General features: G+C 39.6%; 54 protein-coding genes, 1 pseudogene and 1 riboswitch (1 of these 56 running past the window's edge). Of the genes and pseudogenes, 14 read left to right on the forward strand and 41 right to left on the reverse strand.

The annotated features are described in order from the left end of the window. Positions 1-362: 362 nt before the first annotated feature. Complete coding sequence (locus ACJ2A9_RS17580) at positions 363-1,070, reverse strand: EAL domain-containing protein (protein WP_441422988.1); 708 nt, start codon at positions 1,068-1,070, stop codon at positions 363-365. An 82-nt stretch (positions 1,071-1,152) separates the two neighbouring features. Further along, positions 1,153-1,237, reverse strand: a riboswitch (cyclic di-GMP riboswitch). 247 nt (positions 1,238-1,484) lie between these two features. Between ACJ2A9_RS17580 and ACJ2A9_RS17585 the strand changes: the two genes are divergently transcribed. Further along, a complete protein-coding gene (locus tag ACJ2A9_RS17585) occupies positions 1,485-2,474 on the forward strand; it encodes an HD-GYP domain-containing protein (protein ID WP_441422989.1) in 990 nt (329 codons plus the stop codon). A gap of 50 nt (positions 2,475-2,524) precedes the next feature. Here ACJ2A9_RS17585 and ACJ2A9_RS17590 read toward each other — a convergent pair whose 3' ends face one another. From ACJ2A9_RS17590 to ACJ2A9_RS17605, 4 genes are all read right to left on the reverse strand, one after another. Continuing rightward, positions 2,525-3,004 carry a PaaI family thioesterase gene (locus tag ACJ2A9_RS17590; protein WP_441422990.1) on the reverse strand — a complete coding sequence of 160 codons (480 nt, stop codon included), beginning with the start codon at positions 3,002-3,004 and terminating at the stop codon, positions 2,525-2,527. 203 nt (positions 3,005-3,207) lie between these two features. Continuing rightward, entirely contained in the window at positions 3,208-3,456 is a 249-nt protein-coding gene (locus tag ACJ2A9_RS17595) for a VanZ family protein (protein WP_441422991.1), read from the reverse strand. Between the two features lie 405 nt (positions 3,457-3,861). Then, complete coding sequence (locus tag ACJ2A9_RS17600) at positions 3,862-4,767, reverse strand: copper amine oxidase N-terminal domain-containing protein (RefSeq protein WP_441422992.1); 906 nt, start codon at positions 4,765-4,767, stop codon at positions 3,862-3,864. Positions 4,768-5,061: 294 nt separating this feature from the next. Beyond that, the gene (locus ACJ2A9_RS17605; protein WP_441422993.1) at positions 5,062-5,973 is read right to left on the reverse strand and encodes a copper amine oxidase N-terminal domain-containing protein; all 912 of its coding nucleotides are present in this window, start codon (positions 5,971-5,973) and stop codon (positions 5,062-5,064) included. A 397-nt stretch (positions 5,974-6,370) separates the two neighbouring features. On the opposite strand from ACJ2A9_RS17605, the gene ACJ2A9_RS17610 reads away from it, so the two are divergent. The 4 genes from ACJ2A9_RS17610 (at position 6,371) to ACJ2A9_RS17625 (ending at position 8,019) form a co-directional block, all read left to right on the forward strand. After that, positions 6,371-7,063 carry a sporulation protein gene (locus ACJ2A9_RS17610; RefSeq protein WP_441422994.1) on the forward strand — a complete coding sequence of 231 codons (693 nt, stop codon included), beginning with the start codon at positions 6,371-6,373 and terminating at the stop codon, positions 7,061-7,063. A 201-nt stretch (positions 7,064-7,264) separates the two neighbouring features. Further along, positions 7,265-7,474, forward strand: a complete 210-nt coding sequence (locus tag ACJ2A9_RS17615; RefSeq protein WP_441422995.1) for a DUF1659 domain-containing protein — start codon at positions 7,265-7,267, stop codon at positions 7,472-7,474. Positions 7,475-7,571: 97 nt separating this feature from the next. After that, complete coding sequence (locus tag ACJ2A9_RS17620; RefSeq protein ID WP_441422996.1) at positions 7,572-7,790, forward strand: DUF2922 domain-containing protein; 219 nt, start codon at positions 7,572-7,574, stop codon at positions 7,788-7,790. Positions 7,791-7,848: 58 nt separating this feature from the next. Further along, positions 7,849-8,019 (forward strand): YvrJ family protein, encoded by a 171-nt coding sequence (locus ACJ2A9_RS17625; protein WP_441422997.1) that lies wholly within the window; start codon positions 7,849-7,851, stop codon positions 8,017-8,019. Positions 8,020-8,178: 159 nt separating this feature from the next. Here ACJ2A9_RS17625 and ACJ2A9_RS17630 read toward each other — a convergent pair whose 3' ends face one another. Both ACJ2A9_RS17630 and ACJ2A9_RS17635 read right to left on the reverse strand, forming a co-directional pair. Further along, positions 8,179-8,625, reverse strand: a complete 447-nt coding sequence (locus ACJ2A9_RS17630; RefSeq protein ID WP_441422998.1) for a VanZ family protein — start codon at positions 8,623-8,625, stop codon at positions 8,179-8,181. A 291-nt stretch (positions 8,626-8,916) separates the two neighbouring features. Continuing rightward, positions 8,917-9,417, reverse strand: coding sequence for a DUF1643 domain-containing protein (locus ACJ2A9_RS17635; protein ID WP_441422999.1), 501 nt, complete (start codon positions 9,415-9,417; stop codon positions 8,917-8,919). Between the two features lie 387 nt (positions 9,418-9,804). Between ACJ2A9_RS17635 and ppnP the strand changes: the two genes are divergently transcribed. Together ppnP and ACJ2A9_RS17645 are read left to right on the forward strand one after the other, a co-directional pair. Continuing rightward, entirely contained in the window at positions 9,805-10,119 is a 315-nt protein-coding gene (ppnP, locus tag ACJ2A9_RS17640) for a pyrimidine/purine nucleoside phosphorylase (RefSeq protein ID WP_441423000.1), read from the forward strand. Between the two features lie 335 nt (positions 10,120-10,454). After that, entirely contained in the window at positions 10,455-10,850 is a 396-nt protein-coding gene (locus ACJ2A9_RS17645) for a globin domain-containing protein (RefSeq protein WP_441423001.1), read from the forward strand. An 82-nt stretch (positions 10,851-10,932) separates the two neighbouring features. Here ACJ2A9_RS17645 and ACJ2A9_RS17650 read toward each other — a convergent pair whose 3' ends face one another. Next, entirely contained in the window at positions 10,933-11,463 is a 531-nt protein-coding gene (locus ACJ2A9_RS17650; protein ID WP_441423002.1) for an undecaprenyl-diphosphatase, read from the reverse strand. A 419-nt stretch (positions 11,464-11,882) separates the two neighbouring features. Between ACJ2A9_RS17650 and ACJ2A9_RS17655 the strand changes: the two genes are divergently transcribed. Further along, entirely contained in the window at positions 11,883-13,184 is a 1,302-nt protein-coding gene (locus ACJ2A9_RS17655) for an S-layer homology domain-containing protein (RefSeq protein ID WP_441423003.1), read from the forward strand. Positions 13,185-13,226: 42 nt separating this feature from the next. Here the strand turns inward: ACJ2A9_RS17655 and ACJ2A9_RS17660 are convergent, their stop codons facing one another. Next, on the reverse strand, positions 13,227-13,448 hold the full coding sequence (locus ACJ2A9_RS17660) for a hypothetical protein (RefSeq protein WP_441423004.1): 222 nt from the start codon (positions 13,446-13,448) through the stop codon (positions 13,227-13,229). A 182-nt stretch (positions 13,449-13,630) separates the two neighbouring features. Between ACJ2A9_RS17660 and ftsZ the strand changes: the two are divergent. Continuing rightward, positions 13,631-14,588: pseudogene (gene ftsZ / locus ACJ2A9_RS17665) on the forward strand (cell division protein FtsZ); the annotation flags it as partial. A 626-nt stretch (positions 14,589-15,214) separates the two neighbouring features. On the opposite strand, the gene ACJ2A9_RS17670 reads toward ftsZ, so the two are convergent. Continuing rightward, positions 15,215-15,463, reverse strand: coding sequence for a hypothetical protein (locus ACJ2A9_RS17670; protein WP_441423005.1), 249 nt, complete (start codon positions 15,461-15,463; stop codon positions 15,215-15,217). A gap of 175 nt (positions 15,464-15,638) precedes the next feature. Here ACJ2A9_RS17670 and ACJ2A9_RS17675 point away from each other — a divergent pair, with 175 nt between their 5' ends. After that, entirely contained in the window at positions 15,639-15,776 is a 138-nt protein-coding gene (locus tag ACJ2A9_RS17675) for a hypothetical protein (protein WP_441423006.1), read from the forward strand. Between the two features lie 138 nt (positions 15,777-15,914). On the opposite strand, the gene ACJ2A9_RS17680 is transcribed toward ACJ2A9_RS17675, so the two are convergent. The 7 genes from ACJ2A9_RS17680 to ACJ2A9_RS17710 all read right to left on the reverse strand — a co-directional run bounded on the left by ACJ2A9_RS17680 (position 15,915) and on the right by ACJ2A9_RS17710 (position 25,750). Continuing rightward, the gene (locus ACJ2A9_RS17680; protein ID WP_441423007.1) at positions 15,915-17,888 is read right to left on the reverse strand and encodes a TRAP transporter permease; all 1,974 of its coding nucleotides are present in this window, start codon (positions 17,886-17,888) and stop codon (positions 15,915-15,917) included. 5 nt (positions 17,889-17,893) lie between these two features. Continuing rightward, positions 17,894-18,391 carry a DUF1850 domain-containing protein gene (locus tag ACJ2A9_RS17685; RefSeq protein WP_441423008.1) on the reverse strand — a complete coding sequence of 166 codons (498 nt, stop codon included), beginning with the start codon at positions 18,389-18,391 and terminating at the stop codon, positions 17,894-17,896. A 31-nt stretch (positions 18,392-18,422) separates the two neighbouring features. Beyond that, positions 18,423-19,400 (reverse strand): TAXI family TRAP transporter solute-binding subunit, encoded by a 978-nt coding sequence (locus tag ACJ2A9_RS17690; protein WP_441423009.1) that lies wholly within the window; start codon positions 19,398-19,400, stop codon positions 18,423-18,425. A gap of 157 nt (positions 19,401-19,557) precedes the next feature. Then, entirely contained in the window at positions 19,558-20,913 is a 1,356-nt protein-coding gene (locus ACJ2A9_RS17695) for a sigma-54-dependent transcriptional regulator (protein ID WP_441423010.1), read from the reverse strand. Next, on the reverse strand, positions 20,910-22,544 hold the full coding sequence (locus tag ACJ2A9_RS17700; protein ID WP_441423011.1) for a transporter substrate-binding domain-containing protein: 1,635 nt from the start codon (positions 22,542-22,544) through the stop codon (positions 20,910-20,912). Before ACJ2A9_RS17700 ends, ACJ2A9_RS17695 begins: the two co-directional genes overlap by 4 nt. A 123-nt stretch (positions 22,545-22,667) precedes the next feature. Beyond that, positions 22,668-23,453, reverse strand: a complete 786-nt coding sequence (locus ACJ2A9_RS17705; RefSeq protein ID WP_441423012.1) for an SDR family oxidoreductase — start codon at positions 23,451-23,453, stop codon at positions 22,668-22,670. Between the two features lie 374 nt (positions 23,454-23,827). Next, positions 23,828-25,750, reverse strand: a complete 1,923-nt coding sequence (locus ACJ2A9_RS17710) for a serine hydrolase domain-containing protein (protein WP_441423013.1) — start codon at positions 25,748-25,750, stop codon at positions 23,828-23,830. Between the two features lie 237 nt (positions 25,751-25,987). On the opposite strand from ACJ2A9_RS17710, the gene ACJ2A9_RS17715 reads away from it, so the two are divergent. Beyond that, complete coding sequence (locus ACJ2A9_RS17715) at positions 25,988-26,458, forward strand: YndM family protein (protein ID WP_441423014.1); 471 nt, start codon at positions 25,988-25,990, stop codon at positions 26,456-26,458. A 50-nt stretch (positions 26,459-26,508) separates the two neighbouring features. Here the strand turns inward: ACJ2A9_RS17715 and ACJ2A9_RS17720 are convergent, their stop codons facing one another. The 9 genes from ACJ2A9_RS17720 to ACJ2A9_RS17760 all read right to left on the reverse strand — a co-directional run bounded on the left by ACJ2A9_RS17720 (position 26,509) and on the right by ACJ2A9_RS17760 (position 38,749). After that, entirely contained in the window at positions 26,509-28,290 is a 1,782-nt protein-coding gene (locus ACJ2A9_RS17720) for a sulfatase-like hydrolase/transferase (RefSeq protein WP_441423015.1), read from the reverse strand. Positions 28,291-28,764: 474 nt separating this feature from the next. Beyond that, a complete protein-coding gene (locus tag ACJ2A9_RS17725; RefSeq protein ID WP_441423016.1) occupies positions 28,765-30,042 on the reverse strand; it encodes a TRAP transporter large permease in 1,278 nt (425 codons plus the stop codon). Beyond that, positions 30,039-30,536, reverse strand: coding sequence for a TRAP transporter small permease (locus ACJ2A9_RS17730; RefSeq protein WP_441423017.1), 498 nt, complete (start codon positions 30,534-30,536; stop codon positions 30,039-30,041). Before ACJ2A9_RS17730 ends, ACJ2A9_RS17725 begins: the two co-directional genes overlap by 4 nt. A gap of 99 nt (positions 30,537-30,635) precedes the next feature. Continuing rightward, entirely contained in the window at positions 30,636-31,679 is a 1,044-nt protein-coding gene (locus ACJ2A9_RS17735) for a TRAP transporter substrate-binding protein (RefSeq protein WP_441423018.1), read from the reverse strand. 219 nt (positions 31,680-31,898) lie between these two features. Beyond that, positions 31,899-32,909: a LacI family DNA-binding transcriptional regulator gene (locus ACJ2A9_RS17740; protein ID WP_441423019.1), complete on the reverse strand. Its 1,011-nt coding sequence runs from the start codon at positions 32,907-32,909 to the stop codon at positions 31,899-31,901. A gap of 259 nt (positions 32,910-33,168) precedes the next feature. Continuing rightward, entirely contained in the window at positions 33,169-34,446 is a 1,278-nt protein-coding gene (hisD, locus tag ACJ2A9_RS17745; protein WP_441423020.1) for a histidinol dehydrogenase, read from the reverse strand. 682 nt (positions 34,447-35,128) lie between these two features. Beyond that, a complete protein-coding gene (locus ACJ2A9_RS17750; RefSeq protein ID WP_441423021.1) occupies positions 35,129-36,544 on the reverse strand; it encodes an amidase in 1,416 nt (471 codons plus the stop codon). 21 nt (positions 36,545-36,565) lie between these two features. After that, a complete protein-coding gene (locus ACJ2A9_RS17755) occupies positions 36,566-37,897 on the reverse strand; it encodes a short-chain fatty acid transporter (RefSeq protein ID WP_441423022.1) in 1,332 nt (443 codons plus the stop codon). A gap of 135 nt (positions 37,898-38,032) precedes the next feature. Then, complete coding sequence (locus ACJ2A9_RS17760; protein ID WP_441423023.1) at positions 38,033-38,749, reverse strand: sulfite exporter TauE/SafE family protein; 717 nt, start codon at positions 38,747-38,749, stop codon at positions 38,033-38,035. A 243-nt stretch (positions 38,750-38,992) separates the two neighbouring features. On the opposite strand from ACJ2A9_RS17760, the gene ACJ2A9_RS17765 reads away from it, so the two are divergent. Further along, positions 38,993-40,330 carry a transcriptional regulator gene (locus ACJ2A9_RS17765; protein WP_441423024.1) on the forward strand — a complete coding sequence of 446 codons (1,338 nt, stop codon included), beginning with the start codon at positions 38,993-38,995 and terminating at the stop codon, positions 40,328-40,330. Positions 40,331-40,747: 417 nt separating this feature from the next. Here ACJ2A9_RS17765 and ACJ2A9_RS17770 read toward each other — a convergent pair whose 3' ends face one another. The 6 genes from ACJ2A9_RS17770 to ACJ2A9_RS17795 form a co-directional block, all read right to left on the reverse strand. Next, positions 40,748-41,068 carry a type II toxin-antitoxin system RelE/ParE family toxin gene (locus ACJ2A9_RS17770; protein ID WP_441423025.1) on the reverse strand — a complete coding sequence of 107 codons (321 nt, stop codon included), beginning with the start codon at positions 41,066-41,068 and terminating at the stop codon, positions 40,748-40,750. Positions 41,069-41,079: 11 nt separating this feature from the next. Further along, the gene (locus ACJ2A9_RS17775) at positions 41,080-41,322 is read right to left on the reverse strand and encodes a type II toxin-antitoxin system prevent-host-death family antitoxin (protein ID WP_441423026.1); all 243 of its coding nucleotides are present in this window, start codon (positions 41,320-41,322) and stop codon (positions 41,080-41,082) included. A 265-nt stretch (positions 41,323-41,587) separates the two neighbouring features. After that, positions 41,588-44,116: a putative bifunctional diguanylate cyclase/phosphodiesterase gene (locus ACJ2A9_RS17780; protein WP_441423027.1), complete on the reverse strand. Its 2,529-nt coding sequence runs from the start codon at positions 44,114-44,116 to the stop codon at positions 41,588-41,590. A 155-nt stretch (positions 44,117-44,271) separates the two neighbouring features. Beyond that, positions 44,272-45,048: an alpha/beta fold hydrolase gene (locus ACJ2A9_RS17785; protein ID WP_441423028.1), complete on the reverse strand. Its 777-nt coding sequence runs from the start codon at positions 45,046-45,048 to the stop codon at positions 44,272-44,274. Positions 45,049-45,315: 267 nt separating this feature from the next. Continuing rightward, positions 45,316-45,480 (reverse strand): hypothetical protein, encoded by a 165-nt coding sequence (locus tag ACJ2A9_RS17790; protein WP_441423029.1) that lies wholly within the window; start codon positions 45,478-45,480, stop codon positions 45,316-45,318. Between the two features lie 810 nt (positions 45,481-46,290). Next, positions 46,291-47,796 (reverse strand): NADP-dependent isocitrate dehydrogenase, encoded by a 1,506-nt coding sequence (locus ACJ2A9_RS17795; protein ID WP_441423030.1) that lies wholly within the window; start codon positions 47,794-47,796, stop codon positions 46,291-46,293. A gap of 443 nt (positions 47,797-48,239) precedes the next feature. Here ACJ2A9_RS17795 and ACJ2A9_RS17800 point away from each other — a divergent pair, with 443 nt between their 5' ends. Beyond that, entirely contained in the window at positions 48,240-48,599 is a 360-nt protein-coding gene (locus ACJ2A9_RS17800; RefSeq protein WP_441423031.1) for a DUF2512 family protein, read from the forward strand. 184 nt (positions 48,600-48,783) lie between these two features. Further along, entirely contained in the window at positions 48,784-49,773 is a 990-nt protein-coding gene (locus ACJ2A9_RS17805; RefSeq protein ID WP_441423032.1) for a sodium-dependent bicarbonate transport family permease, read from the forward strand. A 249-nt stretch (positions 49,774-50,022) separates the two neighbouring features. Here the strand turns inward: ACJ2A9_RS17805 and ACJ2A9_RS17810 are convergent, their stop codons facing one another. From ACJ2A9_RS17810 to ACJ2A9_RS17850, 9 genes are all read right to left on the reverse strand, one after another. Then, complete coding sequence (locus tag ACJ2A9_RS17810) at positions 50,023-50,130, reverse strand: putative holin-like toxin (protein ID WP_441423033.1); 108 nt, start codon at positions 50,128-50,130, stop codon at positions 50,023-50,025. 612 nt (positions 50,131-50,742) lie between these two features. After that, positions 50,743-51,492, reverse strand: a complete 750-nt coding sequence (locus ACJ2A9_RS17815) for an amino acid ABC transporter ATP-binding protein (protein ID WP_441423034.1) — start codon at positions 51,490-51,492, stop codon at positions 50,743-50,745. Positions 51,493-51,507: 15 nt separating this feature from the next. Further along, entirely contained in the window at positions 51,508-52,212 is a 705-nt protein-coding gene (locus tag ACJ2A9_RS17820; RefSeq protein WP_441423061.1) for an amino acid ABC transporter permease, read from the reverse strand. Further along, a complete protein-coding gene (locus ACJ2A9_RS17825; RefSeq protein ID WP_441423035.1) occupies positions 52,196-53,023 on the reverse strand; it encodes an amino acid ABC transporter substrate-binding protein in 828 nt (275 codons plus the stop codon). The genes ACJ2A9_RS17820 and ACJ2A9_RS17825 overlap by 17 nt, the downstream gene beginning before the upstream one ends. Positions 53,024-53,620: 597 nt before the next feature. Continuing rightward, positions 53,621-54,154 (reverse strand): chromate transporter, encoded by a 534-nt coding sequence (locus ACJ2A9_RS17830; RefSeq protein ID WP_441423036.1) that lies wholly within the window; start codon positions 54,152-54,154, stop codon positions 53,621-53,623. Next, positions 54,151-54,717, reverse strand: coding sequence for a chromate transporter (locus tag ACJ2A9_RS17835; protein WP_441423062.1), 567 nt, complete (start codon positions 54,715-54,717; stop codon positions 54,151-54,153). The genes ACJ2A9_RS17830 and ACJ2A9_RS17835 overlap by 4 nt, the downstream gene beginning before the upstream one ends. Positions 54,718-54,746: 29 nt before the next feature. After that, complete coding sequence (ggt, locus tag ACJ2A9_RS17840) at positions 54,747-56,396, reverse strand: gamma-glutamyltransferase (RefSeq protein WP_441423037.1); 1,650 nt, start codon at positions 56,394-56,396, stop codon at positions 54,747-54,749. A 90-nt stretch (positions 56,397-56,486) separates the two neighbouring features. After that, positions 56,487-56,963, reverse strand: coding sequence for an Lrp/AsnC family transcriptional regulator (locus ACJ2A9_RS17845; protein WP_441423038.1), 477 nt, complete (start codon positions 56,961-56,963; stop codon positions 56,487-56,489). A gap of 54 nt (positions 56,964-57,017) precedes the next feature. Next, positions 57,018-57,671, reverse strand: partial view of a tripartite tricarboxylate transporter permease gene (locus ACJ2A9_RS17850; protein WP_441423039.1) — the final stretch only. It continues 864 nt past the right edge of the window; only the last 654 of its 1,518 coding nucleotides appear in the window; its start codon lies beyond the right edge, outside the window; its stop codon occupies positions 57,018-57,020.

Here is a 57,671-nt window from a genome sequence, read left to right on the forward strand (position 1 = left end):
ACTTGCATCGTTGTTAGCGACAAGATTTATTGTATCACATTAATAAATTCTACGCAACAACTTTTTTCAATAAATATTTTGTACGCTCAGCTCACCATCTAACTGTTAGTGAAGCTTTGTGACATCGCCTTGTTTTAGCGACAAGAAATAATATATCACATTACAAATTCTTGCGCAACACTTTTTCCAAAACTTTTTTATCACTGTATAAAGAATCTGCTCAGATATAATAATTTACCATAATAAGGACATTTCAGCAACTACCCATTCATCAATGTCATCATAAACTTTACAAAAGAGTTCCGGGGTGAAGTTTCACGTTTCCACCCCTATTACTTTAGGTACAGCACCAACCTTCTATATTATAACGTTGCTGGTTTTCCTAATAAATAACCTTGTCCATATGAGACTCCTATTGCTTTTGCAATAGCAAGTTCACTTTCTGTTTCAATACCTTCTAATATCAATTGACTGTTATATTTAGATGCGTAGTCATTAAAGAATTCAATTAGGGATTGTTTTTTGGGTGAATGGGGGAGATTGATTGAAAGATAACGGTCAAGCTTTAAATAATCAGGCTCAATTTCAATGATTGTTTTAAAATTAGAATAGCCGGAACCTATATCATCAATAGCAATTAATACTCCTTGTTTTCTAAAATGAAAGATTCGCTTTTTTAATTCTTCAAAATTAGAAGTGAGCTCTAACTCAGAAAGTTCAAAGACGAGTTGATGACTGTCTAAATTACTATCGTCAATGATTTCTCTTAAAAAGATTGGAAACATTGAGTTTAAAATTGTTGAAGGAAAAATATTCAAAAATAACTTTCCATGCTTTTCAGAATGGTTTACAGATTCATATGTTAAAATTGCTTTCTTAATTGAACCTGTATCAAACTCGTATAATTTATTAGCTTTACGCGCATAAGAAAATGCTTCGACTGGATTAGAATATTGACTTGAGCGCAATAACCCCTCCATCCCCAAAGGTTGCCAATCAGTTAAATCATAGATAGGTTGATAGGCGTGATAAATCTTTTGCTCTTCTGCAATGATTGTTTGCGTTAACATCGAATCCCATTAATCCTCCTCCTAATTATTATAATAAAAAAAAGATGGATACCGAAAAACAGTATCCACCCCTGCTTGTTTTTTCGGCAACCCGGCTGCCATAGTTATTCAACTTTAGGCCCGTGGCTTTGCGTCCTTATCTTTCAATAAGTTTGCTATTATCGTGAAACTATTTTTAAATTCAATTAATAAACTAGATTTAATTATATACATAAAATAGTACTAATTATATAGGTTCGACAAAAATAGACATCACGACAATTGAAATACCTTATGTATTTTTTACCAATATATTGTCCATTTTTTGGCGTATCTAATGAAAAAGTAGTGAGTTTCACTTAATACCGAGTAATGAACCGACGTTTATATGATAATATAGTACCAATATCTTAAAATCATAGGAGGTTAATTTTCGTGCGGTTAATTACCATCGATCAGTATGATCCAAAAACAATGCAATTAGCCAAGCCTATTTTTGATAATAAACGAAGAGTTTTACTTGCTGCAGGCAATAATATTCATCCCAAATATATGGCGAAGCTAATTCAACTTGGGTTATCACATTTAATTATTGAAGATAAAAAGTCTGAAGGTATTACATTGGAAGAAATGATTGACATGCCGACTTGGATGGATTTAATTGGGATTATGAACAAAACCTATCAGGAAGCTGCCTCAAGACGTCCATTACCTCTACGCGACATACAACAGACAGCCGGGAAACTGATTACTGAAGTTCAAAAAAGAAAAGCGATTATGTTAGTGCCATCCTCCTCTATTGCAAATGAATTAACCCATTTTGCTCATGTTGTCAATGTCACATTGCTCGCATTACAAATCGGAAAGCAATTAAAATATAACAATATACAGTTACGCGACTTAGCCATCGGCTGTCTGCTTCACGATATTGGAAAAGCAGTCACCAACAAAGAAGAGGAACATCCAAAAGCCGGCTTTGATCTTATTCGAAATAATAGAGAAATAAACCTGCTTTCTGCTCATATCGCCTATCAGCACCACGAAACATTGGACGGCCGAGGCTTTCCACGATCACTTAATGGCAATGATATTTTACAATTTGCGCAAATATGTAATATTGCAAATAGCTATGAAAACTTAATCTCCACTAATAAATTATCTCCTGATATCGCTGCTGAACAGATTATGTCGCAAAGTGAGACTAAATTTCTCCACACAATTGTCCTCTCCTTTATGAAGGGAGTTGCGTTGTACCCTCCAGGAACGAATGTCCTTTTGAATACCGGACATGAAGCCATTGTGACTCGAATTGAAGGACATTTACAACGCCCTGTTGTTCGACTCCATTCATTAAAAAAGGAAATTGATCTGGCAGAAAATCCAACGATTATTATTTCAAGGACAAAATCTTCAGATAGCTCTTAAGGACAACGAACAAACCCACCGTTTTATTATCCGGTGGGTTTTCCATTCTATCATTTATTAGCAAATGTACTCGGCATGACAACTGCAACCACTTCTCCACGGGCACAGAGTGTGTCATTTGCATAGACTTCAGTAGTTACTTTCCACTTTTTCGGGTGAATTTCTTCCACATTCCCTATCGCTTTTAACGGTACACCATGTGGAGTAGGCTTCAAAAATTCAACATTTAGTGAAGCCGTTACAAAACGAGGCGGTTCAGCTCCCTCTCCTACTTCATGTCCATTTTTTCGATGTAAGCTAATGGCAGCTGACCCTGTACCGTGACAGTCAATTAATGATGCAATTAGTCCACCATAGACAAAACCCGGAAGTGCCAAGTGTTCAGGTGATGGATTATAAATCGTTATCGTCTGTTCCCCTTGCCAGCCCGTGCGAAAATGATGTCCGCCTTCATTTAAACGTCCACATCCGTAACACCAGGCGAAATCATCTGGATATTCGTCTTGAATCGCTTTTACTACCTCATCCATTGTATACACCATCCTTTTTTCAGAAGATTATAACATAAATAGAATACGGTCAGTGGTATTTCCTCTGCAAAAAGTGACAACATTGGTAAAACTGACATGTTAGACTGTTCGCTATTCATAGGATAATAACTTCTCACATGATTAAGGCGTTGATTATGTATTGGCTATTCTCAAAGAAATTTCCCAACTTTATAGCACTATCATTACTTTCGCTTCCAGCAATAGACGAAAATCGCAAACGTTACCCCAGACACATTAATGATCACATCTAAAAACCGTGCGTCTCTTGTAAAAAATCCCTGGCTAATTTCAACTAGTGTAACGAGCACCAGAATAAAGACTAGCGTTAACTTTTTTAATCCTAGCCAGTTAAAAAGCAGCAAACCTAATATAAAACAGCCGACGAAATGACCAATTTTTGAAATGACAAAATAGGTTTCACTGTTGGCCAAATAACGACCTCCCAAAACCGCTCCCAGCTCCGTTCTGATTCGGAAAATTGAAACGAAACATCCTGATGATTAATAAAATCAGCAGAACTACTCGTCCACATTCCGCTTAGCAGAAGAATTAACCATGAAAAAAACAAAATCCCCTTAATAATTGCACCCACTTTACGTTTACCTCGACTTTTTACTAGAATCATACTATTAATAGTACTCTAAATAAATGGTAGACAACAAATACATTCATCGTGTTGGAGTTTATCAGCGAATGACAACAAAAGTCGCGGTACCATACAAAAAGGCACTTCCCTCTCGTTAAGGAATGTGCCTTTAAAACGGTGTCTGTCACCACCAAAGGACAAATACTATTAAACTGTCCGCGAGCGGTGACAGACACCTACTTAAAATTTATTACTTACTAATTGACATATAATAGAAGTAATCTGAGTACTCTAAACTTGAAGCGGTCATAACTAGGTTATAGTTTCCAAGATAATAAGTATAATATGCGTGCATGCCATAGTCAGCATCATCAGGATCTCCAAGTGCATTAACAATGGCACGGTTTGTAACATTCTCATCAAAGAACAAGTTCAAACCGTATGCATACGGCCTTTTCAAATGATGCTGTCTAGTATCATTACCTAAAAACGTAATAAAGTAATTTCCATAACGAATTGATGGGACATCATCAGATGCAGGTGTCCCGTTATGTCTCGCATCTGGAAAACCGTAACGATTGACCACTTCGCCAAGCGGTAAACCAACAACCTTCGAATATTCAAACGCTCCTAGCCGGCCATTCGCTACACCTTGAAGGAAGCTGTCATTTAATTCACCTACTGTAAAAGCAGTATTGATCTTCTCATACTTTCCATCATTAATCAGGATCATGCGGACATTGCCATTCCACTGAACCTTCTTCCCGCTTGCTTCGCCAACAAATCGTAACGGCACCAACGTTCTACCATCCACTACCTTTGGCGCTACTTGAAGCTGAACCTTGTTCCCGTTCACAGTAGCTGTTTTATTCCCAAGTGTCATTTCAATTTTAAGTCCTGATTTTTCCCCTGTTATTTTCTTCGATTTTTGATTCCAGCCTACTTTAAGGCCCAGTTCTTCGAAAACAGGGCGGAACTCGATTAATGTCGTCCCCTTTTCTATAATAGGATCATTCGTAAATTTCGGCTCCTTCCCATCAATAAAAACGTAAATTGGATCATAATCAAAATCGAGCGGATCAACCGCATATGTACTTGGTGTTAATGCTAGAAAAAATAATAAGAAAAACGCTATTACTCTAGTTTTTCCATTCATTAGAAAACTCTCCCTTCTTTTTTGATAGGATATAATCCCTATTGTAACAGATTTTGGATATTTATCGAGAGTGAGTACAGAATTTTCTATATTTTAAGAGAGAAGACTACTAAGCGAAGAATAGTAATTGAACATTGTTACTCTATTTTTCTTTATTTATCAGCCAAATTTAGTCATTAATCAGCCAACTTCCATTATCAGGAATATCATCATGCGCCTTACTTTGTTTCCAAAATAAAAAAGAGTAGGTGACCTCTTCTCTCCCTACTCTTGTGCATACAACTGACATTGATATTAGTTCTGCCAGCTCGTTAGTATTCCATTATCAAAGTATAAATAAAGGTTATTATATCCTGTACCTTGTTCATATACCCATTGTTCGGAAACACCCCAGGATCCGACACTTCGATTTTTACGATCAGCAAGACCTAACGATAACCAAACCGCCCCCTCTGACATACCGATTCTTACTCTTTCATGTCTTATATCGTTCCATGTTGATTCCGGGAAATAGTACAGATTGTAAGGATTCGTCGTAAAAAAATATCTCCCTGAGCCGAAAGTGTGCTTCAACCTTCCGTTTACATGGTACTGCGATAAATAACTTCTTGTATATTCTTTCCCATTTACTTCTACCGTTAAATTGACAGAACCTGTGATATTTTCTGTAACCTTTACAATTTTTGCTTGTGTTAAATTAAGAAAGTTTGCCCAATTACCAGCTTCGTCTCTAAATGTTACTGGATTTCTTAGCCATACAATCTGTTCAATTGTTACTTCAATTTTCTTATTTCCAGATAAAATCGTTGCTATACCTAAATCACTATTCCAGTCAACACTTCCACCCATGGCCTCACTCACAAATCGCAGAGGGACTAACGTTCTATCATTCTTAATTTGTGCAGGCACATCAATAATAACATGATTTCCATTGACACTTGTGTGTCTCGAATCTATCGTTAATCTTACTGTCTTTCCGGCCTTATAAGCCGTTACCGTTCTCGTAGTTTGATCCCATACGACTGTAGCGCCTAATTCTTCAAAGATCGACCGCAACGGAACTAATGTCCTATCATCGATTAGATGTCCCCCTTTTAAATAAACCGTATTATCACTGCTCGCTAAAGAAGGGTTGGGCTGATTCACAAAGAACAACATAGTTACCGTCATCAAAATAACGATGAAGAATTTATGATTAGTTTTCATAACACCCTCCTTTCCATTTCCTTATTTACCATTTAATAAGTGAGATCCTTATGGGTACTATTGTTCCAGTTCTAGTAAAAAATATTTTGCATATTCCCCAAATTCTTTTCGGTATACAATCCTACAGCGTTTCAAAAGTAGATAAAACTCATTTCTACTCCGACAAATGGAATGAATATTCTTTGTTACAGAAATCTTACGTTACATTAAATAAAATCCACATCTATGCGCCAGCGAATACAATTTTCCAATCAGTTAACCCCTCTTTGTACGAAATACCGACACAATCTCCTATATTTCGTGTGGTGACAGGTAAGGATTGTACTAATATAATAGATAAATAACATACATAATATTTATGAAGTATGTACATATTAAAACTTAGGAGGGATAGTTCATGTTTGAGCGCCTATTTTCATCTATAGGAATTGGATCTACAAAAGTAAATACTGTACTATCTCAAAATGTAATCGAACGTGGAAAAGAAGTGAAAGGTGAGGTTCATCTTTTTGGAGGAAATGCTGAGCAGAAAATCTCTGAAATTTATATTCATATCGATTCGGAATTTCATAAATTTGATGATGAAATGACTGATTTTACCGATATAACTGAACCAATCCTTGAAATTAAAATTACCGATCCGATGGTTATCAAACCACACGAAAATAGAGTAGTACCTTTTTCCGTTACTTTACCGTATTACACACCAATCACATTTCGACAACAAAAAGTACAGATTCAAACGGAGTTAAAGATTAATTTCTTTAATCACCCTGTATCAACTCATGATTTCTTACTAAAGGATCAATTTGTTGATGACATTTTACATGTTCTTGAAGGGGCGGGCTTTAAGCATAGCAATGAGAGCGGGCTTTGCAGACATACACTTCCACATGACCAAAACCCAACTCACTGCCTGCAAAATTTTCATTTACTAAACGAGCAAGGAACACACATCTACTTCGCCGGAAACCAGAAGGATATTGATGTTTTTGTTTGCGAGCAAAATGATGTCCAACACTATCTTATCGTGCGTGACGAAGATGCAGAGCAACAGCTGCGCAATATCCCGCTTACAACTACAAAATAAGTGACCTCAAACGAAAAGGTAGAGACCAGTAATATATGGTCTCTACCTTTTTTACGGTGTCTGTCACCGCAAAAAGACAAAAATGATGAAAATGTCCACGGGCGGTGTCTGTCACTTTTTAATTGTCACTTTTTAATTTTAATATCCTTATCTCCTTTCCCCTCACTCGCCTATATATACAGTATGAAAGGAGGGATAACAATGGATGGAGTATTAGTCAATTCACGATTAACTGTCGTACTTGAAGTTGGCATTAACGGAAACGGTGAGCCGATCTTCCGCAACAAAAGCTTTTCAAACATCAAGACCCTTGCCACTGATGATCAAATCCGCAACACTGCATTAGCCCTGATGCCACTACAAATTCACCCAATCGAAAAAATGGACCGCAGCAACGTATATTCACTATAGGTGAACATCACTATATGTGACAGACACCACTCAAAGACAAACTAAGTCAAACTGTCCACGAGCGGTGTCTGTCACCAAAAAGAGGAGGAACTATACAATGAACAAGCGTATTGAATTGATCTTTGAAAATCAGCAAGGAAAAAACGTGACGATCGCCCTCGACGATCCAATCGAACCTGTTAATCCGGCTGCTGTGAAGTTAGCCATGGACACGGTTATCGCCCAAAATGCATTCACTTCAAGCGGTGGCGAGCTTATAGCGAAGAAACAAGCTCGAATCGTCGGTCGATCAGTTGAAGAAATTGACATCTCATAATCAAAAGAGGGACTAGCTCCCTCTTTTTCTAATTCCACTACTAAAGGAGGCAGGCAAAATGGAAGTCTGGATCCCGCTCATTAGCGAATACGGCTTTCCTATCGTTGTGACACTCTACCTGTTGCACCGAGTTGAGAAGAAGCTGGACATGGTCAACCAATCACTCCAAGAGTTGCCAGGAAAACTCTATAATTCTGGTTCGGAACCTCAAAAAAAGTCCGTAATGTGATGAATAAGGCCCTGCTATCAGGTTAGCAGGGCCTTATTGGACGCTTTTAGTTACTCCAAATAGACTTCCAGTTCATTTTATAAGCCAATTCTCACCGTTTATCAGCCAGCTACCATATTCAGGAAAAAACACACAATTACTACTACCTCTATACTCTGCTCAGCTTGATTTTTTCCTGAATATCCTGCCAAGCAACCACATCACGCCGATCCCTACCCCCGCCCCTGCACTATCAATGAGGACATCTCTTATCTCCCCTGACCGACCAGGAATAAAAATTTGATGCACTTCATCTGAGACCGCATACCCAACACAAATCAAAAAGGCTAGTCCCATTCTGCGATACACTTGAAGCCCGTTTGACCTCAGTGCATTCAACACTAATACTCCCAGCAAAAAATACGCAAGGAAGTGGGCGCTTTTTCTAACGATAAAATTAAAATTCTCAGTATTAACACTACTAGACGTCACTGTTCCAATTGTAGTAACAATAACTTCAACAACTCCTCCACTCAGCTCATTTGATGATGCAGCTGGTTGATGAGAGAGATAGAAAATGACGGACATCCACATAACAACAGCTGCCCAGGAAAGGTATTTATACATGAAAAATGACTCCTTATTCTAGCGATCTCTAGTTACCATCGTAATATTGCGCTTTTTTCTAAATTCATTATAACGACGCAATGTATGATAAGTGAATAAACCTTTTAAAAATCCTTTAAAAATAACAGAAAAATGCCCTATAGCACATACATAGAGCACTCTCCCATATCTAATTATCCTTCATCCACCCCTAAAAGACAAACAGCATATATTTGTCCATCAGATATACATAATCTATTCTGAGTATAACAACACTATTAATTTATCAGCCAACTACCATTTAACTCCTTCTCACCAAGGGATCGGCTTATAATTTTTCGGCAAAAATAACGGGTGCCTCGGATAGAGTCCATCCTCTGTTTTCTTAATACAGAACTGTTTTTCAGCAGGAACGAGCTTGGTAACCTCCTCCACCATATCCTGATGATCTTTCACAAGCTTACCCCAGCTAAAAATGACGCACTCCGAATCTGAGACTGCCTTCATAATATATCTTTCATTCCGCACTTTTTCACTTAATGAAGGGATGGCTACATCTTTAGGATTCTTCGATATTTGCGAAAAAAGATTCACAACATTCATTGAACCGTAGCCCCAGCGCTTCGCAAAGTTTGCACTTCTTCTGAGCGTTGCATCTGCCACCAGTTCATTACCTTCGGACGGATTAAACATGATATACGTGACACTCGGTTTCCCAGCATCCCAGGAACAATTTAGCAAATACCGATTTTTTCTTTCTGAATCTAAGATGCACGTTACCTTCTCGTCGTCATTCCAGAAGTAAATGGTCATTGCTAAATCCCTCCACTTATTTACTTTTTGCTACACCATATATATTGCGAAAAAGTCCACAATATGACCGCAGATATGCACTGCGCAGGTTAAGAGCAACAATTGGTGATTCGTTCACTTGCGTCTAAGCCATCCCAAAAGAGGGGAGCACCCCTCTTTTTTATCCCTTTGGTGCTATCGCTCTTCTCACAAGCTTTCCACCATCGTAAAATTTCGCATACTTCCTCAAAATTTCAGCGACTTCGATTGTGGTAGGGATTGACCCGTTTGTCTTGTACCATTAATTATTCAATTACTTTTTATATATTCAAATTATTTCTTCTATTCCTGACAGAAGTTTTATGATAAATTAAGAGTACTTTTATATGAGAGGAAGATTAGTAAGCAATGGAAAAATTTAATAATGTTTCAATCATCAAGAAAGCCAATACATATTTTGATGGGAAGGTCACAAGTCGAACAGTTATCTTTGAAGATGGGACGAAAAAAACTCTGGGAATTATGTTACCTGGTGAGTACGAATTCTCCACTGACCTTAAAGAAGAAATGGAGATTCTAGCCGGGAATTTAGAATATAAATTACAAGATGAAGACTGGCATATTATTGAGGGAAGCGGCGTTTTCTATGTACCTGCTAATCAAACATTTCAGTTAAAAATCCAATCTGTCGTAGATTATTGCTGTTCATACATTGCTGAGTAATGTCATTTTAATAACAGGCTCCATAATCACACCCTTTTGTGAGTATGGAGTCTTTTTTTATTTTTTTAGAACTAACTGACTTGGAATCGTACATATTGTGTATCTATCAAAGACAAATACAACTAACTGTCCACATAAAAAAACATCAATAGAAGCTGCAATTTTTATCAGCCAAATTCGGAGGTGTATCAGCGAATTTTGATCATTTATCAGCGAATTTAACAAGTTTATCAGCCAATTCCCATTTTCAGTAAAAAATACTTCTCGATTTGTGACCAATGTCACGACATGTCTACTTTATATTTATTATAATTTTAAAAAAAGAGGTGAGAACAATGGAATCTAACTTTAAAACACTTTATTCAGAAATTGGAGGACAAGAAACGATCGACAAGCTTGTTGATGCTTTTTATCCGCGTGTATATGACGATGAGGAACTTAGACCGTTGTTTGAGGGAGACATTGAAGAAATCAAACGAAAGCAGCGTATGTTTCTGCCGCAATTTTTAGGTGGACCTGCCCTTTACAGTCAGGAATTTGGACCGCCAGCCATGAGAGAGCGACACCTTCCCTTTGAAGTTACACCGAAACGTGCCCAGTGCTGGCTTCGATGCATGAAAGAAGCTTTTCAAGAAATTGGTCTGTATGATACACCAGCTGGTTTGGCTTTCTATGATCGATTAACACAAGTTGCAGGGATTATGGTTAATAGTCCTGATAAAGATGAATAAAAAACAAAGAAGATACTCTCCTTACCGAGGGTATCTTCTCCTTTTTAAAGCGCACCGAATCCAACTCGATTATTCTCCGGTATCAAACTCCCACATCACGCTTACCTCTTGTTGATCTCAACACTTTTTTTCCAATCATCAAACTAAGAAATGTGACTCCGGCTGCAACAACAAACCCGCCAAGAACATCAAGAGGGTAATGATGACCAACATAAACCCTTGAAAAACCTAGAAGGATTGCAAGAAAAAGGATCACACTGCCCATTTTCCTATTTACCGTTAACAGAACAAATGCACAGATAAAGCCAATGGTAGCCTGATCACTTGGAAATGACGCCGAGATCCCTTTTTCAATCAATAGATTTACATCGGACTCAACAAATGGACGATCACGGTAATAGAATTGCGCGATGACCAAATTCAAAGCTAAGCCAAATAGTATGCTGATGCCCCCAATGGCTCCAGCCTTCCTCGTCGATTTCCAAAATAATAATGATAAAACGAGAAAAATAAGGACGTATAAAAAATAAGATGAAATAAACATCATCAATTGATCAATGGTTGAATTTTTGCCCGCTAACCCATTAATCGTATGAAACAAATTCTGATCCAACTCTATTCACTCCTTTTTGAAACTACACTTTGTTCGATGCTTCTTGCCTCATCATGAAACGGACATCAGATCCGTTATTTTCAAAAAAATGCCCTCTATGTAACTTTTCGCGGACATATGATCCGCTATTTTCCGATTTCACAGCAAAATAGTAGTGAGATTGATAGAATAAGGTACTATATGTCCGCTTAACTTCTAAAACTATTCATTTTGTCACAAATAACGTACCATATGTCCGCGAACTCAACTACCACTACGAATCTATTCTAGCACAATGCTCCCCTGCTTCAATGAATCATGCATTTTGACATTATTAGTTGGTCTCCTCAAACTTTAACAGTGTTATCACTTTATTTAGAGGATAAATCGCCCGAATGAAGAATATACATAATTGATTTAATGATGAGAGGAGATTTGGAATGAGAACTAGTAGTAAAAAAAGGACACTATCTTTTTTTCTTGCCGTACTGCTTTTAGTTTCTTCACTTAGTTTTGCTCCGTGGAATAACGCACATGCAAATTCAAATCAGGATGTTATTGATTATCTCGCATTAGGTGATTCACTTGCAGCTGGGGTCACACCTTATCGCGAATTCGATAAAGGGTATCCTGACTTCCTGGCTGAAAAACTTGAGCTCCACCATGATTTAAACACCTTTAATAAAGGATACGCCACTTCCGGGTATACAAGCGCTAATATTGTTGATGATATCCAAACGAACAAAGAAAACATTCAAAAAGCGATTAGAAAAGCAAATCTGATTACTTTAACAGTCGGAGCCAATGATCTATTAAAAGCAATTGGCCCGATCGATCAAAATCTCTCAGTAGATCCGGCAGTCATTTCCGGCATCCTGACCGACATCGGAACAAACATAACGAAAATCGTAACAGCGATTCAAACAATCAATCCTGAAGCTGATATCTATATCATGGGGTATTATAATCCGTTTCCTTATCACCCTGTAGAGCTTCAGCCGACCCTGAATAGTTTACTGGAAAACTTAAATAATACGATTCTAGCTGTCAGCAATAAATTCGGCGTGACCTATGTGCCGACTGCCAAACCTTTTGCAGCAAATTATGAACGCTACCTCCCTAACCCACAAGACATTCATCCAAGCTTAGAAGGCTATGAAGCCATTGCTGAGGAATTTTACAAAGCAATTACTGCAAAAAATAAAACAGCAAAACCAATTTTTAAAGATGTCCCATTAGATCATCCAGCTTATGCTGACATTGCTTTCCTTTACGAAAATCACATTATCAGCGGATTTTCCAATGGTCTCTTCCAGCCGAATAAACCGATCACCCGCGCTCATGTTGCAGCAATCTTATTGAGTGCAGTACCGTTTGACCAGGCTGTACCACCAAATCCAAATTACAAAGACGTCAGCGAAAATCATCCACAGTATTATGCCATTGCTAAATTGACGCAGGCTGGTATTTTCGAAGGGACAAATGGCAGATTTCACCCTGAACAGCCAATTTCAAGAGCCGAAATGGCAAAAATACTCGTAAAGACTTTCTCACTTACCGGTGAAACGGCGATCGATTTCAAAGACCTTCCTGAGAAGCATTGGGCACACGAGTATATCCAAATCTTAGCAGTAAATAACATCACAACCGGTTACACGGATAAAACATTCCGACCAAACCAGCCCGTTACAAGAGCAGAAACAGCAATCTTCATTTCTAGAACTATAAAAATCAAGCACTAAACTATCAAAAAGGCGAATCTACGAGGTAAAGTAGATCCGCCTTTATTTTGTTGTCATCATGAAACGGACATCAGATCCGCTATTTTCAAAAAAATGCCCTCTATGTAACCGTTCACGGACATATGATCCGCTATTTTCCGATTTCACAACAAAAAAGTAGCCAGAATTGCATAATAAGGTACCATATGTCCGCTTAACTCCTAAAACCATTGATTCTGTCACAAATAACGTACCATATGTCCGCGAACATAATCCCCACTTCAATTCCTCACCTTGTTCACTATTAATCTAGCATTCAATGAAACTATATCCCTCCACAGCAAAATCCTTCCACTAAATCTCCTTCTACACACGTAAATGGAAAGAAAACTACGAACAATATAGAGAAGGTTTTGGACTCTCTTGAATAGCTGAGAGTCAATTGGAATTAGGATAATTGAGGAGGAATGATAGTTTTGGATTATTTTGATCCATATATAGACCAGTTCGCCACAGTGAAAGTCATTGGAGTTGGCGGCGGTGGTAACAACGCAGTCAACCGGATGATCGAGGATGGAGTTGAAGGGGTAGAATTTATTGCCGTTAATACAGATGCGCAAGCTCTTTACCAATCAAAAGCAGAAATCAAGATCCAACTTGGTGCAACATTAACAAGAGGATTAGGCGCAGGTGCCAATCCGGAAATCGGTAAAAATGCTGTAGAAGAAAGCAAACAACAGATTCAAGAAGTATTACAAGGCGCGGACATGGTGTTTGTAACAGCAGGAATGGGCGGCGGCACAGGGACCGGGGCAGCACCGGCCATTGCTGAAATTTCTCGTAGTCTTGGTGCTCTGACCATCGGTGTTGTCACGCGCCCGTTTAAATTTGAAGGGAGAAAGCGTGCACTAAATGCTGAACGTGGAATTAACGAAATGAAGGAATCAGTGGACACGTTAATTGTGATTCCTAATGACCGCTTATTGCAAATTGTCGATAAAAACACGCACATGCTGGATGCGTTCCGTGAAGCAGACAGTGTTCTCCGCCAGGGTGTTCAAGGGATTTCCGATTTGATTGCCGTGCCCGGTTTAATCAACCTCGATTTTGCTGACGTGAAAACAGTCATGTCCCACAAAGGAACGGCCTTAATGGGCATTGGAATCGCTTCAGGTGAAAACCGTGCTACTGCTGCTGCGCAAAAGGCGATAAACAGTCCATTACTGGAAACTTCGATCAGTGGAGCCAAAGGTGTGATCATGAATATTACCGGCGGTCGCAATTTAAGTCTTTTTGAAGTCCAGGAGGCAGCTGATATGGTAGCATCTGCTTCACATGAGGAATTAAATATGATTTTTGGATCGGTCATTAACGATAATTTAAAGGAAGAAATTATCGTCACTGTCATTGCGACTGGATTTACACAAGAATCTCCAGTTGAACAGGAACCTCCAAAGCCGTCGCCGAAAGAAGTGTCTCATCCGTACGAATACGAAAGAAATCAACAGATCCAACATGATCCAGTATATCACGGGCATGATCATGGACGTGGCTTACATTATTCAGAACAGTCCATTCACGGACATGGCCGCGGATTGCATTATTCTGAACAGCCCAATTATAATCGTAGCCAAGACATGCATTATACAGAAGACTACATTCAAGATAACTACCGAGATCATTCAGAAGAATCTATTCATGGTATCAGACGTGCTTATGATCATTCAGAAGAATCCATTCATAATAACAGACGTACCTATGATCATCCAGAAGAATCATTTCAAGATAACAGACGTGCCTATGATCATTCTGAAGAATCTTTGGAAGTCCCAACGTTCATTCGTAACCGAAACAAGCGTAGGCGGTGAAACACGCCTGCCACCTCAAAATGACACGCCTTTACACTTGAACCCCACGACCAATTGATGGATTCCCCTCTCATTTGGTCGTGGGGTCCATTTATCCCTGAACTTGAAATCACGTGCTGTACAATCATTTCCGCAAAAAAGCGATGCTCAAAAGCACCGCTAATTGTCTCCTCATTTAAATGATTAACGATAAAAGCCTCCATGCCCATGATGAAACCCATGTCCTGGATGATACCCGCCGTGGCCGTGATGGAAACCGAAACCAGGATAATACCCACTATGGCCATGATGGTAGCCATGCCCCGGATAATAACCGCCGTGTCCATGATGATAACCATGCCCGTGATGATAGCCTCCATGCCCATGATGATAGCCGTGTCCAGGATAGTAGCCTCCATGTCCATGATGAAACCCGCCAAATAATCTTTCCATTATCTATACCTCCTCCTCTAACTACACTCAATTTATGTTTGCATAAGTAGGATTGTATAGGCATATGCCCAATTTCCAATGAGGTCTTTTTTGGAAAATAAAAGGACATACTTTAGGGAAAACAGAATAATATTGAACATAAGCTTGAGATAAAAGCAGAAAGAGAGGTGTATACATGGAACAAAAATGTGACTGTTGCAATCAATATATTACTCCACTACAAGGATCACTGATCAATGATGATGACTTTGTCTGCTATGACTGTTACGAAGAAAGCGGTGTTGCGATCCTTCCGGCAGGAAACGATCAATGAGGACTCTCTTTTGAGTCCTCTTTCTCTTTTGACGCAATCCCGCCCCACTACCTCAGTGCTATCCCTCCACCTAAAAACAAAAAAGTGCGCCCACCTCCCCTAAAGAGAGATGAGCGCAACTCTATCTACATCACTATCCTACGAAGCCACTTCCTCCAGCTTCATTTGCTCTTCACTTTTTGCCTTTCTCCATTGTAAAAATACCACAAGTCCAACGATGATAAGACCGACCACATCATGCAGCCCATTCGGATTCATGATCAGGATCGCACCCGCAAAGAGAACGATACGGAAAACAACATTCATGCGTGTCATAAAGTAGCCTTCTGCCGCCGCCCCTAACATCATCACACCTGCCACAGATGTAATTAAAACAAGTGCACCTTCTGTGAATGTCGTGTTAATGAGCAGAAGTGAGTCATTGTAAACGAACAGGAACGGAACGATAAAACCAGCAATCGCTAATTTCATCGAAACGAATCCCGTCCTCATTTCATTACCACCTGAAATCCCTGCAGCTGCAAAGGATGCCAGTGCTACTGGTGGTGTAATGTTAGCAAAGATTCCAAAATAGAAAACAAATAAGTGAGCGACAAGCGGCTCAATTCCCAGCTGAACTAGAGCAGGAGCTGCCATTGTTGCTGTAATAATATAGGTCGGAATACTTGGTAAGCCCATTCCGAGTACGATACAAGCAATCATTGTAAACAGTAATGTTAAGAATAGGCTTTCTCCACCTAACATGACGATACCGTTTGCAAGTTTCAGACCAAAACCAGTTAATGTTGCGACACCGACAATCACTCCTACTGCCGCACAGGCAATCGCAACCCCAACTGAAGTTCTAGCCCCTTGCTCAAGAGCATCAAGAATATCCTGCAGCGACATTCTTGTTGTCTTTTTCAGCATCGCTACAGCAACCGTTACAATAATCGTTAAAAATGCAGAGAAAATAATCGTTTTTCCACTAAAGAATAACATGTACATTAAGAACAATAACGGAATTAATAAGTGACCGCGCTCTTTCATTACCTCTTTAATCCGTGGTAAATTGTCACGCGAAATGCCTTTTAACCCTTCTTTTGATGCACGAAGGTGGATTTGGGTAATGATCCCAACGTAAAACAGTAATGCTGGTAATAGTGCTGCTAACGCAATTGTACTGTAAGGAATTCCTAGAACCTCGGCCATAATGAAGGCTGCGGCCCCCATGATCGGCGGTAAAATTTGTCCGCCAACAGATGCTGAAGCTTCAACGGCACCTGCAAAATCCTTTTTGTAGCCAATCTTTTTCATTAATGGAATCGTAAATGTTCCTGTTGTAACAACGTTGGCTACCGCTGCACCGTTAATACTTCCTAAGAAACCACTCGCAATCACGGAAACTTTTGCAGGACCCCCTTTTGTTTGCCCTGCAATCGCCAGCGCTAAATCGTTAAAGAATTGTCCCATTCCTGATTTTCCAAGAAACGCACCAAACAGGATAAATAGGAAAATGTATGTTGCCGATACACCGATGGCTGTCCCATAGATCCCTTCCGTTGTGACGTAGATGAAGTTGACTAAATCCTGCCACTCATAGCCGCGGTGCTTAAAAATACCTGAAAGCTCCCGCCCGAAAAGGCCGTATAAAAAGAATAAGATCGCTAATATTGGCAGTGCCCAGCCAGTAACACGTCGAGCCGCTTCCAAAACAAGCACAACTAAAATTGCACCGAAAACAAGATCAAGCTGATTTGGCAGTCCTCCGCGTTGAATAATGCCTGAGTAATCAACGAAAATGTAGACAGACGTACTTGCCGCAAGCATTGCCAAGATCACATCATACCACGGGAGTTTTGTCCGATTTGCCTTTTTATATGCCGGGTATAAAAGAAAAATTAATCCGACAACTGCTGCTACGTGAAGCGAACGGTGCTTAAGTGTAACAGGCATTCCAAAATAAGACGTATATAAATGATATAATGACAGGCCAATCGCAATGATCGAAACAATTAAAGCAACCGATTTTTTATCAAAAACACGAAATCTTGATTCACTATCATATTTTTCTAACAATTTTTGCTGCTGTTCATCTAGTTGTGGTTCACGTGTACTCGATACCTTTTCCATACTGTTCACTCCTTTTCAATTCTAATTTCCATCGGGATATGATGAGGCAAATCAATCCCCTCAAAAATAAGTTCATCATTCAAATAGAACGTAAAATTTGCTTTTTGTGAATGAAGCCACTGCAAATTTGGAAAATCCGTGTCTATACCAGTTATCACCGTATAACCATCGACTACTTTTAGATCACCGTCGATATGTTCCGGCACCCCTGCACCATACGATTGAAAGCGCGTTTCCTTCAATCGCAACTTGTTATCACTTGTAACCTCGTACACTTCAAGCCAAGGCGTTTTTTCAACCGAATGAATCCAGGACATCGTTAATTCATCGCCTTCGCTCACAGCCATTCGAAAGTATTCCTTATGGTTATGCTGTTCTCTTATCACAAGTTCCTGCGTAGAATGAGTCATTGTCCAATAACCTGCATACAAAACGATCATAACTGCAATAGAAAGTAAGACGATCTTTTTTACGTTCATAAAAGTATTGGTGAGAAAGCGCACCGGAATGCGCCTTCTCTCCTCCTTACTTCAATTATTCGATTGCGCCAACTTCTTTGAAGTATTTCTCAGCACCAGGATGGAATGGAACCGGCATCCCTTCCGCTACTGTATCAAGCGTAATGTTTTTTGCTGCATTGTGTGAAGCTTGTACTGCTTCAATGTTTTCAAAGATTTCTTTTGTCATTTCATAGACAACGTCTTCTGATAAGCTTTCATTGACTAATAATAAGTTCATGATTGCCACAGTTGGAATGTCGTTTTCGTTATCATAAGCGCCTGCTGGAATCGTTCCTTTTGAGAAGAAAGGATAGTTTTCAACTAAATAGTCAGCTGCATCTTCTTCGATTGGAACAATCACTGCTTCTGCTGTTGTTGATAAGTCAATCACTGTTGCATTTGGAATTCCACTTGTTACAAACGCTGCATCAATCATGTTATTTTTGATTTGATCAATCGCTTCACTATATGATAAATAGTCTTCTTCGATATCGTCATAAGACATGCCATGTGCTTCAAATACTAAACGGGCATTTAATTCAACACCAGAGTTTGGTGCTCCAACACCAACACGTTTTCCACGTAAATCTTCAACACTTTCAATTCCTCTGTCCGCTGTTGTTACGATTTGTACATAGTTCGGATATAAAGCCGTTAAGCCGCGTAAATTATCTTTTGGCTCTTCCCCTTCAAATGCACCATTTCCTTCGTATGCTTGAAGAACGGTATCAGCCATCGTAATCGCCATTTCCGCACGATTTGTATCTAATAAGTTCACGTTTTCAACAGATGCACCAGTTGCTTGTACAGATGTGTCATGTCCTAAATTTGTTTCTAGTAAGTTTGAAATCGCTCCACCAATTGGATAGTAAACACCAGATGTTCCTCCAGTGGCAATTGTAATAAATAAATCATCGCTTCCCGCATCACCTGATGGTTCACTACCACTATCTCCACCACATGCTGCAAGAATTAGAATACATGCTGTAAACAATAAGAAAAGTTTCTTCATGTCTATTTCCCCCTTTATTTATCTTTCACCTATTCATTATGCAAAAACCGTGCCAACTTTTAAAACACCCACAAACCGCCGTGTTGAAACCGCATTCATTTTTCAGAAGAAAATAAAAACGGCAAAAAGTGCCGCATGGGGACTTTTTTGCCGTTTTTCATTCCTTTTGATATGTCTTTAGTTTTTCCCTTAATCCTCGTTCACTAATCCCTAACATTTTTGCCGTGTTTTTTCGATGGCCGTCATTATACTCCAGTGTTGCTAGAATAAATTGCTTTTCGATTTCTTTTAATGGCAAGCCAAGGTAAGCGTTAAGAGATGACTTGCCTTTTTCAATTTGCCGATCGACATCTCGCAATTGCGGCGGTAGATCTGCCACATCAATATATGGCCCATCTGACATGACCATCGTTGCTTCAATTAAGTTCTCCAATTCGCGAATATTGCCGGGATAGCTGTACTGATAAAAAAGTTCCTTTGCCTCTGATGTAATGCCCTTCACTTGTTTCCCCATCGCCTTATTAAATTGATCGATAAAATGGTGAATAAGCAGCTGCAAATCATCTTTTCGCTCCCGGAGTGGCGGCAGGTGAATAGAAATGACATTTAATCGGTAATAAAGGTCTTCACGAAACTCGCCATTACCAACTGCCTCCAACAAGTCTTTGTTTGTAGCGGCCAGCACCCTGACATTTAACTTTACCGTTTTATTGGAACCGAGCGGGGTCACTTCTTTTCGTTGCAGAACCCGTAATAGCTTCGCTTGCAGTGCTGAGGGCATGTCACCTATTTCGTCCAGAAAAATAGTTCCATTTTGTGCGAGTTGAAATTTTCCTTCCTTATTTGTATCCGCTCCAGTAAAGGCGCCTTTCTCATAACCAAACAATTCACTTTCAAGTAACTGTTCTGGAATTGCGGCACAGTTCACGACTTCAAGGTGTTCTTTTTTTCGCTTTCCTGAAAAGTGAATCGCTCTCGCTACGATTTCCTTTCCAGTCCCACTTTCGCCGGTAATTAAAACACTTGTATCTACATCCTTCACTTTATCAACGAGCTGCAACACATTGTCCATTTTTTCACTTTTCGTGATCATGCCTTCAAAGGTGGATTTGCGTTCTAACTCCTTCGATAAATAGTCAACCCGATCATTTAACTCTAAAAATTGAAGTGATTTTTCGATCGTTGTGAAAAGCTCGTCCATATTGATCGGCTTTGTCAGGTACGAAAAAGCTCCCTTTTGCAGCGCTTCAACCGATGTCGTAATGTCGCCATAAGCCGTAATCATAATCACAATCAGGTTCTCTTGGATCTCTTTTAATTGAACGAGAACATCGATTCCACTCACACTGCCAATTTTTAAATCTAATAAGCAAATATGAAACGGATCCTCCTGAATCAACGCTATTCCTTCCTCTGGATTTGTTGTCGTTGTCACTTCATAATCGTCCTCTAACGCAAATGAAAGGGAAGAGCATATCGCTGGTTCATCATCAATGATTAAGATTTTTTTCATTTATACGTTCCCCCTGCCTTTTCAAAAATTAACGTAACGATGGTCCCCGCTCCCTGTTCACTCTCGATCGTGAACCGTCCGCCATTTTCTTGCACAAATTGCTTGGCAATCGATAGTCCAAGCCCTGTCCCTTTTGCTTTTGTCGTATAAAAAGGTTCAAACACATTATGCAGCACTTCACTGGTCATCCCAACTCCTTCATCAATTACCTCAATATAGACATTCTCTGCTTTTTGATAGGCGTTTATCGTAATTTGTAAAAGTTCTTGGGACTGTTTTTCATCCATGGCATCTACTGCGTTAATGATTAAATTAATAATAACTTGTTTTAATTGATTGCGATCAACCTCAATACTACAATTGGGGTCAATCTTTGATTTTATTTCATAGCCTTTATTATTAATAGCTGTTGTAAAAAGAAGGAGGATTTCTTGTAGTAACGTATCAAGATTGACTGGCTCCCTGTTTATCTTTTGCGGTTTTGCATAATTAATAAGTCCTTCGATTAATTGATTTAACCGGTCAATTTCCTTAGGGACAAGCGTATTCATCTCTTTTTGAAATCGTTCATTATTATATTTTCTCGGAAGTAACTCAACGAACGTTTTGATCGATGTCAGAGGATTTCGGATTTCATGAGCAATTCCTGCCACTATACGACTGAGCGCTCTGCTTTTTTCTTGTTCAATGATTTGTTCCCGTAATCGCCGCTCTTCAACCATTTGCTTTTTCAACGACCGGTTTAACGCAGCTAAATCTTTTGTTTTCTTCTCTACTTCCCTCTTTAATTTTCGGTTCCACCTTATCGCAAGCCCGAATAACACCAAGCCGATCACTAACAGGACGGCGATCACTTCAATTACTAGGATTAACAGATTGGTGAAGTCATTGTCTTTGAACCATTGATTATATAGTTCAGTATACGTGCCATCGCTCCTCATCCCTCTTAACCCTTGATTCATCATACGAACCAATGAGTAATTGCCAAGATTTACGGCCATTGAATATTCAATCGGTAATAGATGAGTACCAATAAACGTATACTCATCACTCAACCCGTAATTTTCAAGCAGTGTTTCAGTCACTAGCGCATCGCCTACAAACGCATCGGTACGTTTTTGAAAAAGAAGCTTCAAGCCGTTTTCCTGATTTGTTACTGTATTATATCTCACACCTCGAATATTTCTAAGAAATTCATACTCAAGCGTCCCGCGCTGGATCGCAATCATTTTTCTATGTAAGTCATTCATCCCGCGAATTTCCTCATCATCCGCTTTAACGAGCAATCCAATTGAAGAGGTGAAATAAGGATCGGTGTAATCAACAGCAACCGTTTGGCGATCTAAAAAATGTAGCCCTAAAATAATATCAACCTCATGATCCTTAAGCGCCTGTAAACTCTCTTGTATCGTCATAGGAAGATAAATAACCGTTATATCATTTCTTTGGGCAATCGTATTCATCAGATCAATCGCAAACCCTTTCACCTCGCCGTCTTCGAGGTATTGGATTGGGGCTAAATAAGGATCGAAGGCAACACGGAGTTCAGACGTTGCCTGATCTTCTGCCACCGCGACTGTTGAGCAAACGAGCAGCAATACCAATTGTAATAGAAACACTCTGTATCTCATTAAAGTTAGCCTTCCTTGTTCGTTTAATAGGTTAATCTTAGCATATCTCAAAAAATTCTGTGTAAACAAATAGAAAAGCACCCTTATGTGTGAATAAGAGCGCCTTTCCTATTTTATTCATAATCAATAAGCCTTCGTCATTCCGCCATCAACAACAATCGCTTGACCTGTTGCATACATATTCCCTTCTGAACATAAGAAGACAACACACTTCGCCAGCTCTTCCGGATCACCATAACGGCCAAGTGGAATCGATTGTTTTGCCTGTTCTTTTACTTCTTCAACAGTCATTTGCAGTTTTGCCGCCCTTGCCTGATCGAGTTCATCCACTCTTGATGTTGCAAACCGGCCAGGTCCAACTGTATTGATTAAGATGCCGTATTGAGCTAATTCCTGTGACAAACTTTTCGCAAGTCCCACAATACCCATTCGGAACGTATTCGATAACAACAAATTGTCAATTGGCTGCTTGATCGAAGAAGAGGTAATGTTCACAATTCTTCCACCCTGCTTTTTCATATGCGGCAGCACTTCACGAATTGTTCTCACTACGCTTAACAAATTTAACTCGAATGCGTGGTACCATTCATCATCTGTGCACTGCTCAAACCCGCCCGGGGGAGGCCCGCCTGCATTATTGACTAACACATCAATCGTACCAAATGCTTCTGCCGTTTTATTAACCAATTCTTTTATTTGTTCGGGATTTTTAATGTCGCATACCTGGTAGTGGACTTCACTTCCAGTTGCACTTCGAATCGCTTCCGCTGTCTCCTGCAATTGCTGTTCATTTCGGCTTGAGATCATCACCTTTGCACCTTCTTCAGCAAACTTAGTCGCGATCGCTTTTCCTAATCCTTGACTAGATGCCAGTACTAATACCGATTTGTTCGTTAAACCTAAATCCAATGTTGATCATCCTTTCACCATTTTTTATGTAGTTATCTATGCTTAAGCTTATTATACATTAAACTTGCCGCCAAACCCGCGCATATAAAAAGCCATGCAAGAGATTTCTCTCCGCAGGGCCGATGATGGCTGACACAAACAGCTATCCATATATTACTAACTACCGTACACTCAAAAAATTAGAAATTTAATCGTAGTTATATAATAGGTTGGTAAGACTAAGTTATTTCCTTCCTTCTTTAAGGAAGGTCTTTTTTTTTGAAAAAAACTTCTACACTTGTCTATTTGTGGTAACTGCTACCCGTCATCTCTACCACTCCCGTATAACACCATTATTACTTTCTCACATCACCTTACTGGGGCACCCATATCTATCATATCCCAAACATATTATAATACCTCAAAATAAACAAAACATTGACCGCCAAAAACAAAACACCCGTATAATACAGTCGTTTAAATATTGACCCTGATTTAGACAACCAAGAAAGTAGCAACACACCCCCTTGTATGATGACAAACAAGATCGTCAGTAATGGCAAATAAAACGCGAATTGCACCGCTATAGGAAGTTCTAAAAACACAGCAGAAGCACCAGTCATTTGCGTGAGCCCGATAACCAAAACGACGAAAAAGAGTAAAAAACTCAAACAAATCATGATGTTCAGCTTTCCGGCATCTTTATACCAGCTTTGATTCTTTTCAATCGCTGGGCTTAGGCTTTCTTTATTCCTTCTAACAAATTTCTTTATCAATGTAAAAATCAAGATTAGCCCCGTTATTACTGATAGCAACACAAACAGCCCGATCAATATTCCATGCAGCAAAACATTCTGATACCAACTACCTTTTTCATAGACAAAGCTATCGGAAAAAAATAAGTGAGTAATCTTCCCTTTGTCATCCTCTTCAAAAGCAATATACTGTCCAGTCCCGGCTTCCATAAAGACTAGCGGTTCAACTTGGATAAATGTATGCTCTTGACCAAAATACTTTACAAGCAATGACTGATCCGTCTCTGTACTGATTTTGATCGGAGGAGATAATGCCAGCACTACTTTCGATACATCTTCACGGCTGTAACGATTCGTAGTATAGCTGCCCTCGTAGCGTTTCAGATTATTTTCTTGTGCCGAAGAATCCGTATTTTCGACCGCCATCGCAGATTCACTCATCGGGTAAAAATGATTAATGAATGCTGACGGAAATTCATAGCTCACCAATGCCCCTGTATAGCTATTATTAGAGATGAAAACCCCAATATTCCGTTCCTTATCAATCGTCAGCATACTATTCGTTCCACCTGTATTTCCGCCATGTTCGAGAAATCGATGGCCGTTCTGTAATCGCTCAAAAAAGCCATAACCAAATCCCTGGACGTTCAGGTGCTGAGAGAATTGACGTTCATGCATCAGTCTCGCTGTTTCTTCGTTTAATACCGTCGTATTATTCCAAGTTCCTTCATTCAAATGAACCAGCATAAACTTTGCCATATCTTCAGCTGTAGCAATCATCGAGCCAGCAGGATAAACGTGAAAATCATATAAAGGTTCTTCCTGATAAGTGTCCCCCATTGGAAAATATTCGCGAGCCATCTTCTCCTCAACAGCTGGATTCATCATCACATGTGTATTATTCATATCGAGCGGTTTTAAAATATGATCTTCAATATATTGTTCATAAGTTAGCCCCGAAACTTCCTCAATAATCAGGCCCAATAACGCCATACCATAATTGCTGTATTGAACATACTGACCGGGTTCACGAATCATCTCGGGCTGATGTTCTCTTACATACTCCCTTAACGGCATGCGGTCACGATAATCACGAGCTGCCATTCCAATGATCTTTTCATCAAAACCAGGTGTATGTGTCAAAAGATGCTTCACTCTGATCGGTTGAAAAGCTTTTGTATCAATTTGAAAATCGGTTAAGTATTCATTGATGTCCGCTTCGACATCGATCAAACCTTGTTCAACCAATTGCATAATCGCTGTGGCGGTAAACAGCTTCGTCACCGAGCCGATTCGAAATAACGACTGACTTGGATCAACCTGAAGACCTTTCTCCAAATTGGCATAACCAAATCCTTGTTGGTAAAGAATTTCGTTATCTTTCACCACAATAATGACCGCACCCGGAATCTGAAACTCTTCCATTCTTTCAGTAAAATAGTCCTCCGCAAAAGCTTGCACATTGTCTTTCGTCATCGGGATACTTTCTTCTGTCATGGCATAACTTTGCAGCGGCAGTAATAGCAGCAAAAAGCTTAACAGTAATACGATCCGCTTCTTCAAATTAGCCCTCCCCCTTTCCAACTACCTTTATCATATATACTTTTAGGAGATTCAGGTATGCCGGTTTTCTGACATTTGTCTCTCTACACAAAAAAGTAACCCATTCTACCTTTTGATCGCGCAAAGGTTAAGATGGGTTACTTTTTCCCGTTTCTGAAATATAAAAATTTATATTTTTTCTGTTTTAGGTGATATTAAACAAAGATATCAATTACGAACTAATAAAGGAGACTAGACATGGATTGGATGAATCACGTAAAACCATTTTTGATTAAATTACTGATTATTACAGCCATTAATGTCACTGTACTTCCAATTGCTGTAGGGGCCACTTTGGTGGACATCATTATTATTAGCCTGATTGTAACCCCGATCGCTTACTTTGTCGGTGATTTATTCATCATGCCAAGAGTAGGAAATGCCATTGCATCGATTTTGGATTTTGGTCTTACCTTTTTAATGCTCTGGATATTAGGCCTGATCTTTTTCGCAGACCGAAATAGCTCGATACTTTTGGCTACCTTGTTTACAACTTTCTTCATTACCTTAAGTGAGCCTCTATTTCATGCTTATCTTAAAAATAAACTTTTTAATGAAAAAGAAGACAAGCGATCAACCATTATTCCTAATTACTCAACTGAATTTGCTGAAGACGATGTAATTGAACTCGATAAACACCGTTCAAAAAAAGATGAAAGAACAAAATAGTTTCAAAGATGGTATACCCAATTTTCACTAATGTCCTTTGGTATGAAGCATTAACCACTTGAAGGAGTAAGTCTTTTTTGTCTGCGTTGTTCTTGAAGAATTCCTGTTAAAAGTTTTTGAATCACTTTTGATTCAGGTGTTTCATGTACAGGGTTTGCAAGGTTTACTTCTTCTAGTGGATCTTTCGTTAGGTTATATAACTCGAATTGATCCGGGACTGGCTGAATTTTGGTGGTTGTGATACAAATAGCAGCCTGAAGATCCTCTGAAACATCTGTCGCTTTTTTCTGGATCGTTTCAACATCTTCAACGCCTGGATCACTCCAAAATTGCGGATTATCGAAATAACGAGTAAACTTCCAAATTTCCTTTGAGTTCGCATCGCCTGTTGGCAGTTTGACGATGACACTTTCCAAATGATTAGGCTGTTTAACCGCTTCATATGACTGGCCAGTTAGAGTGTATTGATTTAAGCCTTTTGAAAATTCATCATCAGTCATAAAGTAAAGAGCCTCATCACAGCGAGTAAATTCAGAATTCCCATTAATTAATGAAGTTAGGTCACGACCTGACAGGGGATGGACCTCTGTGTGGTCTTTTTTCAGTTTCTCTTGGACTTCTTGTACATCAATGTCTGCAAGTCCTAATAAAGTCGGAACAATGTCCACATGACTTGTCAGCATATCCGTTTCTTTACTATGAGCGAAGTATTTCGGACTGTGTATAATGAGTGGAACATGAAGTGCTTCCTCATAGGCATTATGCCATTTTTGAAACAATCCTCCATGGGCTCCAACTAGACTGCCATGGTCCGCAGTAAATACCACAATTGTATTTTCATAGAAAATAGACTGCTTAAGAGCGGTAAATACTTTATACATTTCATCATCAACCTGCTTATGAAGTGAATAGTATAGTTTCCTGTAAAAAGGTGTATCTAATGTAGGTTGTAATGCCTGTTGATATACGTCTCGGTAATTACTTTGGGCTGAGGGCTTAGTAAGCAGGTTTTCATTTGCTGTCGGAGCTGGCGGTATAAAGGGAACAGAAGGATCTATAGAAAAATTAAATGTTGGCAGTAATTGTGTGAATAGCCCAAATAGGGTAATGTCATGCGGATTTACAAATGATGAAACAATTAACCAAGGCTTGTGATTATTTGCTTGAACTTCACCTTCCAGGGAGTGAATTAATCGAACGACCTCTTCAGAATATACAACATCACGGCCACTTAACCCAATCGCAGCAGATGAAGCGGAATTTCGCGGGTTTGATCCATGTGGTTCAGGACCGACCCACCCATCAAAGCCATAGGAATCTAGCCGATTTGCATTTACATAAAGCTGTTGTTTCTCGGGATCAGGGACACCAGTTGTTGGGTTAAAGCTCAACATTGCATTATGACTTGCCGGAACGATAATATCCTCATCAGAAGCATGCCATTTCCCTTTCCAAAACGTTCGATAACCTGCAGAACGAAAATAGTCACCTAGAGTAGGGACTGTATTGTGATCAAGCCAGAATACATCCGGATCAAAAGCGCCTTTCGCTGCACCGGTCGTTTGAGTGACCCCGTGCAGGGAAGGGTACTGACCTGTGTAAAGCGTTGTTCTACTAGGTGAACAAGCTGTACTTCCAATATAATGATTTAGAAATGACATCCCGTTTTCCCGTAGAAGCTCCTGTGTCTTCAAATATTTTTTTCGCCATTCTTTTAGCTCTTCGTTTTCATAAACTGTTGGAAATCGTTGCTCATCAACAAGAATAACAAGGAAATTCGGTCTTTTATTTTTTCCCTTGGAATGATCTGGCGAGTGTTTATGTTTGGCCAATGTGACGCCCTCCTATAGTACGAAAGTTATACTTCTGTATCGTATGTAAGATAGCGACAATATGATTGCATATCCCAATAAAATTGTGACACCTTTTTCCGGCACCAAAAAAAGAGGCGTTTTAGGAGGATTTTTTTCCAGAGGATGGAAATTAGCTAATAAACTGTTCGATATGGCTTATAAACAGCTGAAATTCGCTTATAAATAGGAAAATTCGCTTATAAACAGTTGGAATCGGCTTATAAATGACTAAGACTTAGTTAGTAACCCGCAGCATTTTACTAAAATATGTAGTTTTTCATTAAATAACGTATCCTAATTACGAAATAATGAGAGTCAGTACCTTACTATTTTATTCATTCAGAGGAATTTCAGCAAAAAAAATAGAGAATAATAGATTCCCTTATCAGAACATAACAAAGGAGGACTTCCACAAGTCCTCCTTCACAATGTTTTATAAAATTCTCCCTACCATCACTCAAATAAGTTAGGCAGCCATAATGCAATATCAGGTACGAAAGCGATAATTAATAGCGCAATCATTAGGACCACGATAAAAGGCATGACGGCAATACTGATCTTCTCCATCTTCGTACCCATGATTGGTACCATGACGAAGAGGTTAACCCCGACTGGCGGAGTTGCCATACCGATTGCGATTGCCATGATCATAACAATACCAAAGTGAACCGGATCCATTCCAAGAGCCACTGCCACTGGTGCAAATACTGGACCAAGTAACATAACGATTGCCGCGCCCTCCAGGAACATCCCTACAAACATCAAAATCGCTATAATAATCATGAGGATGATCGTAGGATTTTCAGTCACCGTTAATAAAGAATCTGCGAACGCCTGCGGGATTGAGAAATAAGCCATTACCCAGCCAAATGGTGCAGACATCGATACGACAAGCATAATAACTGCTGAAATAATACCCGTTTGAATTAAACTATCAATAATGTCCTTCCATTTTAACGTACGGTATACGAGACCACCGATAATGTACGCATAAGCAGCTGCAACAGCTCCACCCTCAGTTGGCGTAAAGATACCACCACGAATACCGACAATAATGATGACCGGCATGACAAATGCTAACGCTGCTGCAAGAGTAACTTCCATAAATCCTTTCCATGTTAATGGAATCGTTGATTTTGGATAGCCTTTTTTCACCGAGATAATATACGCCAGAACCATTAATAGGATTGCCATCACTAGACCAGGAATAATCCCTGCCATAAATAGCTTACCAATTGAAACGTTCATTTGCGCTCCGTAAAGAATCATAATGACACTCGGAGGAATAACCGGTGCCATAACACCAGCACTTGCGATTAATGCTGCAACAAAGTCTTTCTTATAGCCTTCCTTTTCCATCGTCGGACCTAATGTTTTCCCAAGTGCCGCTGTTTCAGCAACAGAAGAACCTGACAATCCGGCAAAGGCGGCACCAGAGGTAATCGTTACTTGCGCTAATCCCCCGCGGACTCTACCCATGAAAAACTTTGCAAAATTAATAAGTCTGGAAGTAATACCAGATCTATTCATTAATTCCCCGGCAAGAACAAAGAATGGAATTGCCATTAACGGGAAAGATTCTGCAGATTTATATACTGTTTGAATGACAACATCCAAAGGAACGGTTGCTGTAACAAATACAAAAAGTATTGTTGCAATTCCGAGGCTAAAGGAGATAGGAATTCCAATAATTAGTGATACAAAAAATGGAATGATTAACCACCATATCATCTCCCTTTCACCTCCTTAATATCTTTTAAAAGAGAGTGTACCATATGAATTACCATCATTACTCCCGCTACAGTAATACAAAACCTTGGCCAAAATAACGGAATTCTAAGCACATTTGAATTAAAATTAAAACTTCCTACAGCGAATAAATAACCATAATAAGTAAAAATAAGAATAAACGCTAAAATGAGTAACTTACTAACAAAAACAACGATCCATCTTAGTTTTAACGATAATCGATCAATAAAGATATCAATATTAATATGTCCAGCCTGCTTAACAGCGATTGCTGATCCGATAAATGTCATCCATGCCATTAGGAATACAGTAACCTCTTCTGCCCAAGAAAAACCGCTGCCAAAGACATAGCGAAGGACTACTTGTGACAAGATGATTAAAAACATACTTCCAACGATAATACCTAGTAATACTTTTGATACTTTATTTAAGCCATCACTTATTTTTCCCAGTTGTTGTTCTAATTTATCTACCAAGGTTTCCACCCCCTCGTCTAATGAAAAGTAAGAAGAGGGTTCTTCGTTCATCTCATGAATGATTGAACCCTCTTATCTTACATACAAACTCGCTTGAAATTACTCTTGAGCTGCCTGGATACGATCAATTAATCCCTCAGGGAAGTTACCTTCAAATTGCGGCCAAATTGAACGACCAGCTTCTACCCAAAGTTCCATTTCCTCAGGTGTTGGTGTGTAGAATTCTACTCCCTCTTCAGCCATCTTTTCTTTCATTTTTTCAACTTGTAATGGAGCATTTTCAAAGTTGAACGCTTGTGCTTTTTGTGCTGCTTCTAAAACCATGTTTTGTTGTTCCTCAGATAAGCTATCAAATGATTTTTTACTCATGAATGCGATGTGCATTGCATGGATTCCACCAGTTTCCGTTACATATTTCGTTACTTCATGTAAGTTCGCTGTTACTGCCCAGTGATGTTGTTGTAACAATCCATCTACTACACCTTGCTCAAGTGCTGAGTATACTTCAACCCATGTAATTGGTGTTGGTGTTACGCCTAGTGCCTCGTTTGCCGCTAATTCGATTGGGCTTTCTGCTGCTCTGAATTTCATTCCTTTAAGGTCAGCAGGTACTTTTGCGAGAACTTTAGAGTTCATTACATCACGCTGTGAACCTGGATCTAAATAAAATAGTAGTTCAAGATCAACATCTTCTTTCATCATCGCTTCAAATTCACTGGCAAGCTCTTCGTTTTCTAACACTTTATGTGTCGCATCTACATCTTTAAACATGTAAGGAAGATCAAACGCTTGGAACGCATCTGTAAATGGTGACATATTATTTGTAGCTGCTGTTGCAATATCTAATGTTCCATTAAGTAACATTTCAACCCCTTGTGTATCTCCAGCTAGTGTTCCACTATGGTGAATTTTTACTGTGATCTCACCTTCTGAAATGGCCTCTAATTCTTCTTTAAACTTTTCATACGTATCATATACTGGTGTATCAGGAGCCCCTGTATGAGAAAGAACTAAGTTTACCGGCTCTCCCCCACCATCAGTTGTTCCACCTGTATTTTCTTGTGTCGCAGAACCACCGCAACCTACAAGTAAGGATAAACCTAGAATTGAAGTCATAATTGATAACCCTAAACGTTTTTTCATTTTTATACCCCCATCTTGATTTTTTACTTTATTTTATAAAGGATAACCTTTAATAAAAGTGTTTTTTATGAAAATTGAATACGCATACATATTTTTGGAAAAAATATATTTCCTTTTTGTATACGTATTCAATTTTCATTAAAAATGAACGACTGAGTTTGGCAGAGTACACTTGTTAACTACAGTCATAATGTTTGATTCTTGTATTATTCTTTGGTCTTATGAGTTACGTCTATCTTTAACGGAGTTCCTTACAATAAGTTCTCCTTGTATCGACTTCACTGATTTAATTTCATTGTCACCGTCGATTTCATTAAGGAGTATACTAATTGTATTTTGCACCATTTCCTCAACAGGTTGCTTCCACGTCGTAAGAGAATAGTTTGTCCAGCTTGACATGGTAATATCATCAAAACCCACAATTGAAATATCGTCAGGGACTTTATATCCTAAGAAACGAACGGCATCCATGACTCCTAAAGCAGATATATCATTCCCGCAAAAAATACCCTCAACATTCTTATGATTGTTTAATAACCGTATTGCAGCATCATAACCACCTTTGTACGTGTAATGCCCATTTTCGATATACAAACGAACATTCTCTTCATGTAAGACGGCTTCTTCAAATCCCTTTTTACGTTCATACGAGGTTGACGTATTAGCCGGACCTGAAATAAACGCTAGTTCCCGATGTCCCAATTCAATTAGATATTGACCAATTTCATAACCAGCTGAATAGTTATCACAATACACGGCACTGTAATAATTATCCTGAATATACCGGTTAAATAACACAACGACAATGTCATTTCGAATGAATCTAGCAGCAGCAGATGAAGAAAGCAGGGCGTCTGTAATGATCACACCTTCAACATTATATTCTATCAACTTACTAATTTCATTTTCTTCTACTTGATCATTATCAGAATTAATAAAGAGTAAATGATAGCCTCTCTTAGCTAATTCTTTATAAAATCGTTCAAGAACTTCTGGATAGAATGGATTTTGAATGTCCTTCATGACGATACCGACCATTTGCGTCTTATTCGTCGTTAAACCTCTAGCAATTGCATTTGGTTGATAGCCTAACTTTTCAGCTGCTTCTAAAATTCGTTGCCTTTTACCTTCAGATACATTCGCACCCGACCCAAAGACTCTTGATACTGTCGGCTGTGATACTCCCGCCAGTTTTGCTACATCCATTGCAGTAACCTTTTTTTTGACCACGATACACTCCTCCTGCCCTACTTAGCAGAGAAATTATATCATATAATTTCAAATCGCCATAATTACTAAATAAGTTGAATATTTTTGAATGCGTATTCAAGGGTATTATACCAACTCATTTTTATTTTGTAAACGCAAAAGATTTACAAAAGTCTAATAATTATTTCGAAACTAAGAAAAAAATTATTCTGTAATAGTAACAGTAGCCAAGACCCAATCACAAGTACTTGGCTACTTTTACTGTTATTTTTAAATACTATTATTTCTTTCCATAACGGCGAACACGCAGTAACGCTTGCTCAGCATGGCCGGCAAAGTTCTCAAGCTGACAAAGTCTTGCAGCATATTCACCAACATATGCACTCGCTTCTGGAGTAACCTTTTGGTATGTGCAAGTTTTCAAGAACTTACCAACCCAAAGTCCGCCCGTGTAACGTGCTGCACCTTTTGTAGGAAGTGTATGGTTTGTACCGATTACTTTATCACCATACGCTACATTTGTTTCTGGCCCTAAGAACAAGCAACCATAATTTGCCATGTTATTTAAGAAATAATCAGGGTCTTCTGTTAAAATTTCCACGTGCTCATAAGCTAATTTATCCGCTTCAACTAACGCTTCTTCAATCGAATCAACTAGAATAATCTGGCCGTAATCTTCCCAAGATACACGAGCAATATCAGCTGTTGGAAGAATTTGAAGTTGACGCTCAATCTCTTCCACTGTTTCGTTAGCTAGCTTCTCAGATGTTGTAATTAAAGCTCCTGGTGATGTTGGACCATGCTCTCCTTGACCTAATAAGTCAGTCGCGATCATTTCAGCATCTGCTGTTTCATCAGCAACAACTAATGTTTCAGTTGGACCCGCAAATAAATCGATCCCTACACGTCCAAATAATTGACGCTTCGCTTCAGCAACAAAAGCATTACCCGGTCCTACCAGCATATCTACAGGCGCGATCGTTTCCGTACCGACTGCCATTCCAACCATTGCCTGAACTCCACCAAGAATATAAATTTCATCCGCTCCTGCTAAGTGCATTGCCGCAACAGTTGCTGCTGGAATTTCACCTTGAATTGGAGGAGTGCAAGCGATTACACGTTTTACACCAGCTACTTTCGCTGTAAGTACACTCATATGTGCAGAAGCGACCATTGGATAACGTCCGCCTGGAATATAACAACCAACACTGCTCACTGGAATATTTTTATGTCCAAGAATAACTCCCGGTAGAGTTTCAACTTCAACATCTTTCATTGATTCTCTTTGAGCTTGTGCAAATGTACGCACTTGTGTTTGCGCAAATTTAATATCCTCAATAGTTTGCTCGTCAATTCCGCTCATAATTTCTTCAATTTGTTCATTTGTTAAACGAAAACTTTCAGGAGACCATTTATCGAACTTCTCAGATAGTTCTCTTACTGCAGCATCCCCTTCGTTTTCAATACGCTTTATAATTCCACTTACTACCTCAGATACTTGTGCATCATTTTGAGCAATCTCTTCTTGACTCTTCCCTACTTTCAAAAACTTTGCCATCCAAACTCTCTCCCTTCAAAGTTTGAATACGTATTCAAATTCATTCAAAAAAAATTTATCACTGTTTCTGAATACGTATTCAAAAACGAATATTAAGTATTTTATGTATATTAGAATAACTGATGTTCACCTCGTTGTCAAACAACTTTAAAAAAAAATGATATTGCACGAGATAGTGAAGCTGATTCTGATTCCTATTTCTCTACCATCCTTCTATTGCAGAGAATAGTAGAATCCAAAAACAATATGATTTGTTTCTCTTCAAATCCCTACTGGCTATTTACTCTATGTCTAACCATTAAAGAAACATGGCTATTATACTGATCATGCATCATAATCCAAAGCAATTTCCGAAACTACTGCTTGTATTGGATTATTAATGAACACGAGCACCTATCCCACCCCCCGCACAATTCAGCGGACATATAGTACCTTATTTTTAAAAAAACCCCCTATATTATGCTGTTCGCGGACATATAGTACCCTATTTACTCAATTTTCCGCAAACAATCAATCTATTATACAAAATAACGTATCATATGTCCGCCAAACCTCTCAAAACAGCATTTTTGTCACAAATAACGTACTATATGTCCAGCAAAACACCACCGCCGCAGAAACTCACAAATAAAGAAGAGCAGCCCATCCCTGACTACTCTCCTACCAAACGATAACACCCTCCTTAAACATGCACTTCCCCTACTCTTGTCTTTTCAAAATACCTGGTACTTTGCTCAAAACTCCGTGATGCACGCAGCACTACCTCATCAGCTAAATGTCTTCCAATAATTTGTAACCCTATCGGCAGCCCATCACCTGAAAATCCACATGGCACAGATGACACCGGATTCCCAGTCAGATTAAACGGATAAGTCAAAAACCAGCCAATTAAAGGGTTAATGCTTCTCCCGTTAATAACAGATGGAGCCCCATGTTCAACAGGAAAAGCAGTGACAGCGGTTGTTGGACAGAGCAGTAAATCATACTTATTATGAATTTCCAATAACTTACCCCAAACCTTCTCCCGGGCAAGGTTCGCCCGTACATATTCAACCGCACTCATTTTTTTCCCTTCATGGATTAATTCCTGAACTTTCGGCTCAAGCAGCGCAAACTCCTCATCAGAAAGATCGCCATACATACTTGCCAGCTTCCCGTACCACAATATCATAAAGTCCCTCTCAAGCTCTTCATCAAAACCGGGATCGACTTCCTCAACAACACAATCCAAACTCGCAAATGTTTCAGCAGCTTTTTGACACGCTTTCTCTACCTCAGGATCGACCTGAAAATAACCTAGATTTGAACTGTAGGCGACTTTCAACCCGCGAATTCCGCCATCAATGCTATTGAGAACATCGTCGCTGCTTGGAATTGAAAATGGATCAGAATAGTGCGAACCGGCCATGACATCATACAGTAACGCCGCATCAGTCACATTTCTAGCAATCGGTCCATTATGGAAAAATGGGGAATGACTGGAGAACGCCCCTTGGACATCAGGAACCCGGCCATAGGTTGGCTTAAACCCGAATACACCACACATACTGGCTGGAATCCGAATTGATCCTGCACCATCACTCCCTTCAGCAATGGGCACTAATCCTGCTGCAACAGCAGCACTCGACCCGCCGCTGGAACCACCTGCAACCCGGTCCAAATTCCATGGATTACGTGTCGGACCAAAGAGAAGATTATCTGTCACTCCTTTATGGCCAAACTCCGGGGTGTTTGTTTTTCCGATAATAATTCCACCGGCACGTTTGATCCGCTGAACAATAAGTGCGTCTTCACTCGGGATATTGTTTGTAAAAAGCTTTGATCCGCGAGTCGTGCGAACTCCTTCAGTAGGTGTTAAATCTTTTAACGCAACAGGTATGCCATGAAGAGGTCCTAACTCCTCATTATTCCTAACCGCAGCATCTGCTTCTCTTGCTGCCAGCAGTGCCTGATCATGTAAAACTGTACATAGCGCATTAATCTTTGGATTCACCTCTTCAATTCGTGTGAGATGAACCTCGACAACTTCAACAGCTGAAACCTTTTTTGTCTTTATTAACTTCGAAAGTTCGACTGCTGATAAACCAGTTAATGCCATATTGATTCCTCCCCACTCTCTTTATAAAAGTAATAACCCTAAACTGAGTACCACACCACTGACAAGTAAAATCACAGCAGTATAACCCATAATATGTCGAATACCAAGACCTGCAATCGCTAATAACGGCAATGTCCAGAACGGCTGAATCATATTTGTCCACGCATCTCCCCATGACACGGCAATCGCCACTTTCGCCATATCTGCTCCTAATTGGTTGGCCGCTTCGACCATGATTGGTCCTTGAACCGCCCATTGTCCGCCGCCGGAAGGAACAAACATATTCACAATCCCTGCACTAATAAAGCCGAAGAACGGTAATGTTTTTTCAGTCGCAATCGACACAAAGGCATTGGCGATATCGGCAGCCATTCCCGTTTGAACCATCATTGCCATAATCGCCGCATAAAATGGGAACTGCATAATAATCCCATAAGAAGATTTCGCTCCACCTGTAAACGATTTAATGTAACTTCTTACATTCGGAGTCAGAAGTAAACCTGCAGCAAAGAAACTTAGAATAACGATATTAATCGTAATCGCTCCACCGCCAGCAAAATGACTAAGTAAGTACAGAATCCCCATCGCTCCCAGAATAAGAGGGACAAAACGGCTTTCCTCTAATTTTGTTGCTGGTGTCATCATTTCCTTCGATACATCAGGTTCAATCGCACTCGCTGTTTCTTCCTTTATAAGCTCTGACTCTGGAAGGCTTGTCCGTATTTCATGTTGTTTCGGTCTCATGAATACAAGACTAAGTGGAATGACCACCGCTAACACACCTACCATAATTAATGTTGATGGTGCAAAAATCGTTTCCGATACAGAAATGACACCCATTTGTTCTTCAAGGAAATGACCAGGGGTCGCGATTAACGTCGGTATCGCTCCTCCATAGCCGGCATGCCAGACAATAAAGCCTGCATAAGACGAAGCGACAACTAACGGATAATGAATTTTACCGTGGTGGACAATCCCCATTTCGCGTGCAACAATCGCACCGGCAATTAATCCAAATCCCCATGAAAACCAACTGCATGCCATCATCACTAATGTTGTTGCAATAATGACTTGTACTTCGTTTTTCGGAATTCGAGCAAATGCTTTTAGCCCTTTATTAATGATTGGTGTATGTGCTAATGCAAAACCAGTCACTAGAATTAAAGTCGCTTGGGCAGTAAACTCAAAAATATTAAAAAACCCGCTTCCCCAGAAATCCAGCACCTCTTTCGGACTGAATCCTTTAAACACCCCTAAGATAAAAACAAATAATGTCAGTGCAAAAACGAAAATGAATGCATCTGGTAAATACCTCTCTGCGATACGTGAAAACACATTCGAAATATACCTCATACCCGCTTCCTCCTTATCTCTACAAATATTTTAACTATTTTAAATATTCAGTAATTTTAATCGAAAAAAAAGACCACTTTTCAATTTTTACTATACGCACTATCGATAAAAAGGAATGGCTACTTATTATTTCTGCTAAATTGAACTTACGAGTAAATGGACACCTGTTACAGCAAGGATAACGTACGTAATAATTTGGAACACCCTTTGATTAATGTAACGAAACAGCCGCTGACCGAGAAACATGCCCAAAACCGTCACAGGCAGTAAGATCAGTGATGTGATCCAAATATCGATATTTGTTGATCCAAACGTAATTTGCATCACAAGAGCAACAACATAGATAAACAGGTAAAACGTTAGCGTTGTACTTCTCAAAACTGACTTTTCGATTCTAGCCCCTGAAAAGTAGAGTAATAATGGAGGTCCTGGCATTCCAATACTTGTTGTTAATAAACCGGACAAACCACCTGAAGTAAGATCCTTACCTGTTGTTTGTTTCACCGTAAATTTTAAAATTAATAATAGCGTTAAAGCGAGAATAAGTAGACTGATAATAATTTTTAACACTTGAACATCTAAAAATAAATAGATCCCAATTCCAATCGGTGCACCAATAATACTTCCCTTTACGAGTAAAAGCAGAAGCCTGCGATCAACCTCTTTATAGATTTTCGGTACAATGAAAATGGAAATCAAAATAGACAAAATAATATTAATTTGAATCGCAACCTGCGGGGCATAGATGAACAATAAAAATGGTGTCGCCATAATTGAAAATCCAAATCCTGTACATGCTTGGAGCATTGAAGCGAATAAAACAATCATTGATGCAATCAATATACTCTCCATTCATATCACTACCTCTTATTATGATTTACCTCTAGATATAGAACTACTCTTACAATGACACACCTCCCTCTCTAGTTCAAATTGTTACAATTTTTCGAACTTTATTTTTGATATCTTTTATACTAAGTGAAAAATGAATTAGTTACCATGTCCGTAAATAGACCTTTTTATTTTGAAAATTCAGAATATGCAAGTATAATAAAATCAATCATTCACTCGTTCAGTTATTAGGGGGGGGATCTTGTGAAAAAAATAAACGTTGCGGCGATTGTTACACCAGATATGATAGAGACGACACGGGAGATTGCTGCGACCATTGAAGACCTTTGTTTAACTATCGATGTCTTTTGTGACCCGAAAGAAGCAAAAGATCTAGCCATGAAGCACCTTGAGGAAAATGATATTTTACTATTCGGGGGACCCATTCCGTATCTCGTTGCTCATGATTTTTTTAAGCGAAATGAAATCAGCATGAACAAACCGATGATCTATGTCCCATATAATGAAATCTCCATCTATCGCGGACTTTTCAAGATGTTAAAAACAGCAGAAACAAACCATGATCAGCCTTTCCAATTCAGTATCGATTATCCCGCGGAATCAGAGATTCGAGAATGTCTAGAAGAATTAGAAATTAGTATCGAACAAACATTTACGAAGGAATGCGGTTTTAATGAAGATTTGGATGACCTGGCCCAGTTTCATTATCGCCTATGGGAGAAAAAACAAGTACAAGCAGTCATTACGAGTGTATATTCTGTGTATCATCAATTAAAAGGCTTAGGGCTGCCAACTTACCGGATTTCCCCTGCTAAATCATCGATCCGCAACACGATCAAACAAGCACTATTGGAGGGAAAAAATTTACACCAGGTGGAAAGTCAAATTGCCATTGGTCTCATCGGCATCCATGAAAGTCATTCGGGCAAGAGATGGGGCGATTCCGACTACAAAATCAAACGAAAAAAACTAGAGCTGCAACAATTGCTTATCGATTTTGGCGAGGACATTCAAGCGATTATTGATTGGTCAGATCACGGTGAAATTCGTTTTATTACAACACGCGGGCAAATTGAAAGCATCACCAATCACTTTCAATCGATTGATATTTTACAACGGATAGAGGAGGAATTACATCTTACTGCGTTCATCGGAATCGGCTTTGGAAGTACCGCACATGAGGCGGAGTTTAAAGCTTATGAAGGCTTTTCAAAAGCCAAGTCTCATGACAACAGCAGCTGCTTCATTGTTGAATTAGATGGTCATGTTCATGGACCGATTGGCGAAAGTGCCCAGCTGACTTACTCTGTTCGAAGCAATCATCCAGAACTCCTCACCATTGCCAAGACCGCCGGCTTAAGTATCGGAACCATTAATAAATTACTGGCATTTAACGAAAACCTTTCAACAAAAACGTTCACTGCCCATGATTTAGCGAATGGTTTCGGGATTACCATCCGAAGTGCCAGAAGAATTTTGAGTAAGCTGGAAGAACATCACTATGTCAACATCATTGGCGAAGAGCAACCAATCAGCAGAGGCAGACCACGACAAATCTACAAGCTGGCTTTTATCGTGTAAGCAGGCGGCGGACATCACGCACCGAGGGACTAGGCACTCAAAACATTACGCTCATCTCTTATCTCTGTTTTTCACGGACACCAGGTACCTTATTCCCTCTTTTTTCCCTAGTTTTTCGATCTCTGCGGACACCACAGTCCTTATTTGTCTATTTTGTCTCTAAAACTCTCTCAAAATCACTTAATAAGTGCTGTGGTGTCCGCCAAGCCTCTCAATCTATCCTTTTTTATGAAAATAAGGTATCTGACGGCCGCGAAACCCCTTCCCTCTTGTCTATAAAGTGACAGCCCCATTTCCAAGTAAAAAAATAAGCCCTCCACCAAGTAAGGTGATGAGCGCACGTGAGGTACCACCTGGTACCAAGATTGAGTGTCATTTCAACTATATATATTTCAAAAGGTATCACTGTTCCTTATTTTACTTCAGATCTTCACTAAATAATAACTTTACATAATCTCTTCTTGAATACAAAATTCTATAAATTGATACATAAACATCGTCAACTTTGTAAAGAACAATGTAGTTTCCACTGACTAAAAATCTATAATCTGTTTCAATATCAATCTTTGATGATAACTCTAGACCTAACATCGGAAATTCTTTTAGCTTTTTGTAACTTTCAATAATATTTGAAACTACATTTACAGCAGCAGTTGGATTATCGAGCTCTTTAGTAATATACTCTTTAATTTCAATCAGGTCTTGTCTCGCAACAGGGTTAATTCTCAATTTATGCATAAAATTTAAACTCACAGGTCATCATCAACCTGTTCTTCGGTTAGCCACTCATCTCCTGTTTTTACTGCCTTTTCCGCTTCCATAAGTTTTGAGAGGAGTTTAATGGTAGCTTGATTTTTTTCATATTCTTCAATATCAACAATTGCATACCTACCTCGACCATTTTTTGTTAAAAAAACTGGATCACCAACAGAAATATCTTTTAAAACTTCATTGTAATTTCTTAAATCTGAAACAGGTTTAATATTTGGCATAATACCAACTCCTTTTGCTGTTACTATTATACCATTATTTAACTTAAAATAATACGTCACTTTTTACAGCAAAAAAAGAGAATGAACTTTTCAACCACTTTAGCCCGAAGGCAATGCGGTGCTTCAATGGATCGAATTACAGGACATGTTCACCCTCTGACGGCCGCGAAACCCCTTCCCTCTTGTCCATAAAGTGACAGCCACCATTTCCAAGTAAAAAAATAAGCCCACCACCTAGTAAGGTGATGAGCGCAAGTGTGATACTTTACCTGCCAATAAGGAATTGCTCAAGGTCGCTTCCGCACAGCGGTTTACTAAACAAATACCCTTGCATGTGGCAGCAATCATTTTTTAATAAAAATTCTTTTTGATACTCTTCCTCTACCCCTTCAGCGATGACCTGTAATCTAAGGCCCCGTGCAAGATTAATGATCGTTTCTGGAATTTCGGATTGACTCTCATCTTCACGAATATCTTGGATAAATGAACGATCGATCTTCAGGCAATTAATCGGTAATTTCTTCAAGTAACTTAACGAAGAATAGCCCGTTCCAAAATCATCAATGGAAATCGAAATTCCGTACTCTTGTAAATCTTTTAACGCTCTGATCGTTTCTTTCGAATTGAATAGTAGCGTACTCTCAGTAATTTCAACTTCAAAATACGCCGGAGCTAAGCTAAAGTCAGAAAGGATCTCTTTCACACGGTTCACTAAGGAACACGGGTCTTGAAATTGCTTCGCTGAAAAATTAACAGCCAGGCTTAACGGTTCATCTCTATTTTCATTCCATTTCGTAACCTGAGTGCAGGCTTGTTTCATAGCCGTCTCCCATAAAGGATGGATAAGGCCGGTTTCCTCTGCAACAGAAATAAACTTCTCTGGTGATACAAAACCAAGTTCCTCATCTGTCCATCTCAGCAACGCTTCGACTCCCATTACTTTATCAGCACGTGCATCGATTTTAGGCTGATAATAGACTTCAATTTTTTTATTTTTAATCGCTTTTCGTAAACGTGCTTCGATACGAAGTCTCTCATTCTTTTCTTTGTTAATTTCTTCATTATAAAGAACTACTTTATTGCCTTCTTGTCTCTTCGCAGCATACATCGCCCCATCAGCATAAACCATTAAACTATCTGTATCTTCAGCATGTTCCGGATACAAGCTTATCCCGCAACTAGCACTGATATATACTTCATTTCCGTCGAGTAAAAAAGGTTGATTAATGGCTGTTACAATTTTTTCAGCCATTGCCATAATCTCTTCTTTCTCAAGTTCGCTGCATAATAGAACGAATTCGTCCCCGCCCTGTCGAGTAAAAACACAATTTCCTTTCGTCAGACCGCCCTCGATCCGCTCAGAAATCAGCTTTAATAACTGATCCCCTTTTGCATGTCCCAACGTATCATTAATATCTTTAAATCGGTCGATATCAATAAATAAAACAGCAAAAATCGCTCCTGTTTCTTTCGCCCTTTCGATTCTCCGATTTAACTCTTCTTGAAAATATCGTCTATTCCATACACCTGTAAGCGGATCATGATAAGCTTGATACTGAATAACTTCCTTGCTCTTTTTTAAATCAGTAACATAGCACTGCAGGGAGTCTGATAGTGCATTTACATTTTGCGCAAGGTGCCCGAGTTCATCTTTTCGATTTAAAATAAGATTTTCACTAAATTTTCCTTGAGCAATTTCGTTGACCTTTTCTACAATAGTTCCAATTGGCCTTGTAATTGAACGTGAGAAAACAAGACTTGTCAGAAAAACAACCAATATGAACGGAATTGAAAAAAGAACGTGCTGCAGCAGTTCTGCTTTAAGCTCTTTTTGAATTAAACTATAATCATAGGCTAAACCAATTACATAGGGATCATCCGTATCGGCATCTATTGGAACGAATGTTTTTTTCACCATTGTCCCATTGATTTCTTCCATATAGTACTCTGACTCACCTGTTTTTAAAACATTTTGTACAAGTTCGGCATCTACTGGTTGGTTTCCATATTCATAGGTTCCATACCAAATCGGCTGATCAGCAATCCGGACAAAACTATTTCCGTTTTTATGAACGATTTCCGTCTCTTGACCAAAGTTTTTCGGATTGAACACTGTCAGCTCAAGGACACCTTCAAGCTTTTTTTTGAATCGATCCATCACAATTGCCGGCCCAAAACGCTTCTCATAATCAAGTACCTGATTATCACGCAAATAGGGATTGATAATATAATTCGTCGATCCATCATGATAATAACCCCATTTGTCCGTATGGTCAGGATTACTCGCGGCAACCTCAATTGGACCAGTCCAATAGTTTGGCAGTGCTTGTCCTTCATCAACATCCACCGGTGTTAGAGCGAAAAGCTGTTGAAATGCGTGATACCAAAATTCCCATTCTTTCGTTGACATATCAATCTCATGAGGATCAGAGGATTTCACCCCGATGATATCATCATCTGTTTCGGCCAATAATGTAATATGTGATATCATCAGTTCTTCAGCCAGCTGAACTAATTGTTCATTTGTCACATCTTCATGATTTGCAGGCAAGGAGTTTTGGATCGCAATTGCAGCCGTTCTTAACTCTCTCCCCAAAATATTTTCTACGTATTGTGCACCATTTTTCGAATTTTCTACTTGGTATGATACTTCCTGGATAATCAATTCTATTTCTTTTTCACTAAAATTTATCAGTTGCTCCTTAGATCGTACATAGTGCAAAGTACTATAAGCGATCAAAATACATAGTACTAGCGAAGTAAAAATTAAAGACAGTTTCTTTTTTATCGACAAAGGTGATACCTCCTACTACTTAAAAACTATTCTAAAAAAATTATAGCATAACAGACATAATATTTAGCTAGAATACTAAGAGTATATTAGCTGTAAAAAAATCCTCTACTATGGACACGACTCCAACGCAAAGGATTGACTTTTCAAATAAAACCTTAAACATAGGTTACTCTTTTCACTATTAACAGTCTTCTTGATGCTGTAGTTCTAAGAAAAGATCGAAACATCGACATAAACTGTTGATGCTTGTGAATATGTGCTACATGACCAGCATTTTTGATCTCTTTATAGACTACATGCGGAATGCAGTCCTTCAAATTGACAAGAGTGCCTTTATACAAATGATCCTCTTTCCCCATTACCCATAAAATAGGGATGTTGATTCCCGCTAACACGGCTTTTGAATCGTAGCCAAGATGTAATCGAAGAGCTTGAACAAATAAATCAGGGTCCATTTGCAGAGAATAATTTAGAAAAATTGCTTCAGAGTCCTCAGTGACACAGGCGATATTTGGGTTTAGCAATCTCGCACATTGTCTTAACCACGTTGGATGATCAAATTTGTGTTTCTCTTCCAGCAACTTAGTCACAGTGTCAATAAATTTCGATGGCCCATTACAAAGGTATCCCCCGACAAACGTCAAACTCGTTACCTTCTCAGGAAACTTTCTCGCAAAAGCAGCAGCAATGATACACCCGAAACTTAAAGCACATAAATGGGCCTTTTTTATTCCCGCTTTACGATATTTCGAATCCAGCTGCTTCAGGAATAACTCTATAGACAGTGGATCGCTGCCACCTGATGACACTTCAGAATCATAAAAGTCGTAGGATATACAATGATAGTGAGTTTCTAACTTCTCTATTTCCTTTTTAAATGCGTTCTTATTTCCTACCATTCCATGCAAAAAAATGATCGTTTCTTTTTCCATCATGATACCTCTTCTTCGTTTTTACTTTAATCAAAGCAAAAGCATCTAAGGTGTACACTCTAGTAAGTAGTACTCAATATTATCGTAAGGAAACAGATAGTAAACACTGCCATTTGACAGACTATAATATATTAACCTAATTATAATACCTTTCGACTATAAAATGATAGATTACTTTTCATGGAACTTTTCCCATCTGGATTTTGCCAACAAAAATGGGCGCTTTCTCTAGTATGAAGTTCAATGTTAACTGCACCGTGCAGCGTGCTAAACGAGAGGTAATGCTATAGTTCTTTTCCTGCAATTGGTAAATGGCTGATAAACAGCTGAAATTGGCTGATAAATAGGTAAATTTCGCTGATAAGCAGTAAAAATCGGCTGATAAATGACTAAACACAGAATTAACCAATATATTTTAATGAGCTTTGGCACCTAATCTCACTCCCCCGCACAATTAAGCGGACATCAGATCCCTTATTTTAAAAAAACTCCCCTTTATTATGTTGTTCGCGGACATATGGTACCTTATTTGTTGAATTCTCCGCAAACAATCAGTCTATTAAGCAAAATAACGTACCATATGTCCGCCAAACCTCTCAAAACAGCATTTTTGTCACAAATAACGTACCATATGTCCTTAAAAATACCCGTACCACAAAAACAGTCCGCCCATTATTGTTTACAAAATAAAGAAGAAGCCGTTATCCCAGACCACTTTTCTAACAAACTATATCGGAACCATTAATAAATTACTGGCTTTTATCATGTAAGCAACGTCCACCTTACCACATTACCCCATCGAGGAACAGGTACCCGTAACAAGACACTGTATATTGTTTGCAATCTGAAAATCCTGTATAATATACATATAATCAACGTATAATAAAAAAAGACTGAGCACCACAAATGCTCAGTCGATGCAACTACATGCCGCATGAAGAGCGGCTGACCTATAATTAAGTAGATTTCATAGAGAAAAGTAACCTATCCTAACTTTTGGCCAAGCGTGGAACGGTTACTTTTTTCTTGTTTCTTTGACGATTATCAAGATGTAATAGGCAATTTAAACACCGTTTTTCCAGTCATGATAGATCGTTTTTGCAAAAAGCACGTGAGGATACTGTACATAGAATTAACCAATATATTTTAATGAACAACTGGCACCCGATTAAGGAACCCTTATTCAATTTAGAAAGTGGATATTTTTTATAGGACAAGGGACCTCTCCCCTTGTCCCTTTATTTATTGACCTTGACCTAGAGAGTACCCTAGTACACCATTAAATGTATATAAATGTTCCGTTTTAATAAAATCTAAGCCTGCTTGTTGAATTTGGTCAAGCAGCTGAATGATATCTTCGTTTGTTATATTGTCCTGTGATTCATTGATCTGGAAGCGGCAGCGCCAGTGATCAGTAGTAAACGTCTCTGGAAATCCATGTGGATACACTTTTACCCCTCGGTTTGTAATCACAGCCAATGAAAATTTTGGTCCGGCAAGTGTTTCCAGCTTTTTCCCCAATTCATCAGGACTAAGCTCAGTATTATATAAAAACACATCGACCCCATCAAGTTTTCGAACGACATCTGCTTTTGGGCGTTCATTTGCTTTTAAAGGAAGTGTGATGTCATTCGTCTCTGCCTGTTCCTCATTTTTGTATTCTACAGGTTCATATACGGTTGGCTTTTGACCAAGTCTTGCAATGACAGCCTCAGCAAATTCCATTGTCCCGACTGAAGCTCCACCTTTTGCAATATCACCTGTATAAATACCATCTTCTAATGTTTTTAACCAAGCATTGTGAATGCGTGACGCAATTTCAACTTGGCCCAAATGAACTAACATCATAATGGCACCGTGAATTAGGCCTGAAGGATTTGCAATTCCTTTTCCGGCAATATCTGGAGCACTTCCGTGTATCGCTTCAAACATCGCTACATGATCGCCAATGTTCGCTGAGCCGGCAAGTCCAACACTTCCGGTAATTTGAGCGGCAACGTCAGAGGCAATATCCCCATAAAGATTTGGCATGACGATGACATCAAAATCCTGAGGTGAATCGGCTATTTTCGCCATCCCGATGTCAATAATCCAATGTTCCGTTTCAATCTCTGGATATTCCTCGGCAATTTCATTAAAAACTTTATGGAACATACCATCGGTTAATTTCATGATATTATCTTTTGTGAAACAGGTAATTTTTTTCCGGTTATTTTGTCTCGCATATTTAAAGGCATACCGGATAATTTTTTCACAACCCGGACGTGTAATTAATTTTAAACATTGAACCACTTCAGGCGTTTGCTGATGTTCGATGCCTGCATATAAGTCTTCTTCATTTTCACGAATAATCACAAGATCCATGTTTGGGTGCTTCGTTTTAATGAATGGGGCATACGATATGTTTGGTCTTACGTTCGCATAGAGACCTAACGTTTTACGAATCGTCACATTTAAACTTTTATATCCTCCCCCTTGAGGTGTAGTAATTGGCCCTTTAAAAAAGACTTTGTTACGTCTTAGTGAGTCCCAGGCTTCATCAGGAATTCCAGATGTGTTTCCTGCTAAATACACCTTTTCACCTATGTCGATAAATTCAGGCTTAATGTTTGCCCCGGCGTGTTCCAAAACCTTGAGGGTTGCATCCATAATTTCCGGACCGATCCCATCGCCTCTGGCAACTGTAATGGTTTGTGTTTTTGTCGTAACATCTTCTCTGGACAAAGTCATTGTTTGTGTTTGTGTCATAAACAATCTTCCTTTCCAATTTAATGAATAAGGATTTAAAAATAATATGGTAAAAACAACATTTTGTCGGACATTTACTCTGTTTCTTAATTCATTTACTTGCTTTTAAAAACAATGCTGGTGTATTCACAGCTATTGCTGAAGTAACCTTCAATTTAGTATTCGCCTTATTCAGCCGCTGATTCGTGACTAGATCAAATACCAATTTTTAAAAAAGAGACAAGGGGGACTATGAGGCACCCATAAAAAGATAACTGTATATAGCTACCTTACTTTCCCAGGGCAAGGCGGCTATTTTTTTTTGTATTAAACAAGTGACGATTAGGGACTCAATAGCGGCTAATTTTTATTAATACGGAGCATAATAAAACAAACCCACCAACCTTCAAATAAGCCATGATTTAACGGGCAAAATAAACTGTAAAATCTGGAGGTTTTCTTGAATGCTCGGTTTGATTGTAAAGATTTTCGTTTGTCCAATAACCGTAATGATAGCTTGGCTAATATTTCCGAATGTTGAATATTCCGCGTTATATCAACCAATTATTGTAGGTCTAATTTTAGCAATCGCTGCTCATATGATGGAAGTTGTCATTCTTAGAAAAGGTACTTTTTGGATTAGTACAATTGTCGACTTTATAGCAGCAACACTCATTGTTTACTTCGTTTCTTTATTTCAAGTTGCACAAGTTACATTTTTCGGTGCAATATTAGCCGCAGTTTTGCTTTCTGTGACTGAACTTGCTCAACACAATTGGTTAATTAAATCTGTAAGGACACAAAAGGATCCAAACCCTGCATAATGAAAACTGTCCGCTTAGGGCGGTTTTTCTTTGTTTTATCTTGGATATCTCCTTACATGCTCATCCCTTTTGGGAAAGGGACCTGTATTTCCTGCGTTTCCCTCCCATAATTAATGGGAACGCTAATAACTGCTGCAAAGATTGCTTGGATTATGGTTTCTTATCAAAGTAAGAGGTGCTAATTATGGAACAAATCATTGAGATTGCCTATGTAAACTTACTATCGCCCGTTATTTTATTTTTCCTTATTGGTATTGTTGCTGTACTTGTTAACTCTGACCTGGAAGTTCCGCCAGCGTTTTATACGGGCTATACGATGATTATTTTATTTACGATCGGGATAAAAGGTGGAATTGAGCTGCGTGATGTCGCTTTTTTAGAAATGCTTCCAACAATTCTTGCCGCCATTTTTTTAAGCTTTTTGATGCTTTTTATTGCATACATCGTTATTAACAAGCTCTTTAACTATTCGGTCGTTGATTCAATTGCAATATCTGCTCATTACGGTTCGGTAAGCGCCGTAACATTTATAGCTGGGTTAGCTTTTTTGGACAAAATCGGTGTAACCTATGAAGCCTATATGTCAGCCATCCTCGTTATTATGGAAGGACCTGCAATCATACTCGCCATAATTCTCTACAACATGTATACACAAAAACAAGGAGAAGTCACCGACGATGCAAAATCCGGCTTAAAGACAGTCGTCAAGGAAGCTTTTTTTGGCAAGAGTATCTTTCTGTTATTAGGTGGAATTTTCATTGGACTTGTCGCCCATATGGATGGCCTTCTTAAAATTCAGCCTTTATTCGGTGATTTATTTTATGGATTATTATGTATTTTCTTATTGCATATGGGGATGGTCGCTACACAGAGCTTATTAAAAATCGATCACTTTAATCCGCTCTCATTTCTGTTTGCCTTTCTATTGCCGGTGATTGGAGGGACAATTGGAGTACTCGTCGGACACTTTATCGGATTATCACTAGGCGGAGCGGTGATCCTTGCTGTCTTAACTGGAAGTGCTTCATACATTGCTGCGCCTGCAGCGATTGCCCACGCAATCCCGAAAGCGAACTCCGGACTTTATTTAGGCTCAGCACTTGGGTTAACACTCCCATTTAATTTAGTTGTCGGTATTCCTTATTTCTATTGGCTGGCTACTTTTCTTCACTAATATGATGATGATACCATATAAGACTCGTTTGACTGGTTCGAATACGATTTCTAATACCTGTTTGCTTGTTGATGTCCAGATTGCCTTTTTGCTCGAAAAAGATGTATAATAAAATTATAAACAACGTAGAATTAAAAAAGACTGAGCAGTGCGAATGCCCAGTCAATGCAACTACATGCCGCATGAAAGCGGCTAACCAATTTAGGTATTTCTAAGAGAAATAGCTCACCTTACTTGGCGGCAGGGTGGCTATTTCTTTTTGTTTAGATTGACGACAATAGTAACAAGAAGTGTAAGTATCGCTATTAGTACTAAACTAAATTGTGCGATCAAACTAAATGCTTGATATGCCGTCATAAGCTTCACCCCCTTTCTAAAGGGAGTTCAGCCGCCACCTTGCTTTATGTAGTTGCACTTTTATTCTGGCACATATGTTCGTATCCTTCTATAGAAATCATTTAATAGAATATACAATTTACACATCTATTTCAGCATTACTACACGTTTAAATCAGGTACCGCTATCAGTTATTTTTTTACTCGTGAAAACTTCCTGTAAAACAAGATTTTTCAGGTAATGACAGGTACATATGTTCCGGACCATATGTTCAGTACCAGGTACCGCAAAAAGACAAACCACAGTAAAGTGTCCACGTACGGTACCAGTATTGGAAAAAATCGTTAGAGATAGTGGGCTCATCGTTGTCGACATTGGGGATGCTACAGTTGCATTCACCAAAAAAAAGAAGTAACCGCCTCCCGCTTTGGATCAGTAGATAAGGCAATTACTTCTCTTCAGGTAAAAAAACATACATTCCATTTGGCTAGCCTGCCAACTACTTACGTTGCGTCTTTGCAGGCATGCGACAAGTAACCGCAGAAGCAGTTTTCTCTTAATTCGGAATGTAGTTGCATCGACCAAGTGTTAGCAGCACTTGGTCTTTTTTCATTTGCGTTGGTTATCACTAAATCATGCCGGATTTAAGATTCTCTGCAAAAATTGCTTCGTCCGTTCTTGTTTTGGCGCTTTCAACACGTCTTGAGGATGACCTTGTTCAACGATATAGCCGCCATCCATGAACAGAATTTTGTCAGAGATTTCCCCTGCAAACTGGATTTCATGGGTCACCATGATCATTGTCCAGTTCTCTCTCGCCAAGTCTTTCATCACCGTCAACACTTCGCCAATCAATTCAGGGTCAAGCGCGGATGTTGGTTCATCAAACAGCATTAACTCCGGTTTCAAGGCCAGAGCTCGGGCGATTCCAACTCGTTGCTGCTGCCCACCTGACAACTGATGCGGATAAAAATCCATCTTCTCTTTTAAACCTACTTTTGAAAGCAGGATCTCGGCACGTTCAATCGCGCTTGCTTTCTTTTCTCTTTGAACAATTATCGGTCCTTCGATAACATTTTCCAGCACCGTTTTATGCGGAAACAGATTATAGGATTGAAACACCATTCCAGACTTTTTTCTTAAACGGTCGACAGCTTGCTTTTTGATTTTTTCTTCATAATTTAGCTCCAAGCCATCCTCGAATCTAATGATGCCTTTATCTGGCGTTTCGAGTCCGTTAAAACAGCGCAGCAACGTCGTTTTCCCAGATCCGGAAGGGCCAATGATCGATAACACTTCGCCTTTATCGAGTTCAACATTGATATCTTTTAACACTTCATTCTCTCCAAACGACTTTGCCAAGCCACTGATGGTTAAAAACACAAATTCTCCCCCTCCCTACTTCGCCACATACCGATCCAAGCGCTTTTCAATGGCGACTTGCACTAACGATAATAGAAAACATATTACCCAATAGATAAGCGCCGCTTCGATATACAACAATAAAAAGTCATAGGTTCGTGCGGCAATTTCCTGGGCCTTGCGGAATAACTCCGCTACGAGCACCAATGAAGCAAGCGATGTATCTTTTACCAAACTAATGAAAGTATTCGATAAGGGTGGTACCGAAACCCGTGCCGATTGTGGCAGAATAATCCTTCTGAGCGCCATCCTCCTTGTCATGCCAATTGTATAGGCAGCTTCCCACTGTCCTTTTGGGATCGAGAGGATTGAAGCCCGGATAATTTCTGAAGCGTAAGCCCCAACATTTAAAATAAAGGCAATCGCAGCACTTGGAAACGGGTCAATATTCAGGCCAATATTTGGCAGACCATAAAAAATAATAAATAATTGCACAAGCAATGGTGTTCCACGAATTGCCGATACATAAATAACCGCTGGCATTCGAATGAAGCGCGATTTTGATAAGCGCATCATCGCAGTAAGTAAGGCAAGAATTAATCCCCCTGCGAACGATATTAATGTTAATGGAATCGTATATTGAATCGCCCCTAATAGCATAGGAAGAAGGGAATTAATAAATAATTCCCATCCCTCCATTCCTGCCGTGATCGTATAAATGATATTACTTTTTAGAAACATCTTCACCAAACCATTCTTCAGAAATCCGTGTTAATGTGCCATCTTCTTTCATCGCGTTTAATTGTTCGTTGATTGCATCGATCAGCTCTTGATTTCCTTTGTTAAAAGTAAACGCCATTTCCGTCATCTCGTCGGACTCAGCGACAATGTGAATTTCTTGATCGTCACGTCGTTTGATATAATCTAACACAGCTAATTTATCATTAACCGTTGCTTCAGCACGGCCTTGTTTGATCAGCTCGATCGATTGCGCAAGTCCCTCAACCCCAACAAGTTCAGCGCCATTATCTTCAGCAATCTTCCCATAATTACTTGTTAAGGATTGCGCCGATTTTCTCCCTGATAAATCTTCAAAAGACGTAATCCCCTCGCTGTCTTTTGGTACAACAAGCACTGCCGTTGAGTATGTATACGGTTCAGAGAAATCATAGTTTTCCTTACGATCTTCATTAATTCCTACTTGATTAGCGATCAAATGAAATCGTTCCGCATTCAAGCCAGCAAACATCGAATCCCATTGGGTTTCCTTAAACTCGACCTCTAAATCCATCCGCTTCGCCACTTCTTTGATCACTTCAACATCATAACCAGTCAAGACATCCTCTTCATTGTGAAAAGTAAATGGCGCATATGTCCCCTCTGTTCCCACATAGAGAACGCCATTTTCTTTGATTTCATCATACAAAGTCGTTTCCTTCGTCTCTTCCTTCTCCTGCTCTTTCTCTTTATTCTCTTCTTCCTCTGGTGTCGCACAAGCTGCTAATGAAAATAATAAGACCAACGTAATTAAACCTAAAAATAATTTCTTCAATTTCTTACCCTCCAAATCTTTTCTTGTATTATTCGCACGATTTTCCATTCCCATTCACTTTGGTTTGTGTTCAGAAATGAACATAGAACAAACCTGTGATAAACTTTATGAATTGCTCGAGAATTAATAATGATACCTTTTCCTTCAAATAGTAGACAGAGGAATATAGCTTAGAGACGACTAGAACATTGTAGCAAGTTAGCAACAGAAAATCTATGAAAATACAAAAGAAGAGCTAAATCATTCAACTCTCCTTTTCTTTATAATATAATTTTATGACCCTTGGCATCTAATCCTACTCCCCACACAATTAAACGGACATCAGAGCCCCTATTTTTAATAAAATACTAGATTTTCACCTGTTCGCGGACATATGGTACGCTATTTGCTGAATTCCCAACAAATAATCAGTCTTTTAAACAAAATAACGTACCATATGTCCGCCAAACCTCTCAAAACAGCATTTTTGTCACAAATAACGTACCATATGTCCGCCAAACACGAATCAGCTTTTCCTGTTCAATAGGTGGCCATATGTTCAGTACAGGTACCGTAAAAAGACAAATCCCAGTGGTATCCATACCATACCGTGATTACTTAACTCAACAAGATCGCCCCATAACCGAGACCACCGACAATGACAAACGCCGGGTGAACCTTCCACTTTTCTAGCATGAGGTAAGCAACGACAACGAGAAATAACGTATGCCAGACGCCGGAACCGTTATAAGAACTTTCAAAAAAGCGAAATGCCAATACGCCGAGCAGGATAGCAATCGTCGGGCGGATGATAGCCGTCAAACTTTTTACTTTCGGTGAATCTTTAAATTTATAAAGGATACCAAGTAAAACGATCATTAATAATAGCGATGGCACAACCGTTGCAAAAACAGCAACAAAGGCGCCAATTCCACCTGCAACATCATAGCCGATATAACCAGCCATCTTTGTCGCAATTGGACCAGGTAACGCATTACCTAGTGCTAACACTTCACTAAACTCCTCGACTGTCATCCAACCGTAACGGTGAACAACTTCATATTCAATCAGTGGAATTGAAGCCGGCCCACCGCCGTAACCGACAATTCCCGGGATAAAAAAGGCAATAAAAAGCTGAATGTACTCACTCAAACCGTCTCCCTCCCTTTTTCCTCTTTATTACGGTCAACTTTTTTCACCGGCTTACACAGTACAAATAGAAGCAAAGCAGCAATGACAAGTCCCGGGTGAACGCCGAGTCCTTCAATCAGTAAAAAGCTAGTGACTAAAAAGAATACACTTTTGCCGATTCCAAGTCCTTCCGTTGATTTCTGAAAAAACTGCCATGTTAAAATCGCCATCATTACGCCGACAATCGGAACGACGCCTTTTGTCATTCCAGCGACCCACGGTTGATCCTTATACGTGGAAAGCGATGTGAGTAAGACGATCATTAAGAGGATCGTCGGAGCAATCGAGGCGATGACCGCATTGATCATACCAAGCCAACCTCCAACACGGTAGCCGATGTAGCCTGCCATTTTTGTCGCAATTGGCCCTGGTAATGTATTCCCCAATGCTAAAATATCGCTAAACTCATCATCATCCATCCATTTAAATATTTGCACAACCTCTTTATGTACAAGAGGAATCGCCGAAGGCCCACCGCCAAAGCCGAGCATTCCCGATCTAAAAAAAGCGATAAAAAGCTCCATCTGAACCTTCACTTTCGTCCCCTCCTTTCTTAAAACCCGAGCGCTGCTCCATCACCACGCGGATCAGCACCACTATATTTCACCTTACTGTTTGAATCAATTTTAATCGCTCCAGCATGACCCATCACATCAGTAAAATCAGCAACAACCTCGACCGGGTGCCCTTTTTTCTGAAGCTCAGCAATGACGCCTGCTGGAATTCGCCCTTCAAGCTTTAAGTTGTTTGAGCTCGCACCCCACGTGCGTCCGTATAACCAGCGTGGTGCTTCTATCGCTGCTTGGACGTCGTACTGATAATCAATGATTCTCGTTACAAGTGCCGCTTGTGTTTGCGGCTGTCCTTCCCCGCCCATCGTTCCATAAACGAGATATGGCTCTCCACCATTGCATAGCAGTGCCGGGTTTAACGTGTGGAATGTTCGCTTATTCGGTGCTAAACAATTGATATTCGTTGGATCGAGCGAAAAGAAGCTACCGCGGTTTTGTAACAGAACCCCAGTGTCTTTGGCAACAATGCCCGAACCGAAATCATGATAAATGCTTTGAATAAAGGAAACGGCATTTCCATCCTTATCAACGACACCAAACCAAACGGTATCACCTTTTGGATCGAGCTGTTTCTCCATGCTCGTTGTCACATCAAATTTAATCCGCTTTGCATGCTCCTGACCACGTACTTTCGACAGCAACTCATCCATGGGAATAGTAACAAAATCAGGGTCTGTCAGCCACTCGTCACGGTCAGCAAAGGCCAGTTTCGTCGCCTCAATTAGAAGGTGATAGTAATCCGCCGACCCTTCCTCAATCGCACTGACATCAAAATTGTCGAGAATGTTTAAGATCGACAGCGACGCCATTCCTTGTGTATTTGGAGGTAGATTATAGACTTGATAGCCGCGATAGTTGACAGAAAGCGGCTCAACCCAGTCCGAGCGATGACCCGCGAAATCCTCCCTCGTTAACAGGCCGCCGTTTGCTTGCAGCTCAGCCGTTATCTTTTCAGCAAGCGCACCTTCATAAAAGAAGCTCGCCCCTTCCTTAGCAATCCCCTCAAGTGTTACCGCTAAATCCGGCTGCTTCATCAGCTCCCCCGCCCGATAAGCGGTGCCATTCGCTTTTAAAAACACTTTGCGAAACTCATCAAACCGTTGCAAATAGCGGAAATCCTGATCCTGCTCATTCAAATTGACATTCGTCCAATGCTCTTGACTCGGTGTAACCGGATAACCATCTTTCGCATAACCGATCGCCGCCTGCAGCAGCTCGCTCCACTGATAGCGATTGCCTAAGTTCTGCTCACTGTACTGATACGCCTCCTCCCAGCCACGAACCGCACCAGGAACAGTATTTGCCGCTAAATACCCACGAGCCGGAATCTTCTGAAAACCCTTCTCCTTATAGTAATCAATCGTCGCCTTTTCTCCGGCACGACCACTACTATTTAACGCCTTCACCTCTTTCTCTTTCGCATTGTAAATGAGCCAAAAGTTATCACCACCAATCCCATTCATATGTGGATAAACAACAGCAATCGTTGAAGCTGCGGCAATCGCCGCCTCAATTGCATTTCCGCCATTTTGCAACACATTCATCCCCGCTTGCGACGCCAAATAATGCGGCGTTGTGATCGCTCCATTTGGCCCCATCGTCGTCGGGCGGTACGCTTGATTTTTATTCATCTAAACCCTCTCCTCACTTCGATTTGTACAGGTAGTAAACGGCATAAACCATTCTTTTTTTTATAAAAAAAACCTGTCGCATTCCATTTACTAGAGCTTCATCCCCATTCGACTTTTATACCGTTTAATGAGCATTTGACAATCAACACTTTCGATTCCTTCCAGGGCGTAAAGATTTTCAATCAGAAAACGCTCCATCTCTTGATCGTTTTTGAAGATGCCGTGCATGTGGAGTTTGCTCGGGCCAGTCATATGGTACAAGCTCGTGACCGCCGGTTCATGAACTAAATGGTTGGCGACCGCCTCCAAATATTTCGGCTTCACATCAACGTTGAAAAAGGCGGAGACGTAAAGCCCGATTTTTCCCGGGTTAATGACGGTCGTAAATTTTTCAATCACGCCGAGCTCGATTAAGTTATGAATCCTCATTTGTACGGCGACCCGTGACAATTCAACTTTTTTTCCTAACTCTGTGTAAGAAATTCGACTATTCTCATGTAAATTAGAGAGAATCTCTCGGTCAATCTCATCAATCGTAATGTTCGGAATTTGATAATCGGTAGGCATGACTGGACCTCCTCTACATAATCATTCGCGGAACGTTCGTGAAATCCTCTCTCGTCACGACGCCTGCTTGATCTCTGGTGCTACGGTTCCTTTTTTCTTTTGGCGCATTGTGAAAATAATTGAGCTGACAGCTAGCAATAAGAATAATAATGAAATTGGACGGGTAAGGAATGTGCTAACCGACGGACTTAATTGAAACGCTCGGATCATTTCCGCTTCAAGCGTCGGGCCGAGGATCAGCCCTAAGATGACTGGTCCGAGCGGCACATCGGCTTTGACGAGCAAAAAGCCAATTAAACCGAAGACAAAGACAATCCAAATATCAAATGGGCGGTTATTTAACGCGAACGCCCCGACGGTACTAAAGACGAGAATGCTTGGGATGAGCAGTGATTTCGGAATTAATGTCATTCGGATTAACACTGGCAGCAGTAACGTTTGTACAAGCAGGATAAACACTGCACTGACAATAATCGCAATATAAATCGAGTTAACAAGCACTGGTTGTTGTGCAAATAGCCCTGGTCCTGGCGTGATCCCGTGTAAAATAAGGGCGCCAATCATCACCGCTTGGGCAACATCACCCGGGATTCCAAGTGTAATCGTCGGGATAAAGGCACCGCCGGCAACCGAGTTATTTGAGCTTTCAGCAGCGACGATCCCCCCAGGATGACCGTTGCCGTACTGCTCCTTTTTCTTCGCTGCTTT

Source organism: Anaerobacillus sp. MEB173, assembly GCF_052119505.1.
Classification (GTDB): domain Bacteria; phylum Bacillota; class Bacilli; order Bacillales; family JBJMAU01; genus JBJMAU01.

What these genes read in the sequence shown, in the direction of transcription:
- ACJ2A9_RS17580 (WP_441422988.1), bottom strand. Translation starts at nt 1,070, where the DNA reads ATGTTAACGCAAACAATCATTGCAGAAGAGCAAAAGATTTATCACGCC.
- ACJ2A9_RS17590 (WP_441422990.1), bottom strand. Translation starts at nt 3,004, where the DNA reads ATGGATGAGGTAGTAAAAGCGATTCAAGACGAATATCCAGATGATTTC.
- ACJ2A9_RS17600 (WP_441422992.1), bottom strand. Translation starts at nt 4,767, where the DNA reads ATGAATGGAAAAACTAGAGTAATAGCGTTTTTCTTATTATTTTTTCTA.
- ACJ2A9_RS17605 (WP_441422993.1), bottom strand. Translation starts at nt 5,973, where the DNA reads ATGAAAACTAATCATAAATTCTTCATCGTTATTTTGATGACGGTAACT.
- ACJ2A9_RS17610 (WP_441422994.1), top strand. Translation starts at nt 6,371, where the DNA reads ATGTTTGAGCGCCTATTTTCATCTATAGGAATTGGATCTACAAAAGTA.
- ACJ2A9_RS17615 (WP_441422995.1), top strand. Translation starts at nt 7,265, where the DNA reads ATGGATGGAGTATTAGTCAATTCACGATTAACTGTCGTACTTGAAGTT.
- ACJ2A9_RS17620 (WP_441422996.1), top strand. Translation starts at nt 7,572, where the DNA reads ATGAACAAGCGTATTGAATTGATCTTTGAAAATCAGCAAGGAAAAAAC.
- ACJ2A9_RS17625 (WP_441422997.1), top strand. Translation starts at nt 7,849, where the DNA reads ATGGAAGTCTGGATCCCGCTCATTAGCGAATACGGCTTTCCTATCGTT.
- ACJ2A9_RS17630 (WP_441422998.1), bottom strand. Translation starts at nt 8,625, where the DNA reads ATGTATAAATACCTTTCCTGGGCAGCTGTTGTTATGTGGATGTCCGTC.
- ACJ2A9_RS17635 (WP_441422999.1), bottom strand. Translation starts at nt 9,417, where the DNA reads ATGACCATTTACTTCTGGAATGACGACGAGAAGGTAACGTGCATCTTA.
- ppnP (WP_441423000.1), top strand. Translation starts at nt 9,805, where the DNA reads ATGGAAAAATTTAATAATGTTTCAATCATCAAGAAAGCCAATACATAT.
- ACJ2A9_RS17645 (WP_441423001.1), top strand. Translation starts at nt 10,455, where the DNA reads ATGGAATCTAACTTTAAAACACTTTATTCAGAAATTGGAGGACAAGAA.
- ACJ2A9_RS17655 (WP_441423003.1), top strand. Translation starts at nt 11,883, where the DNA reads ATGAGAACTAGTAGTAAAAAAAGGACACTATCTTTTTTTCTTGCCGTA.
- ACJ2A9_RS17670 (WP_441423005.1), bottom strand. Translation starts at nt 15,463, where the DNA reads ATGGAAAGATTATTTGGCGGGTTTCATCATGGACATGGAGGCTACTAT.
- ACJ2A9_RS17675 (WP_441423006.1), top strand. Translation starts at nt 15,639, where the DNA reads ATGGAACAAAAATGTGACTGTTGCAATCAATATATTACTCCACTACAA.
- ACJ2A9_RS17680 (WP_441423007.1), bottom strand. Translation starts at nt 17,888, where the DNA reads ATGGAAAAGGTATCGAGTACACGTGAACCACAACTAGATGAACAGCAG.
- ACJ2A9_RS17690 (WP_441423009.1), bottom strand. Translation starts at nt 19,400, where the DNA reads ATGAAGAAACTTTTCTTATTGTTTACAGCATGTATTCTAATTCTTGCA.
- ACJ2A9_RS17695 (WP_441423010.1), bottom strand. Translation starts at nt 20,913, where the DNA reads ATGAAAAAAATCTTAATCATTGATGATGAACCAGCGATATGCTCTTCC.
- ACJ2A9_RS17700 (WP_441423011.1), bottom strand. Translation starts at nt 22,544, where the DNA reads ATGAGATACAGAGTGTTTCTATTACAATTGGTATTGCTGCTCGTTTGC.
- ACJ2A9_RS17715 (WP_441423014.1), top strand. Translation starts at nt 25,988, where the DNA reads ATGGATTGGATGAATCACGTAAAACCATTTTTGATTAAATTACTGATT.
- ACJ2A9_RS17725 (WP_441423016.1), bottom strand. Translation starts at nt 30,042, where the DNA reads ATGATATGGTGGTTAATCATTCCATTTTTTGTATCACTAATTATTGGA.
- ACJ2A9_RS17735 (WP_441423018.1), bottom strand. Translation starts at nt 31,679, where the DNA reads ATGAAAAAACGTTTAGGGTTATCAATTATGACTTCAATTCTAGGTTTA.
- hisD (WP_441423020.1), bottom strand. Translation starts at nt 34,446, where the DNA reads ATGGCAAAGTTTTTGAAAGTAGGGAAGAGTCAAGAAGAGATTGCTCAA.
- ACJ2A9_RS17750 (WP_441423021.1), bottom strand. Translation starts at nt 36,544, where the DNA reads ATGGCATTAACTGGTTTATCAGCAGTCGAACTTTCGAAGTTAATAAAG.
- ACJ2A9_RS17755 (WP_441423022.1), bottom strand. Translation starts at nt 37,897, where the DNA reads ATGAGGTATATTTCGAATGTGTTTTCACGTATCGCAGAGAGGTATTTA.
- ACJ2A9_RS17760 (WP_441423023.1), bottom strand. Translation starts at nt 38,749, where the DNA reads ATGGAGAGTATATTGATTGCATCAATGATTGTTTTATTCGCTTCAATG.
- ACJ2A9_RS17770 (WP_441423025.1), bottom strand. Translation starts at nt 41,068, where the DNA reads ATGCATAAATTGAGAATTAACCCTGTTGCGAGACAAGACCTGATTGAA.
- ACJ2A9_RS17775 (WP_441423026.1), bottom strand. Translation starts at nt 41,322, where the DNA reads ATGCCAAATATTAAACCTGTTTCAGATTTAAGAAATTACAATGAAGTT.
- ACJ2A9_RS17785 (WP_441423028.1), bottom strand. Translation starts at nt 45,048, where the DNA reads ATGGAAAAAGAAACGATCATTTTTTTGCATGGAATGGTAGGAAATAAG.
- ACJ2A9_RS17795 (WP_441423030.1), bottom strand. Translation starts at nt 47,796, where the DNA reads ATGACACAAACACAAACAATGACTTTGTCCAGAGAAGATGTTACGACA.
- ACJ2A9_RS17800 (WP_441423031.1), top strand. Translation starts at nt 48,240, where the DNA reads ATGCTCGGTTTGATTGTAAAGATTTTCGTTTGTCCAATAACCGTAATG.
- ACJ2A9_RS17805 (WP_441423032.1), top strand. Translation starts at nt 48,784, where the DNA reads ATGGAACAAATCATTGAGATTGCCTATGTAAACTTACTATCGCCCGTT.
- ACJ2A9_RS17810 (WP_441423033.1), bottom strand. Translation starts at nt 50,130, where the DNA reads ATGACGGCATATCAAGCATTTAGTTTGATCGCACAATTTAGTTTAGTA.
- ACJ2A9_RS17820 (WP_441423061.1), bottom strand. Translation starts at nt 52,212, where the DNA reads ATGTTTCTAAAAAGTAATATCATTTATACGATCACGGCAGGAATGGAG.
- ACJ2A9_RS17835 (WP_441423062.1), bottom strand. Translation starts at nt 54,717, where the DNA reads ATGGAGCTTTTTATCGCTTTTTTTAGATCGGGAATGCTCGGCTTTGGC.
- ggt (WP_441423037.1), bottom strand. Translation starts at nt 56,396, where the DNA reads ATGAATAAAAATCAAGCGTACCGCCCGACGACGATGGGGCCAAATGGA.
- ACJ2A9_RS17845 (WP_441423038.1), bottom strand. Translation starts at nt 56,963, where the DNA reads ATGCCTACCGATTATCAAATTCCGAACATTACGATTGATGAGATTGAC.